A 57,671-nucleotide genomic window follows, 5' to 3' on the forward strand; every position below is an offset into this window, starting at 1 on the left:
GAAAACAATAAATGAGGATGGATTTGGGCTTCTTTACTAGGATTAGGAACCGTTTTAGGTTTATTAGCAACGCGCGTAATTCAAATATGACAAGATCTAGCCAACAATCCTGGAAAGACTTCACCTTGAAGTAAATAGGTATTAGTCATTAACTTAATGAATTCAGACTGTGTAAGATAATTGTTTGGATTCTTTAATACCTTGAGAACTGAATCATTTTTAATTTCCTTACCGTCTTTATCTTCCACAACAATCTCAGCCAACATCATTTGATTACTTATATCTTGTAGTAATTCATAAACATCACTAGATTCCAAGATATTATCATCGCCTGCATATCTACCACCATATCGAACAGTATTATTAAAAATATATTCGAACAAACCTCGCTTTTCAGCTTGTTTAAATAAAAAATTTGAAAATCTGTCCCTTAAACCCAATTTCTCACCGCCTTTCAATTAACGAACGTTTCCGGATCCGTTAAAGTAGCTTTGTTCATATTTTAAATTTAACCTTTGCTATGCATGTTAGACAATTATGCATGGACAATTTCCCAAAAAGTATACAGCTAAATATAATATTGTGGAAAACAAGATTAAGATAAGGAGTGATTGTCTTTGTACCGTCAGTATTGTTATAAAGTCCCTTATACCTATGCCCAATGTATGGCGGATTGCACACCTGGAGCTCCAGGTTTCGAATATGAATGTCGGCCTATATGTTGGCAGTATAAAACAAGACCTTGGTATATACAATGTACAAGACCTACAGCATATACATCTTATGGCATGAACCAAACTGTACCTTATAATCCACAGCCATCTTTTTCTCCCTATTCCTATCCTGGAACGATGTACGTAGATTCGCATAGTACCCCTTCCCCTTCAAATGATCCTTGTATGAAAGAATGTGCAAAAGGTGGAAGTAGTCCTTTAGATTGTTGCTATTACTGCGGATGGTGCTAACAGATATTCCTAGAGCCAAAAAGAGCTTTGGGCATCAGGTAGGCATTGTATCATATTAAAAAAACCCATCTTATCTAAGTTGGGTTTCTTATTTCATCCAATGTAACTAATACATATATTGTTGTATTGAGTTTTAAGAGGAAACCGTCTGTTTTAGTTGGCATTCACCCAATTATGCATAGACAATTATCCAAAAATATACAGATGAATAAAATATCGAGAAAAATATGATTAAGATAAGGAGTGATAGACCTTGTATTATCATCCATCTTCACCTTCAAGTTCACAGCAATATTATTATCCCTCTCATCGCTCAATGACTACACCTTATAAGCCACAATCAAATTTATATCATAATAAAGCGACAATGAAGTTATTTATGTTTAAAAGTTTAAAAAAGTATAACCCCGTTCTATAATTAGGACGAGGTTATACTTAAAATCGTATAATTTTTGATGTAAGATATTCACTACCAAAAAATATAACAATAAATTCGTTTAAAAATGACTTCTTTGGCTCTTATATATATTTCTTCTTGAGCGTTTATACATTTTCATTGTAACTAACCAGCTAGTAATTGTGATTCCTGCAAAAATTAATAGCAAATTACTATACAAATGAGTGGACAGATCAGCATTTATAGGTAATAATTTTCGATTTAGCAAATGTATCGATAATAATCCACCTACAATCGCAATACCCATTCCTTCTGATAAAAAGCTTGTAAAATTAAGCAAACTCATTCCAGCACCTTTTTCATTTTGTTCCAAACTACTTGAAACGATGGTAGAGATGACTGTTTTCGTAAAAGAAAGCCCGCCAAAAACAAAAATTACTATAATTGTTGTGACCCAAGGCGTTGTTTCTATAAAAAGGGCAGCTACTAAAAAGCTTATAGAAAGAAATGCAACTCCAGTTGCCAATACAAATAGAGAACCTTTCTTATCAACAAGCACTCCCCCAATATAACCGAAAACAATAACACTCATTGCTCCAGGAAAAATAATCCCACTTCCAATTGTGGCAGTACTTAATTGGTAGACATCTCTCATCATATAAGGAACCATAGAAAGAAATCCTGCTACAGTTCCCAATATAAGTCCTCCACAAATGATTCCAATCATAAATGATATATTTTTTCCTAGCGAAGGATTAACAAAAGGATTAGACACTTTCCTAATATGTTTAACAAATATCAAGAAACATATAATGCTAACAACTAGAAAGGAAATTCTATAAGATGTCGTAAATATTATAAAAAATACAATACCTACGGACATATATATTATTCCTTTAACATCAATACTTCCTTTTATTACATCTTCCTGTTTCAATAATTTTGCAAGAAATGGAACAGTGATAATCGTTACAACAGGCAAAAGCAGTATATAAGACCAATGAGCATATTCGGCAATTACTCCACCAACAGATGGTCCGACACCTTCTCCCATTGCTACAATGGACCCAATAAGACCAAATGCTTTACCGCTATTTTCTTTTGGAATATAACGCGCAACAACAACCATTACAAGTGCTGGAAATGCAGCTGCGCCAGCTCCCTGAATAAACCGTGCTAAAATAAGTACAGAAAAGAATGAGTGTCCAACAAACCCAATAACTGATCCAAAGCAATTCACTATAATTCCAAATAAGAGTAGCTTTTTGATGCCTAACTGATCTGATAACTTTCCATATACAGCTGTTCCTATAGAAAAAGTTAATATGAACGCTGTGTTTATCCAGTTTATACTTGCTGGCTCCTTATTAAAATCACTAGCAATATCAGGTAATGAAACATTCAAAACCATTTCGTTTAAAACACTGAAAAAAAGAAAGAACACAGAGCCATAATAAAATTTGATTATGGCGTAATATTGAATGTGAATGAGATGAATTCACACTTTACCCTCCAATAATAAGGGTAGACGTAGTTTATAGGGTCATTGATACGCTTTCCCTCTTTAAATGTACCCAATTATATTTATTGCACTTCATAAATAATTCCTCCCCAAAAATAATTTATATATTATATCACACATATATAATTTAAAATAAACCATATTCTACAATACGTTGTGCATAGTTAATAAATTAATCCGACAATCCGGAAATTACATATTTGAGCATAAAGAAATAAAATTCCTTAAATAGAAGCAGGTTGAGGTTCTTGAGAATCAAGCTCATTTTGAAGCTGTGGCAAAGATGATTGAACAAAACAATTTAATTCTTTTAGAACAGATGAAAGCTCTACAGCTAATTCAGAAATAACAAACTTATGATTGATTAATTCTACATATGCTTCCATAAATATTGTATCTTTATTTATACCATCAGCCTCTGTTTTTACAGGGGCTTTTGTTATGCGTTGATTCATATTTTGAATTTGAATGGTTTCTTTCACATGTACGAATAGATCTTCTAATAAACCTGGTGTAGACTCTAACTCCTGCTTTTCAATTTCTTCTGTAACAGCACTTATAAATTCCCATAGTACCTTTGCACCTAGTAGTTCCGCTAATCGTTTTTCACGCATTTCAAATGTTTTCATATTCATATTAAACACTTCCTCTTCTGTATTTTTTACTATTAATTGGACTATCTAAATTATGATGGAACAGCTATATTGGCAATCAAATTCTCTACCTCCATCATCGTAAACTATAGTTTACAAGAGGAGCTAAAAATAGATTCCACGCTTGTTCCTAAAACTTTTGCTATTTTTATAGCTAACTTAACGTTAGGTTGTTTTTTATTATTCTCTATCTCAGAAATATAAGTGCGCGATAAACCAACTTTTGCCGCTAACTTTTCTTGTGATATTAGTTTTTCTTTCCTTAATTCAGCTATCTTATTCATTGCTCTACTCCTCTCCACTTATGTATTCATATGATTACAAAACAATTGTAAACCATAGTTTACTTAATCGTCAACAATGTTTTACATGTTTTTTCTCTATTTTAGTTTCTTTTTGTAAATTATTGTTTACAATTGTACTAGGAGGATTATATATGAAGAAAACTCTTGGTGAAATTATAAAAAATTATCGTTTAACAAATAAACTATCCTTACGCGAGTTTGCTCAAAAATGTGATGTTAGTCATACTTATATAGACAAACTTGAAAAAGGTGTAGATTCAAGAACTGGAAAACCTGTAGAACCCACACTTTTAGTAATAGAAAAGATATCAAATGCCATGAATATAAGCACAAAATCCTTATTAGAAGCAATAGGATTCATTACAAGAGATAATATTGAGGTAACTAATACAGAATTAGAACAGTGGTTTAAAGCTATTAAAAGTGCTTCTCCTCAAAAGCAGGAGGAATTAAAGAAGTTTTGGGAGTTTTTAATACAAAAGGAAGACTAAATTAACTAAAAGGCCTCCACCTTGATAGGCTGGAGGTCTTGAGTTCGAGCCTCTCCGGGGTCATATGAAAACCCCCTTGATAGTCAAGGGGGTTCTATTTTATATTTATTAATTTTAAAGCCGTCACAGACTCTCTGAATTTGATTCTAATTTGCTTTTCAACATAGAAAATCCTACAGGTTATTAACTTTCAAAATCTCTACTGTACTAATAAATTATTAACATTAGAGGCTTACTTATTACACTGTATACCAATGTTTCTTTCATTGTGACATAATAATTTTTGTATATTAAGAATAAAATCGAATAATTTCATATCAAAATTTAAATTACTTCACTCAAGAATTAAAATAAAGATAAAACTTATTTCTGTACAATAAGTATATACTCCTGCATCATTGTTTGAATTTGTTCATTTCTATTAATTGTTGAATTTATATGATATGGTAATCTTTTAAATGAATATTCTCTTGTTAAATCTGTAATTTTTTGGTACCCTATGTTTATAAACCAGTCATTTAGAATTTCCATCATGTTAATATTTATTTTACCTAGTACCGTTCTATGACCTACAATCCAAGCTTGTACTCCTTTATCTCTTAAAACTTCATTTGTCCTAAGAACTACTTGATACAAATCTTTAAAAAAGTTTAATACTTCTTCTTTTCTCCTTGAAACTGATTTAATTTTTCTTTTTATAGTTTCCATTACAGAAGGAAGAATTTCCTCTAATGTATTTAATGCCTCTAACTTACTTTTTTTATTAGCGGCGAAAAGTTTATCAAAAAATTCATTGGTTTCTTCTATACTAAAAGTTCTAACTTCTTTTATTGTATACGAGGCTTCCCCATTAAAATGTCTATAACTTCTTAATCGAATTCTTTCTCTTATTAGCTCGAGTAAATCTGCTCTAATATCCCCTAACGCAATATCTTTCCCCTCAAATATTGTGTTTTGAATCTCCACTAAATTTTTTTTCATTTTTTGCAATTGAGCTAATTCATTATCTATTACATTATCCATTTTCAAGACCAATTCTCTTAAATTTTTCGATTTATCAATTATTATATCATCAGTTACTTCAAATTCCGATTTTTTCCCTCCTAATAGGTACTCATCACAGTTTTCCGAGTAAACTTTAATATTTAAATGTTCATTCATTAAATCTGACATCCATTGAAGTGATAATCTAGAAAACTGCCCATATGCCACTGTACTACGAGAGTCACCATATGGTGGAGATGTTAAAATAAAATCTACTTTTTTATCCTTTAAGAACTTAAGATGCTTAGCATTATCCAATTCTATAGTACTATGCACATTATTTTTATATACATTTCTAGTTATCTCTAGCATATTAATAATATTATTCACATTATTAATAAATATATCAATCGAATTAATACTAAATTTTTCTATATCACTAGGTGACATTCGATAAAGTTTAAATTCACTATTTCGAGACAGAGAGGACATCCTTATTGTAGAACTAAATGCAGTACATAATATTAGAGCATATTCTTCTCTAATATCTAAGCTTCTTTTAATTAAAAATTCACTAATACTACTCTTCAGATAAGAAAGTTCTCTAATATTTTTTTTCTTAAACCAATATTCTATATTTTGGAATGATACCATATTTATATTTTCAGCATTATCATATCCATCTTGTAAATGCATTAAAAAATCTTTTATAGTTTTCATAGTAGAAATTGGGTTAGTGAGATTTAGTACTTTAGTACGTGATAATAAAATTGCTAAAGGGTTTAAATCAGATCCGTAAAAATCTATTCCCATATATTTTGCTTCTACAGCTGTTGTACCACTTCCTACAAATGGATCTAATACACTATTTACTTTATATTGATTACTAATATTTTCAAGTAAATCAAATATCATATTGGGCACAGCTTTTGCTGGATAGGAATGTACATTGCTGGTAGAGGAAAGAAATGATGCATAGTTATTCTCGCCAGAGTAATCTAAATTCAATTCTCCCCAAATTAATTTTTCCTTTTTGTTTTTACTTTCTTTCACTTAATTTCCACCTCAAAATACAATAAATTTCAAATCCATAATGAAGCCGCATACCTTAAAAAAGTATGCGGCCATTTATAAATTATATATCAATTCTTTTTGTAACACCATGGCTTTTATTGTAAGTTATACTATTCGTACCTAAAATAAGAATTCTATACTATCTTAACGGTGTTTTTTCCAAACCAATTCTACTTAAATTAGTTATATTATTTTGAACTACATTCAAAGCCACCGATTTTTCCAACCTTCCAATTCTTTTGATTTCAAATTTAGAATCTTCAAAATTCAATTTAATACTGTATTTTAAGCCAGCTAATATCGGCAATAAATCATTTCCACCATCTTCTATTGTTTCTTTTTTTATAGCATTTCCTAAATAAGATTCTAGTGTTTTTACTTCATCAATCCATGGATGTATTGTTTCAGTCAAATATTTTAAAGAATGATAACTTTTAAATGGTATTGCCATATTCAAGATTTGTTTTTCTAAAATAGCTTCTCCTGTAGAAGTGAAAGTACATAAATCTAAAATTTTCCCATTCAATGTGAAAATTTTATTTGTAGCGCTTAATACATAAGGTTTTCCATCCTCTAATATTATTGGCCATATAGAGCTATCACTAGCAATCATACCCTTTTTTTCATTATCATCCATTTCTTCAATTCTTTTACTATTATAGAAACTAAGAACAACTGATTCTTTTTTTCTTTCTATTTTATCTGTAATTTTATTACTAAACCTTATCGGTAAGTCACAGCTAGCAGATATTAAAATTGCATACTGCTCTTCAGCAACATCGTGCAATTTTATTTTAAAAATATCCCCTGTAGTTATATTTTCATATAGTTCGTTAATTCCATACTCCACTAAATTAAACTTTGCAACCGTACTATGAATGCCTTCTTCTATTCGTCCAAAAGTTTCTTTTTTATTGAACTTCATTACATTCTGATCGCCTATTTTGTTTACTAACATCTCATCTTTAGCACTGGCTACACTCATTACATTCTTCATAATTTCTTTATATTTATGGCCTTCTTCTACTATTTGTTCAAACTCAATTCCTCGATAGATACTTTCATGAGTTCTATTTAAAATATCAAGGAATCTTTCTCCTTCAATAAACGAATCTTGAAGAAGTACATTGAACTTTTCTTCTGTTAAATTAATTAATTCAGTTGCTGCCCTCTGAGTAAATAATACTTTTGATTCTAAAAAATCATGTAAAGAATATCCAAATGCCGCTTTTTCAATAGTTTCTAATAATTCTTTAACTAAGTGATGTTCACTAGGTGTTTTATTAATTCCCCATAACTGATAAGCTAAGAGATATTTATATTGCGCTTCTGTAATTTCTTTCCTATCATCTTTTAAAGCCTCTGGATTATTCTTCAAATAGTCATTAATGTACGCAACCTTAGAATCATGTTGCTTATATCTATTCAAATCCTCATGTGAATAAACAATCGCTAAATCAAAATAATCTGCTCGATTTTTTTTCAACAATCTAATAACATCAATTACTGAATCCTCAGCAAGACCTACACTTTTCATATTCATATCAATCAAGAATAGTATTCTACCATCTAGTTTTACTAGTTCTTCATAATTTGGCTTACTATCCTTCTTAAATACAATACCCAGTTCTTTTGAAATACTACTTATTAAATTATCTAGATTTTCCAGTGGTTTAATAACCTTTTTGACACTAAAAACTTCTTCAATTTTCTCTTTTAAATTTGATAAATTACTAGGTAATTCTTTATCAATTAAATCTTCAACAGTGTCTATTTCATTTTCATCTAAAAGATCCAGCTCCTCATCACTTACCTCTATTGCGAATTGACTGGCTAATTCTTCTACATCTAATTGTAAGTAACTTTCAATTGCATCAGTATATGTACCTTTTGCAACTTCAGTCCATTCATCATCAATGGATACAATATGTGTAATTCCTAATCTCTGTAACCATTTCTTAAATTTATTAACATCTAATTCAAAGCTGCCTTCAATACCAGATTGTTCTTGTTTCAAAGATGACTGTGACACCCTTCTTCCCCCTACTTATAAGCCTTGAAAACTAACCCTTAATTTATAATAGTTCCCTGTGCTATTTTTTTCTTTTTCAACTATTTCAATATTTCCATTCAAAGATCTGACTAATTCTTTTACAATATATAACCCGAGTCCACGTCCATCAGGTTTCATACTCTCGTACGGGTCAAATATTTTTTTTACTATATCTGGGTGAAAACCTGGCCCAGAGTCCCATATTATTATAGAGTTACGATAATTATCCAATTCAAATTGAATTATTTTTACTTCTTCTATAACTTGATTAACCCAATAAAGAGAATTAAGGAAAATATTATCAAATATCGTTACTAATATTCCTTTATTTGCCTTTATAGAAAAATCTTCTCCTTTTATATTAACCTTAATTTTTGATTTCCACGCTTTTTGTGACATCGGTCCATCATTTTGGTACAAATCAATTAATAAAGATTTTATTGGAATCGTAGTCAAGATAGCCCGATTTTTACGGTATGTAGGTTCAAGATGCTGTAACTGCATCTGTAAAAAAGAAACTTCATGTAGTATTCCATCTTGGAATTGACTTATTTTATTCATATTAAAAGTATCTGTATTTGCAATATTTGATAGCATTCGCTTACTATCCCTAGCGTAGTTACTTATACTATTTTCTATTTTATTAAGTTCGTGTGTTAGGGATTCAACTATAATTCCTTGTCCAGCTAAACCCACTAATGATTTTAACTGAGCAATTTCTTGTTGATATCTAAATTTTTCTTGTTTATTGAAATCATCTTCTTTTATTACACTATCTTTCAAAATTTTAAGGCTCTGAGAAATTTTTTCATAAGAATCAATAGACTTAGGATTAGATAAATCTCTAAAATTATCTGCTTCATTTTCTAAAGAGCTTATTAATTCTTTTTTTTCTTTCAAATTAATTTTGGCACGTTTAGCAATTATATTTTGATCACGTGTCTTTATCTCATTGGCACTTTTATCAAAAGGTAAAATATTAAACCCTTCTCTTAGTTTCATATCTTCTCGGACTACAAACTCAGCAACCATTCCTTCTACAATTTTAAAGAAGTTTGCACCATATTCATCTTCAATTAATCCCTGGCGATTTGTCTGTTCCTGTAAACCATCACTAGTGAGACTATCTAAATCAATATAACCAGAAACTGTATGTGGCTTATATATATTAGCTTTCATCCTTTGAGAACGATGCCCAAATTTTAGCCAATCTAAATCCGGACCATACGGAGGGATTCTAAAATCATTTTTAAATAGGTAAACACCATTAGCAGCATCAAGTACTGACCTAATTTCTTTTATGGTACTAAAAGGATACGCATGTTCATTTAATATTTCTTTATGATCGTTTAAGGCCCCAGCTGATTTATCCGATACATATAATCTCCCATAAAAATCTCCAGGGTATGCCGATATTTTTTTATTTAGCTTTGTATTATAATAAGTTTGAAATTTAATTTCTGCTAAGTAAGGGTATTTTTCTTTAAAATTAGACAACAAATTAATATTCCCTATAATTTTCTTCTCTTTATAAGTTTTCAAAACCTTGTGGTCTTCAAATCCATCATTCTTCATTTGATTAATCGTAGATTCCTTTAAACGCTCAATATATCTTTTTTTATTTATAATTTCTATACTTAATATCCAATCTTTTAAAGAAAATTCTACTTCTACATCACTAGCCAGTGATAATAACTCTTCGTCTATTCCACTATTAGAAATCTTTTCATCGTCAATCTCCAAATTTATGTTAAATCTTTGTTTTTTATTTTGTATAAATGGATTAACCATACCAAATATTTCACTTTTAATTTTAGTTTGCATTCTCCTATCCAATTTCCAAAAATCTATATTTCTTATACCCTCTATAATTAGCACCGTACCTTGCTTGACATTCGGGTTATTTTTATATTCAACGGAAGCATTAATATTAGATAAATCAAGATTTTTTTTATCATCTTTAAAATCTAACCAGTTTATCTCCACCTTGTATTCGTTATATCGTTCATATATTTCAATATCTTTCTCAGTTACTAATTCCGATATTCTATCTATCCTCGGCGACGTATACATAGTCATGTGATGGCCTAACCGTTGAATTGATAATCGACCAAGCCCCTTATTCCCTAGAGTTCTTCGTTTAAAATAGGGGGAAAATTTCTCTATTTTCTTAAAATTACTGGATATCCTAAGAAAAGCATTTTGAATTATCGATGGTACCATTCCATTTCCATTATCGCTAATAGTAATCCTACCTCGTCCATGCTTCGTTTCAACTTTTGTATCCACGTTAACATTAACTCTTCTACAATCTGCATCATAAGAATTTTTTATTAATTCACGTAATGCAACAAATTCATCAGAAATCAACTCTTCCCCCAACTGATAAATAACTCGCGCGGAAACAGTAATTGGCATTTTAAATTTTTCTGCGTGATCTATAATATTCATATATTTTCTTCACCCCCGTAAAAAATTAACTACAATCTTTTTATATAGCAAAATTAAGTTGTTAATATTTTCTATATAAGTATTTATAATTAGGATAAAATAATTATTTTTATTAATCAATAATTATTTAAGACTTATAAATAATCATTAATCCTATAGATTTATCCTCTGAGTAACTATAATGAATAAAATCATTTTTCATTGAAAAAATAGAGTTTATAAAGATATTTAGATTTGTTTCTCAATTACTTAAATATACATGAATACAAGATAAATAATTCAACATTCAGTAAATAATACCCCATCAAATTTTATTTATTTTAATTACATATGAGAAATATCAAATATGAAAATGAATACATTATATCATAATAATATATAAATACAAGGTCTATTATATCTCTTTAATATAAAGAACTTGCGAGTATATTCTATTTCTATAAATAATACTCCCAGAAATCACAATTTTATTTCATATCTATTCTCTCTAAAGACAGATATCATTAATACCCTAAAACATTCAACTAAATAGATAAAAAGTGTTTATTCTAAACTGGGTATTATTAAACATAAAAATAAATATCCAATGACTAAAAATCTATGTAATTAAAATCTATGTAATATTGTCAGTTGAAGGTTTTTTTTCGGTAAATATCCATAAAAGTTATATACTCGAATTATCGAATGAATATTAGAAAAACAAGGGAGGTGGAACTTTAAAACAAACTATACTGTTTAGCTTTTAAGCTAAAATTTATTCAAAATTGATCATTAGAATATTTAACAATTTATTGGTACAAATCAATTATCGTATAAAAAATAATTCATATAGCAATTTTCTAATCAAAACCTATACTTTATCCATATATTTTCATATAATTAAGCTAGAAAAATAAGGAAGGAGATTTTTAAAAATGGATAAAAACGCTAAAATAATTTCTATTATAAACTATAAAGGCGGAGTTGGGAAAACAACTAGCACTTTTAATATTGGAGTAGGTTTGAAACATTTAGCCAATAAAAAAGTTCTATTAATTGATCTTGACCCTCAATGCTCACTGAGTACCATATGTCTAAAAGCTCTTACACGTAGAACTGGGGAAATTAACAACTTGAAAAATTTACCTATTGAACGAACTATTAACTTTGTAATTAAGAAATACTTAGAACAAACAATTACAGGAGATAAACCTATTTTAAATCTTGGAGATTTAATTATTAAAAATTTCTACAAGGGTAAAAAATATAATTTAGATAACATTGATGTTATTTGTGCCACTATGTTTGACGATACCTCAAGTAATTATTATAAAGGGTTAGATGACCTTGAAATTGAAATCGCTTCCTATCACTTCGGAGACAAGACTAGATTACAACAACTTACTTTATTCTCTCGATTCTTTAGTGATACAAATATAATGAACGAGTATGACTTTATACTTTTTGATTGTCCTCCTGCAAATAATCTAATTACTCAAAACGCTCTTATGATTTCAGATTACTACTTAATTCCAACTATAATGGATGAAATGAGCTCTAATGGCATTTTTCATTTTAACAGTTTAATACAAAATACTTTACTTAATGGATTTAAACAACAATACTCAACCGAATTACAAACATTTAATGCCCCATTTTTAGATTTTATTAAAGGAAAAGATGCAAAACTTTTAGGGGTATTTGAAACACTTAAGAAAACTCAAGTAGATACAAATCAATACCGCAGAATGATTAATAGAGTTTCTAATCTAACTGATTGTCTTTTTGAAGAGGTAATTTATCATCACAAAGACACTGCAAAATCTGCTGGAAATGGGGTTTCTGCATTCTCCATTGATTTACCTGAGAAAGGAGAATATGCTCCAGACACATGTTATGGTAATTTGATTATTTCAATTTTAAACAAGTTAAATATAGAATTTAATATCGAAAAAGCAAATCAAAGAATAAAAATTTTTTGTTAATGAGGGGGTGATTTAATGAGTTTAAAGTCACTTATCAAAGAGCTCAACTTTACGGCTGTCTTTTTCGATAATATTAATGTTCCATTACAATCGATTGAAGATTTAAAAAAATTAATTAATATTCTAGAAAAAAGTTCTATAAATACTCTAGACGAGTTAGACGTATTGTTAAATAATAAAAAAAATAAAATTGACAAAACTAATCCGCACACTAAATTGGACATTAATTATATAACTTTAATTTTAAAGAAAGAAAATAAAACCCATAAAGAGAAGGCACTTTTAGAAAAATTCTTTGAACAATATCCTAATCTTAAAGATATAGAAACCTTGTCTACAGAAGATTTATTTCATGTACTGAACAAATCGAAAGTGAACAATTGGAAAAAAGACGAACTAAAGTTTATCCTTTTTTTCTATTTTAATATACCTGTTAAAGAAAATGAAACAAAAGAGGACTTATATAATATGATTAAGGATTTCACTTTACAGTTAAATCATATACAAAGCTTCAATCAAAAAAATATGTAATTATTTAACAAAAATAATACCCTATATAAAAAGAATGCAAATTTAAAATCTGCATTCTTTTTATATAGGGTATTAATATATCCACTTCACATTTTCTTTATTTCTTATTCTTTATTGGACGCCTTAAAAATTAATTAATTTTAACTCGCGAATCAAATAATTTTTTCGTTAATTATTCTTTTCTTTATTAATAAACTCTTTTAAGTTAATTTAGAATTTAATGTTTTCAACCTAATTCAATAGTTAATGAATTAAATACTTTATTTTAATACTATCCACTAGATATTTAAAAAATCAACTTAGAGTTCTTTTCATTAAAAAATGAAAATATCCTTAAATACAACTTATGATCAATAAATTAAGAATAACTCCTTTTAAATATTTCTCAATTTCTATCCTTCATATTGAAAATTTGATTGTTCTTCTTTGGCTTTGTTATATTTTTTTATGCTGTTTAATAAATTCTCTATTTTCCTCTTCTGTTCATTATCACCATATTTCTCTATCAACTTCACCCCAATAGATACGTAGTTTAAAAAAACAATAGGGGAATTCTCCTTTATATTTAAATTCAATGCCTGTTTAAGTACTTTATAAATAAATTCAAATAGATTATTTTTCCCTAGTATAAACAATCCAATATTTTCAGTTCTATTTTTTTCAACATATTGTTTCCATTCTACTTTTGTCTTAAGTGAATTATACTGATTAAAGTACTCTTTTAATTTTTCATCACTCAAATATTTAGTGGATGAAACAAATAAACGAATTAATAGCTCCTTATCATCCACTATTTTTTCACTGCGTATATCGCTAAAATAATAATTTAAAAATTCATCAAACTCTTCATTTGTACCAATCCACTTTTTTACTTTCTCTTTTATATCTTCTTGATTACTAAACTTATTCCAATGAGAAAAAATTTCTTTAGCATCAAATTCATCAAACTCTTTAAAATAACTTACTTCAGAATTTTTTTCATACGCATTTTTAACAGCTAATTTCAAATTACTTAGATTAGATTCATTATAATTATTTTGTAAATATTTATAAACCTTTAAAATGAATAAGATATTGGAATTCTTCCAATACTCTACAGAAAAATTATGATCCTCTAAATCTAATTTTCCCGCTATTATCTGAGCTAAATAAACTATACTTTCTTTGGCGTTTCTATTTTCGCCCATATTATGTATTTCTTGATATGATTTCAAAAGAAGGGTAAATATTTTTTCTAAATACTCATCCGCCTCCGACAATCTATGTTCCAACTTCTCATTTACTTCTTTAGCATTATATTCCTTAAGTAAATTTAAATATATTGTTTGTATTTCATTTAAATCTTTTTCTTTAATCAAACTGATAAAACTACTTAATTCATTTTGAGTAATAGCATTTCTAGGACTACTATACATAAAATAATGATTAAAATACTTGTCTGAACAAACTCTCTTTTCTTTCTCCCATTCTTTTTCATTTACTTTTTCACCTTCAGATGCATTACCAAATAGACGTGATGCATAAGGAAAGATCGTGCATAGTATCACTTTATATTCATTTAATCTAGGTATCTCTTTAAATTCATCGTCTAACTCAAACTTCGAATCATTTAAGAACAATAATTTATTAGTATAAATATATTGATACAGTTCCGGTGAACTAACTTGAATTAAGATTAAATATAGTAAATCCCTAACATTCACTTCCTCTTTTAAAAATGGTAAATAAAACTTCACCAAATTAAAGTATCTAGATACGTCCCTTAATGACAATTTTAACTCTATTAGATCATTTATTATTTCATTATAGCTCTTATCTAAAATGTTATTTTCCTCAATAATTTTATTTAATTGTTTTTTACATAAGCCATATAAGTCTATAACATCTGGCTTCGGTAAATAAATAGGTATCTGTATAAATTTCTCTATATATTTTTTTGCATCCTCTAAATTTCCTTTCTCTTCAAATTGATAAACTGATGACAAAGATTTTTGGACAACTTCTTCATCTAGAGCCAATATATAAGTTACCTTTGGAAAATCTGCTACCAAACGTACTAACTTAAAAATCATTCTAATTTCAGATCCCTCAAGACGATCAATATCATCAATATATACAACTATTCTTTTGGGATAATCTTTAAGCAACGTTTCAATTTCTTCTTTTAAATCCGATAAACTATCCGTACTCTGTCCCGGTTTAAATCTATCTATTAGTTCCTTAAATGAAATTATCGTTCCAAAACCTCGCAAACTGACAGAAGATAAGATATCAGCATACTTTTTTATAGCTTTACCAATTTCAGGGTTATATCCTTGAGTTTTTTTGATTCCTTCCAAAAATTCCAATAGGTAAAGACGAATAATATCATGATCATTTTCACCAAAATACCATGGTTTAAACTCTATAAATATTACCTGATTCTTATCACTTTTTTCTTTAATTAAATTATACACTGAACTTTTACCGCTTCCCCAATTCCCTAAAATACCCATTGTTAAGCTATCTTCTCCACTTTTAACTAATGATTTAGCTATTTTTTCTGCAAAAGAGGCTCTATTTAAAGTGTCCTGCTCTATATCTTTTATAGGATATTCTGAGTTGTAATAGGCTTCTATTTTGTTTTCTTTTTGAAGGGTATTGGCTATTTTTTCTTTCTTCTCTTTTTTCTCTTGTTTAAATTTTTGTATTCGCGCTAAAATTTCACCAGTACAATATAAAATTATTAAACATGAAAAAAACATGCTTATATCGAACAAATCTGAAAGAACATTTCCTGTCCACATGCTAACAGGTGTGTTTATAAACCAATAATTCATTATTATGCTCAATGATACAGTGAATATAATATAATCAGATAACCTAAAAAATGTTTCTCTTTTGATTCTAGCATTAGAAATACTAGTAATAATATATGAAACAAAAAATAGTATTAATGGTATTGTAATAAGAACATATAATACTCCTTTCACCCCAAAACTTAAGTAATCTGACGGAATTTTATTATGCATTTCATTTCTCATTATTGTCAAAAAAATATTTATACATATAAATGATAAAATTACACTTGATACTCTCAAACTATTTTTAATTATTTTTTTTGTATTATTTTCTTCTTCCATTATAAAACCTCCTCTTTTATATACTTACAAAGTAGATTGTCTTATTTCCTTGGGTTCCTCTCTCCCTTATTTTCATAAAATAAATACTGATTGGATACATTACCATTATTTTCACTCCTTTCAAAATCATAATTAACAACATTTAGTAATTATAATATAAAAGAAAAAATTTTTTCCATCTAAAAGATTCTTTTTACATTATATTTAAAATCCCCCTTCATAAAAGAACATACGCTCTTTTATGAAGGGGGCAATCACAGTGTATGACTATTCAATCCTAACGAATAAAATCATCTTATGTGTAGTTCTATGAAGTTTTTACGCTTCAGTAAGTTGCATCAAAATGGGATTAGACCCTATGCATACAAAATTAGCAATAGTAGGTGATGTAAATAGAAGCGGTTCATCGTTCTAGCCGCAACTCCCCCCTTAAAAGCATTGGTGTAAAGAAGAATGTATGGTTTGGTATTTAAGAATGTAAATCAGACTGTATTTGGTACTATGGAACATTATCCCTTATATTTTTCATTCCTACTGCTACTTATGTTATTTCTAAATTAATATGTTCATAATTAAAAAAGAGGGTGCTCGCAGCTCCCTCTTTTTTTAGACAATTAAATATGCTCTCCATGATCCATAAACACTTCAATAGTTTCATTTTGTGATACGTCTTTTACATTAGTAAGACCAAAAGTAAAAACAGCGGATAACATCATCATTAATAAGATTACTTTTTTCATTTTAGCGCCCTTCTTTCTATACTCTTTTTGTCTGCATCTAAAGCGATGTGTAAATACTTGCTGGCTTTTTCGTGATTTTCTGAACCATAGAATATATTACCTAAAAGATAAGCATATTCTTTTACCCAATCATATAATTCTTCTTTTTCAAAATACGAAATACCTTCCATGACCACCTTTTCTAATTCTTCTTGTGGTGCATAGTTATGTAATGCTTTTAAAATTTGAAAATGATGACGATAACATAAGTCACTAATCTTATAGCCATTCTCAATATATTCATTAGCATTATGATTATGACCTAACTTAAAATGTTCTCTTGCTAAAAGAAACATCGTTTTAGCGTTGTTTTCTAGTGATTCCTCTAAATGCTTAATTGCTAACTCTGACATGTTTTGACTTGCATATAAAAGTCCTAAATTGTGCTTTACACGTTTAGTAAGACTTTCGTCATGAGATTTTTGGAAAGTACCCAATGCTGAAAGTAAATATTCTTCTGCACTTTCGAAATCACTTAAGCGAGTGTGTGCCATCCCTAAAGTATTCAAACAAGCAGCAGTTTTTAATTCATACCCTGGACTAATTGAAAATACTTCATTTGCCTTCGTAGTAAATTGAACTGCTAGGATTGGTTTCAATATGTGATAGTAATGAACTGCAAGCCAATAATTAAATTCAGCTTTTTCGATTTCATCATGCATGTACTCTAAATACTTTTCAGCTTCTTCAAATTGCATTCTTGCTTCACTATGGTTTGCTGTATTAGTAGCATAAATTGCTTTAAATAAATGATGATAGTACTCTAAAAATGTTTCTGTAGGCTCTTGTAATGGCTCAATTTTATCCAAAATATCTTTTGAACTATCCATATCACGAATTAGCAGATTATACCGTGCATTCAATAAAGCATAGTAGACTAATATTGTTTGGTCTTCCTTAATATTATTGATTTTATCTGCAATCTCTTCTTTTATTTTATTAGACTGTAATACACTTTGTGAAATTATAGCTTGATACCAGTCGTTTAATAATTTTGTGATTTCTTCTTTAGAAATAATTTCAACATTCATATACGCTACCCCCTTTTATTAAAGGTTACCATAACATACTTGTTTATATAAATGATTTTCCGAATATTAAAACTTGATAAATTTTTCCGAACACTCATATTAAACAATGTTAATTTCAGATTTATTGAACCACCCCCACTTTAAATAAATATCTGTTAATCTTACCAATCAAATTAGTACAACAGTTAACATGATACACAGGGAAGCTTTAATTGAATAGAAAACATATTTTGAATAACTTTCCTTAAAATTAGTATCAGTATCTCTCATTCCCTCGTCTACCGATTTTAATTTCCATATTTCTTTAAGTACACGTATATATGATTTGATTTTATACGAAAAACCATGAATTATTAAAAATTTAGTTTCAGATAGAAGACGTAGACCATAGGAGTTGATGTCCCTTAACCCGCAATACATTCCTGTTTTTTTTATTGATACAAGATATAAATCGTCAGTTTTAACTATATAGTTGAGAAGGAATGCTAAAAAAGAAGGAGGATCATGATGAAATATCAAACAATATTTCCCTCATTAAAAAAATCGCTTTTTATCTTTATACTTTCTTTCAGTATGTTAATTTTCACACTCCCTACCTCTACCTTTGCACAAACCAATAGCAATGTAATTTCTGTTACAAATTACTATGTATCTCCAACAGGAAATGACCTCAATCCCGGTACATTAGATCAACCTTTCGCTACCATTCAAAAAGCTGCTAATGTCGCGAAAGAAGGAAGTACAATCTACATAAGAGGCGGAGTTTATAAACAAAAAGTTCGTGTCGCTCATTCTGGTGCCTCAGGCGCACCCATTACTTTTCAAAATTACCAAGATGAAAAAGTCATTCTTGATGGTTCTAATGTCAAGTTAGAAGATGATGGGTTATTTACAATAGAAGACAAAAACTATATTCAAGTAAAAGGATTAGAATTTCGTAACTTAAAGTCAACGAAAGTTAGCGAAACCCCTATTGGAATTTATATCACTGGAACAGGAAGTTACATTGTTATTAGAAATAATTATATCCATCACATTGAAGCGAATGTAAAGGATGGAAACGCACACGGTATTGCTGTGAACGGGAATGTAGATTCTTTTGAAGTTACTAATAACAAAGTACATGATAACAACAACATCGGAATTGTTCTGATTGGGCATGAAGGTGTATCACCAGTAGCTTCTTTAGATCAAGCACGGAATGGAATTGTACGTAACAATATTGTCCATCACAATTCATCCATCACTAATACGAGTTATAATGAATATTCTGCTGATGGTATTTACGTAGATGGCGGGAAGGAAATTATTATTGAGCAAAATCAAAGCTATGAAAACGACCTTGGTATTGAGGTGGCAAGCGAACATGCAGGAAAAGGCGCAAGCCAAATTACCGTTAGAGACAATACAATATCCTATAATATCATGAGTGGTATTGCAATTGGTGGATATGACAGTCAGCAAGGATATGTTGAAAATAACACAATTACGAACAATGTAATTTATAAAAATGATACAAAAGATCAAGAGAGTGGCCAAATCGAATTAAATTACGATACCCGGAACAATGTAATTACCAATAACCAAATCTATGCAAGTAATAGCCGTATTTTTATTAGCAATAATTTTAATAAAAACACAGGAAGCAAACTTGATTACAATCATTACTATGGTGATTTCGATCAAACTAATGGCTTATGGCAATGGAAAAGAAAAACGTATAAAGGATTTTCATCCTATCAGGCAGGTATGAATCAAGAAGGAAATGAACAACATAGTGTATTTAGCAAATTGTCTCCTTCATTCAAACTTATTTTAAAATGAAGCAAATTTACTAAAATGACTTTATCTTAGCACACTTCAAATCCCCTCCCCTATAATGGCAAGGATGAATTAAAAATTGCAGTTTCAATTGAAACTGCAATTTTTCCATGCTTATAAAGACTCTGCATATATTCTGTAAGTACATAGTTGTATCTATAATTATATTAGTAAGCTGCGGCTAATTTCTCTTAATATTAAGTACTAATACCTCCGCAGAAAATATTCTATTATTAATTCAGGAACAAGTATATTAAAAATATGAACCTTATTTTTAGTATTTCTTTTTATATTTAATAGCTCCTTCTCCAATATGAATAAGCAACTTTTATTATCCCTAAAGAAATAAAGAAATATAAGAGGATATTCACAAATTGTTCTGCTGTAATATATTGAAGTATGTTAAGGAGAAATAATATAACTATTCCCAGATAAAGAGTATTATATAAAAAATTAGTAGTTTTATACTGAATTTCTAAACCTCTCTCATCTCTTGCCTCTTGGCTTTTTTGAAATTTAAACATATATAATTCACTTAAGCATGATAAAACTATAATAATAATTACAGCATACTTTATAAATTCCATTTGTTTATTCCTCCTTAAATTCAAAAACTTCCTCTAATGGTTTTCCAAAAGCTTGGGCTATTTTAAATGCAAGAATTAAAGAGGGATTATATTTATTCCTTTCCATAGAAGCGATAGTCTGTCGACTAGCACCTACTCTCTCTCCTAAATCTTGCTGTGTCCAACCTTTTTCGGCACGACAAACAACTATCCGGTTGTTTAACAACTATCTCCACCTCCCATAAACACTTTATCCTATTTTTAACATTTTGCATATATTTTTTAACATATTGTGTACTATTTTTAACATTTTGTTAAAAATACCATATGAGGGACATTAAATATTCGCAAGAACTAGTCTCTTTGTACAACTAGTATTCTAGGAAATTGTTACTAAAGAAGTTGCTGCTTTTTATCCCTTTAAAAACTTAATCGCTTTACGGTACTTCTCCAATCGTTTTAGGTCTTCATCTGTTATCCTAGCAAGTCTTGAGTGATCAGAATTATGTTTTAAGTCTGCAAGTTTAACTGTACGGGCAAGAGAATTTTCTTTTACTTTACTCAGATACTCAAAATAAGGCGTGTATTTCTCTTTTGTCAGTACCTGCACTGCCTCAACTACGTTATAAGGTATACCAGCATTTAATAAATCAGCAGCAGTTATCTCAGTATCTTCCAGAACGTCATGCAAATAAGCAGTAGCTTTCTCTTCGACCGTATTTACAAAACTAGCAACTGCCTCAGGGTGTTTGATATAGTCCACACCCGCTTTATCTACTTGTCCAGCATGGGCATTTTTAGATATCTCATGAGCTATCTTTATATAATCAGGTAACATCGCAAAAACTCCCTTTCTTTAAACAAAATATCCCCCTCTAGCAAGCTGTTCTAAAAATGAAGGAGGAAAATATTTATATAATCCCTCAGCAAATCATTAAAGTTCATCTTAAAACAAAAAAATTTATAAAAAATGCCATCCTCTCTGTATATCTCTACAAAAAGAATAGCGTTTTTGGTTATATGGATACAATTTTATTTTAATTTGAATTACGCCCTTTTCCCTTAAGAGTATTTACTATATTAATAAGGAAAATTAGTCCGCAGACAAGAAATAAAAAAGGATGCACCCGGGTAGCAAGATAGCAATAACCCCTGAAATTAAAATTAAATCTGAACATATTGAAGAATCCACTACAAAAAAGCTACCGAAGCAAAAGTAAACAATATATAGATTTTAATTATATTTCTCAACAACCAAAATTACTTAATGTGGCAAAATAATACTCGGGTTGGCACCCAATACCATATTACGATGGTTCCAGTCGCAGTAAGGCACCTTTGGGTGTCTTTTCTTTTGTTTGAAACACATTCTGGCAAAATTCCTGTATCTTTGTTGATTTACGCCTCACATAATCCAACAAACTTCGTATATATAATTTGTTACCCTAAATGGGTTGACAATACGAACAGTTATAGGAGGATTTTTTGAATGGTAAAAACAGCATGTGTAAGTATGATTACTGGCATTCTTTTAATATGTTCAACAGGATGTGCCACTCAAACTGATTCTATTACACCTAAAACTCAATCAATAGATGATGGCACATATACAACAAAAGAAATCACAGACGCATTTCCTGTAGGAACCCCCATAACTACTTACATTCAAAAAGAAGATAAACTGAACGTAAAACATATCACCAGTATTACACTTACAGATGGTGGCGTCGGTAGAGTTTTGGAAGCAACAGATGGTTTTGTTGTCGTATGTGGGAGTGAAAAAGGAATTTTTGATGTATTAATATTTAAAACCATGGAAGATGTAAAGAAATATGAACAGAGTTTAAAGCGATAATTAATATCCTTCTTATGCCTTTTACACAGACATTGTCCTCTATCTCTTGCTATGGCTCTATGTACAGTATAATTGCATCATAAGTAATCACACGTTATAATAGTCACCTAATTACATATGAAGAGGTGCAGAAAATGAATAAAACAGAATTAACAAAAGTAGTAGCAGAAAAAGCTGAACTTACACAAAAAGATGCTGCTGCAGCAACACAAGCGTTATTAGATACAATCACAAATGCGTTAGCAAATGGAGATAAAGTACAGATTCTTGGCTTTGGTACATTTGAAGTACGTGAAAGATCTGCACGTACGGGACGTAACCCACAAACAGGTGAAGAAATGCAAATCGCGGCTTCAAAGGCACCTGCTTTTAAAGCAGGAAAAGAATTAAAAGAGGCAGTGAAATAATTACACATAGTCAAAAGGCTTTCCACGCCCCAGCTTTGTCCCCTAGCCTTCGCATATCCTGTTTTGGCTAGCTAATCCGGTTTGTTAAGGGGGCAAAGAGAAGGAGGGCAAAAAAAAGAATCCTCTAAAGACCAGGATTCTTTTTTTTGAAGTATCGCCTATTGTGAAGTATTTTTATAAGAATGTGTAGTAGAAGGTTATAGCAAATCCGATTATAAAGAGTAATGATACGAGGAGATAAACTCTTTTTTTGTTATCTTTTGCTATTATTTTATCTAGTGTAATAAAAATACCAACAATACCTGCGATTAATGCGAATTTAGAGAATTCAGATGGATATGTGAAGGCAACTACTGCGAAACAAGCAATAATCAATGTTAGTCTATAAAACAGTATTCCTTTAGACATTTCCATTTGAGGAATCACACCCTTCTTTTTATATTTGACTAGCAGCGCAACCAATTGCGTAACCAGCTAGACATCCAAGACAACAACCACATGCACCTTCGCAAGCCCATTTAGCCCATTGAGGCATAGTTTTCCAGTTGTTTTTAATACAACGTTGAACATCTTCCCATTGACACTCCCACGGCTAAAGCCGCAAGTCCTACACCTTACGGTGTAACGGATGGGATTCTTGAATGACTAAGCATTCGCAGTCCATTTCTGTTTTGAACAGCCTTCAAGATGAGGGTGTGCCATCACCCCTCCTAAGACAGACCATATAGGTTCTTAGGCTGATTGACTATTACCGCCAATCACAGTTGCGTAGCGAATATTCATCGCCCCAACGATATCACGATGTTTCTCAAACCCACATTGACACTTGTATTTTCTGTCTTGCGCCTTGTTCTTTTCAGAACATTTCGGACATGTTTGACTTGTATAAGAAGGGTTCACATATTCGACCTTTATGCCAACTAATGTCGCTTTGTACTCGATGAATTGTGCTAAACGATGGAATGACCAAGTGTGTAGATTTTTTTCGTTTTTACGGCTTGTTCGTGCCGTCTGTCTAAGGTTCGTTAGTTGCTCTAATCGAATGACAGAAATATTATTATCCGTTGCAAAATCAACGATTCCACGACTTACTTTGTGGTCTTGGTCTTGCATCCATCTTTGTTCTTTATCATCAAGTTGACGAAGGGCATTCAGTTTCTTAGCTTCTCCTAATTTCTTGCGAACACTGCGAAACTTACGTTTCATAAATTTGTTTTGCCTACCGTTCCCGAAGAAACGAACTTTATCATCATCTGAGATGGCTACCGCAGGAACTTTGAGACCTAAGTCTACTCCTAAAATCTTTGTTCCCATTTTTTCGTTTGTAGGAATCGTGACAGATATTTGAGCAATCCATTTAGCAGATTTCTTTGTGATACGAAGTGTACCTAACTTGTGCTTCAACAATTCGAAATTGCGATTATATTTGTCGATTAATAAAGCGCGAACCTTTAAACGAGTTGACTTTCCGTTTACCATAAACGGAATTGAAATGTGTGTGAAGTCAAATGAATAGTTTTGGTTATTCCATACACAAACAGGTCTTTTTAGAATCGGAACGATTTTGTATTTACTCTTTTTCACCTTTGTAGAAAACACACTTTTCGCATCTTTAATTGCTTGATTTTTCACCGCACTTGGGATATTGGCCTCAATATCCTTTGTACTTTTCTTCGTGCTTTTCTTTGCTTCAACCATTTCAGATACAAGGGCATTAATGACTTTTATATACTCGTGGCTACTTTGTTCCAATAGCATGATTTGTTCTTTTGTTGGAAGCAATTTAACTTTAACCGTGATGGTTTGTGGCACAAGTTTCACCCCCTCGTTTTTTGATTTTCAAGATAATGTTTTATTGTCTCACTTGATACACTTCCAGCAGTAGAAACAAAATAAGAACGCGTCCATAGGCTCGGCAAGTGTTGAAGATGTGGAAACTCTTCTCTCAAACGTTTTGATGTCACTCCTTTAATTTTTGCCATTGTATCAGCAGGACTAAGTGTTGGTGGTGTATTTAAGAACAAGTGAACGTGGTCTTTGTCGCATTCCATTGCAACAATAGAAATATCCAATTCTCCGCATATTTCTTGAACCAACTCCTTGAAACGTTCTTCTACTTTTGTGTTAAGAAAAATCTTTCTTCTGTATCGCGGGCAAAACACAAAATGATAGTTAATTAATGACACAGTTGTTTTGGTTCTTCTATAATCATTCATCATGTTTGCATTGTATCAGTTAGATTATAAAACTGCAACACGAAAGATAAAAAATAAAAGATAAAAGATACCAACATTTTGGATACTTAGAGTGCCACAAACCTTGCGGTTTATAGTGCACTCCTTATCCAACCTCACTTTCATCCCATGCCTAAAGGCGAGGGGCTTTCTCGTTCGGGAAGGGCTGTAAAATAAAATAAATTTACGTAAACATGTTTAAATCATTATAAAGGAGCATAAAAGAATGCAAGAGGTTCAAATAAGAAAGAATGCAGTAGGAGCAATTATTCATAATGATATTAAAAACTATCCCTATTTAAATATACCTATGGTTATTAAAGAGAAAGATGGACAGATTTATGAAGTTATAAACACTGGTTTTCACACTAATAATGCAGTAAGAATGATAACAATGGACGATTTTGCTACAACCAGAGTAAATGCACCGATTGTAACTATAAAAAAACAGTGATGGTAATATTCAAGTATACCGCTTGCCTTTAGAATTGGAATCTTGGGTAATTTCTTGTATGCAGGCTGCTTCTGCAGGAAAAATTTCATTTCCATGTAAAGTTTCCTTTGGGATTATAGATACAAAATATTATGTTGAATTCATTTAAAATTGGAATACATTTGATGTAAATAAAGACGGAACACCAACATTTTGCAAATTCTGTACGTCAAGACTAAATCTCTTAATCAAACCATATTTTATTATAAGTACCAAAACTCACTATCAACAACAAAGTAGCCTAAAAAATATTAAACATCCTTTATTATCGATATTATTAACGTCAAATAAAAAAAGAAGAGAGAAAACATTCTCTCTTCACCAATAATATTTTACAGAGTAAGTAGGGTAAAAAACTATATAAAGATGAACCACGAAAATACTTTACCTAGTGAATTATATCATAAATCACTCTAAAAAAATACATATCACATACAATTTTGTTTTATTTATGACAAAATTGTTAAATATTTGAATACAAAAAGGCTTTATATCTATATGACTAGAAAGGTGTTGGTGTGGTAATAAAATTTAAGGAGGCTTTCTATTATGTTTTCAAAAAAACAAAAATTATTAACAGTAATTACAACATTAACATTAGGGTGCGGATTTACTTTTGGCTTAACACCTGCTTCTGCGGATACTGCCAATAACACTTCTCCAATTAAGGAGGAACAGGTACGAATACAAATACCTTTCACGGGCTATGTTATTTCAGCAGACGATAATTACTTAATTGTTGCTGATACTTTTACGAAAGAAGAAGCACTTTATTATCAGAATAATTGGTGGGAGCTAGTTTCCCAAAATAAAATTTTAAGAGTACCTGTATCCAATGGTGAAAACTACAAATTAGGTGAAAAATTAAACGTATACGCTGCTGCTTGGACTTACTCTTTACCACCAATCGCTATAATGCCAACAATTGAAAAAGTAGTTGATTAAATACTGCTTATCTAATAAAAGAAACATTGCCCTAATTAGAGCAATGTTTCTTTTCCTCATTTGACATTAGAAATTGAAATGGATGAGAACAGATTTGGAACGCTATTCTCAAAAGCTAACGTAAAGGAAGGGATGAGTTCATGTATTCTTTCTTGCATTGATTTCTTATTTACTTCTCCAAGTTCGTTCAAAAGTTCATTCTCTTCTGAAGACTCATCTCCATTGATTAACATCCTTAACATATCTGAGTTAATGATCTCATGAGGCGAATGAACTAGCCCATTCATCATTATATATTTTTGGAGCTTGGATGAATTACCCTCATTCGCTTGCTTTACAGCTTGTTTAAGATATAAATCAAAATATTTTTGTGCAAATTTCACACCTTTTAGTGGAACGGCTCCTACATGTTCAACACCTTTCCAACGTAAATCCGCAATTGAACTCAGCCACCATGCCGGCTCAATAGCTTGTTGCATACGTTGCAGCACTTTGCGTTCGAATCTAGGTTTATGAGTAGAATGTTCTTTTAAACAAGTATCTAACATTTCAGCTTCAATGGCGGCTACGGTCATCCCTTGTCCGTAAATGGGATCAAAGTTACAAAAAGCATCACCTAACACTAATAATCCAGATGGCCAATTTTCCATTTGTTCAAAATGTTGACGAGTTGACTCCTGCGCTCTAAATCCTCTTGGGACACTAATTGGTTCTAACTCTTTAATTAACTCCCTCATCATAGGGGTAACTAAAGAGTCCAGTTCTTTTTCATATTCTTTTGAATTGGTTGGTGGATAGTGCGTACCTCCAGCAACAAATAGTAGCGCTTGAGCTATGTTATCTTCAATATATAATAACCCTACAGCACCAACGTTTTTAGCAGGATCTCCTTCAGAAATTGCACTCAATTTCTCTTTGATATGTGAAGGTACTTTATAATATCTCGTGCTATATCCAAAATTCACCTTTAAACGTTCTGGTTCTGGAACATCATATCCCATAGATGTAAGCCATTTATTGAGTTTAGATTGATGACCACATGTGTCAACTACCAAATCGGTTAACACAGTTCGCTTTGTTTTTAATTCGTCTCGTTCTTGAATATGAATTCCAATAACACGCTTGTGATCAGACGAAGCTAAAAGGCCTGTCACCGCTTGCTTTGAATAAAAATGTACATTAGGAATTTCTTGCACACGTTGGCGGATTGTCCATTCTAACAATGCTCGACTGCTTGCTGCACCTTTTCGTTCTATAACTAGTTCCAGTGCCCCATACGGAGAAAATCGAATCATTTTATCATTCTTGACATTATGAGCCCCTAGATTTAACAAATCATCAACATATCCAGGAAAGAAACGGTTCATAATTATTTCTCCACGTGGTAATACACGATGAGGATGAAAGTCTTGTGGTGTACCTGGACGTTCAGATGGTTTTTGAGGTAACTCATCTTTTTCAACAACTATCACTGTCTCAAAATAACTGGAAAGCACGCGTGCAGTAAGTAAGCCTGCAATACCAGCTCCAATCACAAGTGCCTTTTCTCTTTTTTGCTGTTGATATAGTAATTGACTATCCATCAATAATCTCTCCTCTTTCTAAAAAGTATGTTTGTTCAACATGAATCTATTAAAACTTTTCCAGAAATCAGAATAAATGAATGATGATTCTTCATTATTTTAATCAAGGTGGTTCAAATCAGAAAGTACACTCAAATGAGTATCATTTTTTAACAAGATTCAGGTTCATATAACCTGTATAACTGCTCACCGTTTATAATAGTCTTTTGTAAATACCGCTTTATTCACCCTCTTTTTATATTTTTTATAATTTGCACCTTAAATGTATCACTTTTGTTATCCCTATAAATATTTAGGGTTTTTAGAAATATTTATTTAATTTTTAGTAATATTAGGATTCTATTTTATCAAATAAATACTAGAAGGTTTGAGAGAAGTATGTAATAATGCATAATAAATCAACTGGATATTATGATATACTTTCAAAGAACTAATACAAAATTTCTTTAGATTGGAAAACTAAAGTCTTATCTACCTAATTGTGGGGACGCCTTATGGCGTCTTTTCTTTTTATTATAAAAAACCCTCAAGCATCCATATGCTTAAGGGTTTATCAATTGAAAGGTAGAGCTGTTTGAAATTCTTTAAATTAAGAACAAAGCGGGATTACTCCTAAACCAATTAATAAAGCTGCAGCAAACGCTGGAATTGGCGCAGGAATCTCGATACCTTCTACAACTAAAAAGTATTGTCCATTTACTACTTTAAAACAAACTAATTGCATGGCTAATCCTCCCTTCTGCTAGGATTAATACATTACATTAAAAATCCTATCATTTATATAATTAAATAGTTTGTTTTCCTGGAAGTGTGTAATTTATCAACGTTCAAGGGAAACACATTAATTTATCTTCCCTTATTTTCAAAAGGACCTGCTCAATTCACACATAAAAACATAAGGTAAATTGAACCCATTAAAACACATGGAATACCCCCTAGTTTTACCCTCTTATCTAAAGGAGGAACTATTATTATGGGATATGGTGGTAGTTGCGGCGAAGGCTGCGGTTTTGCTGGAGGCTTTGCTTTACTCGTTGTACTCTTTATACTATTAATCATTATCGGATGCAGTTGCTTCTGCTAAAAAACTATTAGAAAAGGCACCTTAGGGTGTCTTTTCTTTATGCGTAAGAACCTCGCCATCTTATGGAAATGGCGAGGTTCTTATCTATATTATTTATTATCTTGTTCCAGGCTTTTATCAAGATTAGAATTACCATTATTATGGTAACGTTGATAGTTCTCTTCATGTAGCCTTTGTTGTTCTTGTTCAACTTTATTATCATGATCAATTACCTTAATAACAAAAAATAATATTACGATTACAAACACTACAAATGGGATGAGAGCAGTTTTAGAAAGCTCCTTTAAATCCTCTTTTGCTTGTCGCTTTTCTTCTCCTGTTGAAAAGAGATAAGCAAACAAAGCTATTATAAATGCGAAAAAACCTAAGAGTATTTCTACAACTGCAAAAATAGCATCTAACATTACTTATGTATCCCCCTAATATAACATATATGTATTACTAATTAACCAATAATTCCCTTACACATTATATCAGCTAGAATACATGAAGGTATAATATATTATTTGTATAGTTAATTTTATTAATTAACATGCATTACTATACGACAATTCGAATCGTCGGAAGACCCCTTAAGTTTTTTTATGGAAAAATCCCCACACATTGTGTAGGGACCTTGTTTTTCTTACCATTTAATTTTTGTTGGATTTAACTTGGAAATATATCCACGTACTAATTGTTTTTTGTTACTGTCATAGATACCGATATCACCAGAGAAATTTTCCCAATATTCCCCTAAATAATCTTTTGATGGTACTTTCAAATCTACATTTAATCCCATTGCCCCAAAACTTGCCACCTGGCGCGCTGCTATGTCGCCTACTTGTTGCGCTCGTTCTTTCGTTGTTCCAGCTGGAACGATAACAACAATTCGAGTTAGATTGTCTTTTGCTTCAATATGGACGTCTTGCGCCTGTGCAGCCACCTTTATTCCATCCTTTGCTGTTTCGATGCCTAATTGGCTTAATTTCACATCTTTATTACGCGCTCCCTGGCCTTGTGCTGTCATCGATTGTTCCACTTTTTCTTTTGCTTGTGCCTCATTTAACCCGCTGACTTTCGGTTGTTCAACAGGCGTTGACTCTGCTTTTTGTTCTTCTTTAACTGTTTCTTTTACTACATTTTCATGCTGTTTTGACGTATCCGTCGATTGTTGCACAGTTACTTTCCTATCTTCTTGCTGCTTTTCTGCCTGAAATGCTTTAACTTTTTCTTTTTGTTCCTCTTTCTTCACATCTTGCTCTATTTTCGCTTCTTCAGTACCACACGCTGCCAATAATAAACCTGCTGCAATTGTTAAACCTGCTAATTTAATTGCTTTCATAATAAATACCGCCTTTTCATAATTTAATTCTTTCATATGTATAAACGAACTCAGCTACAAATATTGACTTTGTACTACATATTTGAATTATTTAAATGATAACATATTAATATTCAAATTCTTTATATTTAAATATTAATTTTATAATCTATTTTCAATCAAAACAAATTAATATTTGCATAAAACGTGGCAGTCATTCTTTTAAATCGATAGTGATAGGGTACCGCCACACATCCATCAAGCTAACAGAACAGATTACCCCCTAAACGAAAATTTTGTGTCTTTTTTTAGCGCAGAAGTTCATTATTATCGTTTTTTATGTTCCTTAACTTGATAGAGGTGTGGTGGATCCCTTTTTTAGAAGTAAATACTTCTAAAACCTTGAAGTATTTGAAAATCAATTTTATCTGCTTTTGTCCTTTGAATTATAAAATCTAATCCATTTTTGGTATTGTCCGCATATTTAGGCATTGCTTCAAGAGTATCTGTCAATGGTTTGTTGAAATCGTCCCAATGTATTGGAATAACAAGCTTCGGTTGTACTTTTCGTACGGTTTGCTTGTAATACGTATTTTGGAAAGTACTTTCCTGCTTTCCTAATACCCCTATTCCTAAAAACAAGACATCAGCTCGAATATCATCTAATACTCCTTCTATATAGTTAGCACTTGGTTTAACAAGGAAAGTTTTATTATTATGTGTAATCAAGTAATCATAAGAAGAGTCTTCATGATAATCTAGGGCTTTAGCAGGTTGTTTAAGTGGCTTTTTTATTTTTTCTCCTTCATCAAAGGTTGGTGAATGTTTCGATGGAAGGACAGTAACAGTAAAATCACCAAACTTCATAGCCTTATTTACTTCATATACAGACATCTGGTTCTTATTTATATCACCACCAATACCTATGTTAATTGCTGATTCTGAACCATATACATGTGTTCCAGTTCGTTTAGCTATATAAGCTAAATCAAACGCATGATCATAATGTGTATGTGCAATAAATAATCCCTTAAGTTTATTATTATCAACCCCTATTTGATTAAAAGCTTTATCCACAGTATCTTCATCTGTTTTTATATTGCTGAACAACATTTTTGGTAAGGATGGCTTAGAAATAAAACCATCAATCATTAATTGTGTATTTCCATCATCAAATAGTAAAGATGATGTTCCTAAAAATGTGACCTTTACCTCACCTTGATTCAATACTTTTTGTGTTGTTTTTGGAGCATAATACTCCTTGTATTGTTGAATATCTGCTGAAGGTGTTAAAAACTTGTAATAAACGAAAATAGAAGTGATTATTACTAGTACTAGTAATCCTATAAAAAACACCCTTAATTTTTTTCTTAATGTGTATTTCAAAAAACATTCTCCTTTCTAGACAAAAAATATTATTGTTTGCCTGTGCTAAATCCTCCTACTTGAGGCTACCACAAAGTATCTATAAAATTTAAAAAACGCCATCCTTTCCTATGATTCTACAGAAAGAATAGCGTATTTTTTCTTTTTATGGATACATTTTTTAGCTCAATAACGATGGGTTGTTACCTCGAATATAATTATTTTATTTAAATGTCTCTTTTAAATTTGTTTCATATCTTTTCATAGGTTGGTATACAAGAACGTGTAGTGATAAACCTATCACTGCAGCAATGTTTAAAATAATACTTATAATCATTAAAGACCCTTCTATAACTGGAGAAAAGTATCCATTCGTACTTAACGTAGAAGAACTTATACCAAGTAGTAAAATCACTATTAGTAAAGGTAAGTTTTTAACCAATTTGAATCCCCCTTTAAATGTAATATCTTTATATTATTATATCACACACTAGTTTATGTAATTACTATAAGATAGTTATCTATGGGCAATTTCACATGTTTTTTTGTTACAAGTTAGCACGAAATTTTGTTCTGGAGTATTATAAAACTTCCGCTTAATGGCGATGTGGTTCTATCCCATCGCTATCAAGCTAAGAAATTCATTGTACACCCAAACGAAAAAAGATGAAAATATAATAAAAAGCTTATCATTAAGTGCTAAAAGATAAGCTTTTTTGTCTATACTTATTAAATTTTATTTGATTTCTTCCATGCTAATACTGTAATAAGATATTGAATACCAAATAGGAAAGCAAAAAGTATAATAAATCTTGCTATTACTGATAACCATCCAACGAAATCTTCAGGTAAGTTATATTTGTATGTGGTAGCACCTATTGCGACAAAACATAAAATAAAGGTATTACTCATTTTTTCTTTTAACTTTTCATTTAATTGTTCTTTATTATTAATATCTGTTTCATAAATACCAGTCAAAATAGATTTAATAAAAAAGAATATCATATAAAAAATTATAATGGCTAATGAAGCAGCCCATTCTAAAAATGGACGGTGTAGATATGCTCCTCTTATTATAAAATCAACAAAAGCTATAAGTAGGACAATAATTCCAGATTGAGCCCAAATTTTCATTTCAATTTGTTGGATTCTTTCATCTGGGTGTGTACTGAGTGAAAACCATTTTTTTAGTTTTTCCATTTTAAAATTCCTCCCAAAATAATTTATCTAAACTTTTATCTAGTGTTTTAGCTGTATGAATGCAAAGTTTTAAAGAAGGGTTATAATTATTACTTTCAATAATACTAATGTTATTTCGTGTAACATTTACAATATTGAACAACCCTTGTTGGGTCAGACCTTTTTCAACCCTTGCAATCTTCACTTTACTTAAAGACATTAAATACACCTCACTTGTAAAGATAACTTCACACCGTAAATCTTATATTTTATATATTAAATTATTAACAACATTAATGCAATATATATTTTACATTTAGTCATGTATAGGTTGCAAATTCCTGTGTTTTTGTATCTAAAACTATCCTACAAATATAAAAAAATTCTTTCTGTAGAATCATAGGAAAGGGTGAATTTATTATATCTGTTTCTATATATAATAAATTAGAAGTATTTGTTCAAGAGATTCAAAGTTACTTGTACTTATCTCCCAATTAATTGTGCAATCTAACCTTTTCATCTACTAAGTTCTTTTACTAAGGAATAGAAACTAAAAAAGAAATAGAAATGAGCCTTTTTATTATTTTGTTCATCTTTTTTCGTTTTAGGAGAGATTTTATTTTTTAGCTTGATAACAATGTGGAGAAATCCTAGGTTTAAAAATCCCTTTAGTTACTGCATACTAGCAACAACCTTTTGAAATTTAGGTTACTGCGATGTATAATTATCAGAAAATCTAAGGAGTTTTATATATCGATAATATAAAAATAATAGCTGAGGTTCTGAGTATAGGGTTACAAATTGGTTTATTTTCAAAAACTGAAATAATTGATTGGGCTGATCAGACAATTGAAGCATTAGATAGCCCTTCTATTGAAATTATAGAAGTTTCTCTATCTAGTAATGATAAGTTGGTTGACATCGTACCTAAATTAAAAAACGTAAAAGGAACGTATGATAAAAAATTACCCGTAAAAATAATACTGGGGCTGTTATGGGATAAATTTATCCTAAATGAAGAAAATGTATTGAAAATAAAACCATTTATATCTAATTTGATACATAATGATTGCTGTGAGGGATTCAGTTATGTAGATGAACAGCTATATAATTTTAATGAGGACATTAATTTAGCAGCAGATAATATATATGGGAATCTAGAAGATATTAGTCAAGAATTAAAAAGCTTTCTATTTCCTTATAAAGACTTTAGTAATTATTTCAGTTTTTGGGAAACTTGAAAAATATTAAATTGATGGTAATTGTATTCCCTAATGTAGTTGGTGGAAATGTTAGTCTTGGATTAGCGCCAGTTGCAGCTTCTCAACTTTCACCTGGTGGTGCTGGTGGTGGGGTCATGTTCCCCCAAGTTGCCCCTATGCAACCTGGATTTGGTGGTAGATAAAAAAATTTAACAAATATTTTATTTCAGTATATAAAATTAATTAAGTATAGAAAAAACTACACTTAATATAGAAATGGACCAAATTTTTTTTTAAAAAAAGATCCTTTTTCAGTATCAATAACGAATTTCATGTCAACTAGCACCTCTTACGAGGCGCTAGTTGTTATTTTTGTTGTATACATATTAGAAGCATACGTTGACCGCAAACTAAAAAGGAATAAGTTGATCAAAACGGCCATCTTATGCTTCTTGTTACAGTTTTAAACATAGAGTATACAAATTATTACACTTACTTTTCTTCACCGCTTGCTTGCATGGAATTAAACGTCCAATTTAATTTCAATGCATCTCCCTGAAATATATTTTGGCCTTCACCGCTATCTACGAATGTGAACATTACATAAAATGTATCATCATCACCTGGAGTAAATCCATTTCCTTCTCGATCTAAAATACCTTTCTTTACAAGGTCAGGAATACTTCCATTTTGCGTAGCTACCTTTAATTTAGATAATGTAGAATAGTACGTTTTTGCTTTACTCGTTGTACTCTTTATACTTTTAATCATTATTGGATGCAGTTGCTTCTGCTAAAATACTAAGGGAAAAGACACTCTTATTTGGGTGTCTTTTCTTTATTTCTCAATATAAGAGCTATAAAAATATGCTATGATTTTAATAGAAATTCCCTTGTGTGCAATGAGATAGTAATACCCAACAAAAACCCACCTATTTCCGTAGGTGGGCCTTATCTTTATTACACAATCCAAATTATACTCTGATTTTCCCATCAACTTTATGCAATTATACATATCTGGAAAAAATACACCGAATGAATTTTATATATAGTAAAATAATAAACGTGGATACATTCTATAAAGCAGATTCTTTTGAAAGGCGTAACATACCAATCATTATGGAAGGTGTCGCGTCACTCTAATACTGATCTCAAATCTCTTGTACTTTGTAAACTAACAATCTGGTGTATATAGACGATTCTGTTTTATAGGGTGTGTTTACACGTATAACAAAGGGATAATACGGATAAGTTTATACTAAATGAACGTGGTTCAAGTCGGAGGAAGGCACCTTAGGGGTGTCTTTTTTTGTACATAATAAAAGCCTCACCCATCCTATGAAAACGGTAATTCCTTTAAAACAAATAACAATTGTAAATATATTAATTTTACATTACATTAAAAGTTAGAGAAAACTCTTATACTAATACAGTGCTAAATAGTAGGTGAAAAAATGGAATTTAACGATTTGGGTATTACCATTAAAGAACTTAGAATTAAAAAAAATATATCACAATCCGAATTATGTCATGGAATATGTTCACAAAGTCAAATTAGCAAGATCGAAAAAGGTGTGATTTATCCATCTAGCATATTGTTATATCAATTATCAGAAAGACTTGGTGTTGATCCAAATAATATATTTGCACTAACTCAAAACAAGAAATTAAAATACGTACAAAATGCAAAATATGTAATGATCGATTGTACAAAGCAAAAACAATTTGAAGAACTTTATGAAATAGTAAAAAAAGAGAAAAACGAAAATAATTTCCAATCAATAGAAGATAAACAATTTCTACTATGGTATGAAGCAATTGCTATATATCGTGTGAATAACGCAACAAAATTCGCTTTAACTCTTTTAAATAATGCATTAAAACTAACTGTAACGAATGTTGATTGTTTATCAGAAAGAGAAATAGATATTATGCAGTCAATTGCTATATTATATGCGGAAAATAAAGAATATGAAAAATCTATTAATATATTAAAAAGATGTTTAAAAAATTTCGATAATTTGGATTTCCCTAGAGATAAAGAAATTAAATTAAAGGTCGTTTTCAATTTAACAAAATGTTTAAATCTAATGGATCAATATGAAGAATCAATAAAATACAGTGATAAGGGCATCAAAATAGCTATTAATCTAAATACTCTCTACCTATTAGGTGAATTATACTATTTAAAAGCTTCGAATTTATTAAAACTTAAACAACCTAATGAAGAAGCTGTTGTTAATAACATGAAAAAAGCATTATTTATATTTGAATTAACAGAAAAAGAACATTATATACAAATGATTAAAGAAAAACTTATTGAAATACAGAATAAAAAACACTCATAATTTCGTAAAAACTACTTACAAAACCCACAGGAAAAGTTCCCGTAGGTTTTACATTTATAAACATCTTATTATTTTTTATAAACTTAATTTTTAAACATTATTACTTAATGTGAATTTTCGAATAAAAGTTTACTTAACGTATTTTTTATTTTGAAATTTGCATCCCTATTAATACTTTATACTTCTTTTCACTTGAACCATCTTAATTTTAAGATGGTTCAAGTGAGAGGATGGCACCTTAGGGTGTCTTTTCTTTATGGATAAAAAAGTATCATCATTCGTATACTATACGTCTCAAACATATAGTATGCAAATTACTACGCTTACTTTTCTTCACCGCTTGCTTGCATGGAATTAAACGTCCAATTTAATTTCAATGCATCTCCCTGAAATACATTTTGGTCTTCACCGCTATCTACGAATGTAAACATTACATAAAATGTATCATCATCACCAGGAGCAAGTCCATTTCCTTCTCGGTCTACCACACCTTTTTGTACAAGATCCGGAATACTTCCATTTTGCGTAGCTACCTTTAATTCAGATAATGTAGTAGACCAAATTGGAACCTCATTTTTATCCAAATTCCACAAGAAATCAACACGGATATGATCACCAAAATCAGCATTTCCATTATCCCCTTTCGCATCGATTACACTGTAATCTGTCAGGAGTTTCACATCTCCTATTGCTAAGGTTCCTTTGTTAACTAATTGAAAACCGCGCTCCATTTCATCGCCTGGTTTCAAATTGTCGACATTAATAACAACTTCAGGATTCACACTCAAATCTAAAGTACCCGCTGCAACCGTATTTTGTGATACTTCCTTATCACTAAAATATGCATATGTTCCCCCGCCAATTAAGGATAAGCCAAGCGCTGCAGTTATAACACCCATACCAAGTTTTTTCTTCATACTCATTTCACAAGTCCCCCTATTTTTAAAGGTCAAATTACAAAACTTATTTCCATCCCACAAACAATACTAATTAAGCAACCACCTTGTCACATAATGAAAGCGAACTCACTTTAAACTAGCTATTTCATGCACCCAAACAACTATTACTTTTAAAATGACCGGTAATGTTACCGTAAATCATTACCGGTCATTTGTTACCCAATCCCATTTCATTTACTATTCATTGTCTGATTACTTTATTTACTCTAGAAGTTTTCCTACTTATTTTTTTGGTTCTAAACCAATAGAGCGTAAAATTTTCTCTAACGTCACTGGCCCTACATTTTCTTTCGGTTTCTGATTTTCTTTAGCATCTGGACCCTTTTTCAAGAAGTTTTTCTCAATAAAACGAATATCAGTTTCGTTTACAACACCATCTTGATTCACGTCACCATCTTTAACAGACACTTTTCCTTTTTCATATGACAGAGCTGCTATTCTAGCATCTTGAATATCTACCATTTTATCGCCGTTTACATCACCTGCAAGGTTATCATCCATGTCAGCTCTAAAGTTTTGTCCCACTAATTCTCCGTCTTGCATTTTCCCTATTTTTGTTGTTAATTTACTATTTAAATGACCTGGCATTTCTACGAAAATATCATATTCTTTATCGCTTACTGGGACACTATGAATTTCAAATTGCCCGTTATCACCAATCGTTCCTGTATATTTCTTTCCATCCTTGCCAACTGCGTACACTTTTGCTCCTAGTTTTGTATAGTCCTTCTTACCTAAATACCCCTCTTCATTCAAGAAAGCTTCCGGGCCAATATATCCTGTAACCGTTGAATGTTTCGAAACAATAGCAAAAGATTTATCTTTAAACGCAGGAATCTCAATGCCTTCTGATGCACCAGCTTTTGTATAAGAGAACTTATCTACTCCAAATGCAGTTAAATCATTAAAGTATTCATCGTTCGTCATCTCGAATGTAACATCTAAAAATGGTGTATCACCATCTAATCCTTTAAATTCTTTTCCTTCCAATGACGCGCCAACTTTCACCTTGTTTTCCCAAGCTCCTTCTTCATTTACCTTTGGATCTTCTAATTTAAGATTCAGTCCATGTTGTTTTACATATTCCGTAAGTGCTGGATTTGGTTTCACATCTGTAAATTTAAATAGCTGCTTGTAATAAGGAATTTCAAATGTACCTGACATAAGCTGTTTTACATTATTGAGATTCAAAGTTAACGTAATTTTTTCTCCTAATTTGATTTTCTCTTTGTCATAATTTGGAACAGCGTATTCTGTCCCTTCCTTTACAAAGACGTAATCTTTATATCCAGTTGCCATATTCCCTGCAGTTGCAAGATCATATCCAAATAATTTTAGATTTAACGGCTCGTTTATTTCCTCTGGAAGTACTCCAAATTTAAAATCACCATTTGCTTGAATTGTATTCAGCCAACCTGATGGAAAGGCTGAGTTTTGATAATATACAATTTGATTCGCTTTTTGATCATACTGCAAGCCTTTTGCCTTTAATGCATCTACTGTAGAATCATAAATATTACCATGCACCCATAAAGCCCGCTGGCCATCTTCTTCTTTAAACATAGAATCATTGACTTCGTGTATACCAGGTTGTACATCCTTAAATTTCATTTCAGGTATTACATTATCAATGATAATGCTATCGCCTTTTGTATAAGATTTTCCTTGTTTATCATATCCAACAAAGTTCAATTCGTAATCTCCATCAGGCAACATAACAGGTTTATCCGCAATTGGATGAGCTGGATCTCCTGTAAATGGAAGTACATACCCTCCCATACCAGAAAACATCATATATTCAACATTCGGTGTTAGACTACTTGCATTAAGTGTACCAACGACTCCTAATGCCTTCCCAGTCTTTCGGTCCTTCACAACTGCATCAATGGTTTCAAGAGGACTATTCAATTTAAATGTCAACGGCGAACTTGGTCTTTCCATAAACGGATGGAATTTAGAAGCATCTGTTGCCATTGCATCCCTCAGTAAATCTACAGACGCAATCCCTTTTTCTGTGAATTTAACTGCAAATGGTACTTGATATACTTCTTTTTCATTGTTTTTATTTGTAATATGAATATATCCCTCATATCTACCAAATTCAGCGTTTCCTGGAATGATAATTTCAGGGCTAATTTCCTCTGATGTACCAGGAGCTACTTTAATAGACTCTGGTACGTTTAGCTTCACACCATTCTTCGCTGCATCTTGCACACCTACACTTGTAGGTGAAAACTCTACTTCTAATTTAAACTCTTTCCCATCTGTTTTACTGCTGTTCTTAATTAAGACTTTTCGACTATCTTTAATAGGCCCAGTTTCTAGTTGATTTTTATATCCAAATGCAATAGAACCTGTTTTTTCTTCAATTTCTACTTCTTCATCATCTACAACGTTTGATGTTTTATCGATAATCTCGATAGATGTATCTGCATGAACTGCACGATATGCATCAATTCGTCCTGAGCCCACCTCAAATACAGAACGCTCCTCTTTTAAGTCAACTGCGGTATTCATAAGTGCTTCTTTTACTTCAAATGGACTATAGTTTGGATGTTCTTGTAAAATGAGTGCCGCTACCCCTGCAGTATGAGGAGTTGCCATAGAAGTACCTGACATACGTCCATACGCAACCGGATAATTTTCTCCATCCTTTGGATCATTAATATATTCAGGAACAGTTGAGAAAATAGACACACCTGGTGCTACAATATCTGGCTTAATATCATCTGTTTTAGTTGCAGGACCACGGGAGCTGAAATCAGCTAAGCGATCTCCCTCTGTTTTTATATTACTTAGTTCCCCAAATACTAACGACACATCTCCTTGTACAGCTTTTGCTTGTAATTTCTCACCATCTACTTTTGTTAAGCGGAACGATGGAATAGATGAAGTATTTTCCCCAAGGTAACTTGTAATTTCACCATCTACATTGTTATATACGATTACCGCCTTTGCGCCTGCTTCCTTAGCATTTTTAATTTTTTCATCAAATGTAATCTCACCGCGTTGGATAAGAGCTAACTTCCCTTTTACATCTTTCCCTGTAAAATCACCTGATTTCCCAAGCCCTGCATATACAACTGATACGGATTGACCTTTCAACTCTTCAATCTTATCAGTAAAGCTTTTTCCAAGTAGCATCATCTTATCTACATGTACATCACCTGCATCGGCGGAAAACGTTGGAATAGTCATTGCAGCGTCACTAGCTCCAACTGTAATGGGAAGTGCCGCTGCACTAGGTGATCCAATGGTCCCTTCTTCCGGACCACTATTACCTGCTGCTACTACAGTAACAACACCAGCTAACATCGCATTGTTCACTGCCACAGAAGTAGGATATAAAGGATCATTAATAGACGCTCCTAGTGATAAATTGATAACATCCATATCGTCTTTCACTGCTTTATCAATCGCAGCAAGAATACCACTTGTTTGTCCACTTCCATATGGACCTAATACGCGATATGAATATAAATCTACATCTGGAGCAACGCCCTTCACTGCATAATCCACACTATTCTGTTTGTCTGCAGCAATTGTCCCAGCCACATGCGTACCATGGGATGTATAATATGCACTTCCCTCATAAATCTCAGGATATCCTCCAGAATTTTGCCAATCCTTATACGTTGTCTCCATTGGATCAGCATCATTATTAACAAAGTCCCATCCTTTTATGGAGTTCGGATCTATTTTGCTTGGATCTTCACCTTGTTTTGCACGATATCCTTTATATGCATCTTTCAAATCTGGGTGGTTGTAATCAATACCTGTGTCTAGTACACCTACCTTAATTCCTTTACCTGTTATTTTTTCATCATGCAGCTTGTCCACACCAATTTGCGGTACACTATCTGCCATTTTTGGTTCAACAGCAGTCTTAGCTGTTTCTTTCGGCAAATCAATTTTAACCTCATGATCTTCCCATACACGCTTAACCAAACCAGTACGAACTAAGTCTTCGATCATGTTCGCAGGTAAAGAAATCGCTACACCATTAAAAGCATTCTTATATTCTCTTGTTATTTTTGCAGATTTTAAATTTGCCCCTTTCTCTTTATTCTTTTGAAGTTGTTCAAGCTCTGCTTTAAACCCTTTATGTGATGCCTCAACCTTTTGTTCCGCATTTGAAAGAGCCACCTTTTTCCCTTTAGCCGCTTGTTTTAATACCTCAATTTTGCTAGGTGCTTGCTTAAACTCTATAATCACATTCACATTATTAGGATTTGCTGTATTGATCCCTGGCGAAATAACAAAACCTGGTTTTGTATCTAACGTTTTTAAGGCATTGCGTTGTTCCTTTGTAAGACCTTTCAAGATAGCATTTGCATCATCAATTCCAGTTAAAGTAGATGTATTTACCTCTTCAGCTAAGACGTTATATGGAATTCCTTGAGACAATAACATTCCAATTGTTAACGTTCCAATAAGAATCTTTCCAAATTTCCCTCGTTTCATATTGCATCTCCCCATTATTAATATTTTTTTGAAACAAAATGATTCTTAACTTCCCATTTAGCATTGAAAACTCTATTAATCTTAATCTTTTGTATCACGAAAGGTTTCCAACGCTACTACCATCCCCATACCTCATATAGCTAATTACTCACGTTTCTCATTCTATAAGAGCCCTCCATCATTTATTTCCAATAAAGGATTTTCACGAAATGAATTATTAACAAAGTTAAAATGTAATTCTATTTTCATTATTTCACATTTTGATTATTCTGAAAATTAAACAAAAGGAGTATCTTTTCTCTAAGGATTCTATGCCTACATAGTACAAAAGAACTATCTTGCCCTTTATTCTTTGTGATACAGAATAAAGCAACATGATAGTTCTTTGAAAAACGTCTTATTCAATCCAACGGAACCAATTGATTTCGAACTGCATAAATCACTGCTTGCGATCGACTTTTCACATTTAGTTTTTTAAAAATTTTATTGATGTGAATTTTAACCGTTTTATCACTAATATATAGAACCTCAGCAATTTCTTTATTACTAAGTCCTTTTACTAGTTCAAAGAGAATTTCCTTTTCACGTTCCGTCAGTTCATTTTCATTTGATTCTACTTTCATTTTTTGCTGATGATATGTAATTAACTTTTTAGTCATACGCGGATGAATAACGGAATCCCCTCGATATAACATTCGAATCGCTGCTACTACCTGCTCTGAGGATGAATCCTTTAATAAATAACCATCAGCACCGGCCTGGAGTGCATCCATTAAATACTCATCATGCTCATACATTGTAAACACAAGTACTCGGCAATTCGGATATTTTTTTTTCACTAACTCTGTAGCTTCAATTCCATTTTTCCCTGGAAGATTAATATCCATCAAAATACAATCTGGTCCGCATTCTTCTACTTTTCCCAATACCCCATCCCCCGAGCTAGCTTCTCCAACCACTTTCATATCAGATTCATCCTCTAGTATGCTCCGAATTGCATCTCGTAAAAAAGCATGATCATCTACTACTAATATTTTAATCATTTTACGCACCCCTTGTTTGTGAATCTGGAATTAACAGTGTAATTTCTGTCCCTTTCCCTACAGAACTATCAATCTGTAAAGTAGCCCCTAATTGTTCAGCTTGTTCATTCATATGTAATATACCATAATGTGGCTCATTCTTTGTTTTAACCATAGACTCAAACAGTGAAAAGCCAACTCCATTATCCTTAACTCTTAAAAGCACGTGCTCACTTTGATAACTGAGTAAAACATCAGTCTTTTTCGCTTGTGCATGTTTTACAATGTTTTGCAAACTCTCTTGCAATGTGTCAAAAATAACTCTTTCTTTGGAAAAGCTCAGCGCACGTGCATGACCTCTTTCATGATATGTAATATCTAGTTCATATTCTTGTTTTAAAGATTTTATTTTACTTGCTATCGCCTGCTTAAGGCCTAATTGTTGTGTCGGATATGGTTTTAAAGCATAAATAGAATAGCGAACTTCTCCTAGGCTTCCTCTTAAATCTTTTATGCTTTTCTCCACTACTTGCTGCATATCTATTGGTTTATCACGGTATTTTTTCTGCGCGGATTCTAGTTGGAATATCACCCCGGCTAATGTTTGCGCAATACCATCGTGAATTTCTCGGGCGATTCTATTTCTTTCTTCTAGAATCATTCTTTTTTCTTGTTCAGAAATCAATATCCTTGTTTTAACTACATTAGCTAATTGGTTAGAAAATGTAGCCAACGACTGTACATCTTCTGGGAAGAAACCCGCATTTCTACTCTTCCCTGCAACAAACATCCCCACTAGTTCATCATTTACAATAAGAGGAAAATATACAAGTGAGCGTATGACACTATCAAATATTTCATCTCCAGGAGCCGTACCAATTTTCCAATCATTAAATACAATATTCTTAGAAAGTTCCTCAAACGCTCGAAAATTTTCTAAATGATCAGAAATATCAGATTGGACTTTTCCATCTTTTAACAGAATATTCCAGTTCCCATCATCTTTTGTCCATATTACATATGCTTGTATACCAAAAAAACCTTTAAGTGCTTGTTTAATATGCTTCAAGTTTCCTCCGGTTAATCCTCGACTAATTTCGGTCGTAATAAGAAATAGCTCATATAATCGTTCCTTCTCCATCCTTATCCGTACAGAAAAAGAACTAATAATGGAAGTTGCTACAAGTGGAAAAAAGAAAAACAGTACTGTAATCTCGTTTACTTCCACACTATATGTACTAATTAATACGTGCATTAGTGCCGCATAAGAGAAACCAAAAGTTTCGCAAAGAAATACCGTTACAGTTTTTTTATACCACTGATAGATTGAATATGGCTGCGGAAGGAGTATCATTAACAAATCGTAAAAGCGATTGTTGAAAAAACAAAAAATCACGCAAAATAATAACAAAGATATTAAATTCTCATACAGAACTGACATACCTATCTTATTAACTATTAAGGACATACATTTGTCTGAAAACCATTCGGCCAAGAACAAACTAAGTGCATGCTGAGTACTATTAAATAACATTCTTTGTATCGGTGAACGACGATGCAGGTGAATAATTAGCGTGACGAGTACAATAGCAACAATAGTTATATGGATTCCAAACTGCCAACTCATAGCGTAAATTATCGGAAAGGTAAGCGAGCTAGTTCCTCTCCAAAATCTTACAGGAAAATACTCAGCAATCCCCATAAATAGTAACAACACTATTAGTATTGTTGGATGAGAAGGGATTTTAATTTCAAGTAAAGATATAGTTATAGTAACCAAACCAAGAAAAGAAATAAAATAAAGATAAGAACTAGCAATCTTTTCTCTCATAAAGATAGAATTTACATCTTTCAAAACAACCCCTTCTTTCCTTATAAAAACTTCATTTTCTCTATTATCCAACAAAAAACCGGCACTGGCAAAATGGAAGGACATCCACTAGCCAATCACCGGCTGTGTACTGCACCTATAAAGGCAAGACACAATACTAGTATATAACAGGTTGTAAAGTTTACCCATTAGTCAAATGGTGTAATTGTACATACTTTTAGACTTAGTTCTACTAGTACAAAAGATGTATACAGAATTTTAATTTTGATTTACTAAAACAATTCTAAAAAATAGAAAGGCAACCTTAAAGGGTTAGCGTTATTGCAAATCAAGATAATAAAACCGCATCTCCAATTATTAGATAACTATCTAATACATTGGAGATGCGGTTCACTTAGGTCATTAATGTTTCAGCTATTCTCTTTATTTGAAAATTACATCTACCATACTAATTTAATATTATATTCCTGAAGCCAACTATTAACTTGAAGTAAATAATCTATTATACCTCTTGCATCATTACCTGAAATTACTTCGTCTTTTCCTTCTGCAATAGCACGAACTCTTTCTACATTAATTAATGGCAAAATAGGTGATTCAGGATTGTTCAACACATGTAACATCCAATCACTAATACCTTGTAGATAAGAGGCATCCTTAGTGCTTGGATATGCACTTTTTTTGCGATAACGTACATCCTCTGGAAGTACATTTTCAAAAGCTCTACGTAAAATACCTTTTTCAATATTGTCTATGCTTTTCATTTCGAATGGGACATTCCATAAGTATTCTACAAGCCGGTAATCACAAAATGGAACTCGTACTTCAAAGCCATTCATCATACTTGTGCGATCTTTTCGTTCTAGCATAAATGGCAAGAAACGTGTAATAAACATGTAAGACATTTGACGTTGCTTCATTTGTAGATCACTTTCACCTTCTAAAAAGGGAACCTCAGCAACCGCATCTTCAAATTTTTGTTTTTGATATTTTTCAGGGCTAATCTTAGCTTTAAAATCCTCTGATAAAATTTCTGTACTATACCATAAATTAACACTCCAAGGGAATATCTCTGCATCTAGAAACTTCTCTTGATGGAACCATGGATATCCTGAGAATACTTCATCTGCGGATTCGCCTGAAAGTGCAACTGTTGCGTCTTTTTTCATTTCCTTAAATAGCAAATAAAGAGACGTTTCTAGTTCTCCAACTCCAGGTAGATCACGCGCTCGCATTGGAGTTAATAAATACTCTATTAAACTATCTGATCCTAACTCTATAGAATGATGCCTTGTTCCTACATATTCAGCCACACGTTTCACCCAAGGTTCATCACGATCAAAACGAAGGAAGTCTTGCTTAAAGTCTTTTTCATCATTGATGAAATTCAGAGAATATGTATGAAGGCGTTCCCCTTTATTCCCAAATTCATTTCCTGCTAAACCTGTTAAACCACTGGAATCTAAACCTCCGGAAAGCATAGATACCACTGGTTTATCAGCAATTAACTGACGTTTAACCGTATCTTGTAAAATGGAGCGGATTGTCTCGACTGTTGTATCAATATCATCTTCATGTTTTTTACTTTCAAGTTTCCAATACTGTGTCGTAGTCGAGCCATTAGAGGTAAATGTCATATAATGGCCAGCACGCACTTCATGTATATCCTTGAAAATAGCATGACCAGGAGTACGTGTTGGTCCAAGACAGAATATTTCAGAAAGTCCTTCTTTATCTACCTCAGCATCTACAAGCGGATGCGAAAGTAAAACTTTTAACTCTGAACCAAAGAGAATTGCGCTTCCCCTTTGAGCGAAAAATAAAGGCTTCACACCTAGATGATCACGACCAAGCATCAATTTCCCAAATCTTTCATCCCAAATACCAAAAGCAAAAATCCCATTTAGATGTTGAACACAATCTTCTTGCCATTCTAAGTAAGCATGTAGTAATACCTCTGTATCCGACTTGGTCTGAAATTTATGACCTTTCTCCTCAAGTTCTTTACGTAATTCTTGATAGTTATAAATTTCTCCATTGAACGTAAGGCCAATCGTATCATTTCCATCTTTATACAGCATAGGTTGAAGGCCACCTTCAGGATCAATGACGATGAGACGTCGATGACCTAATGCCGCTCGTTTTGAAAACCAATGCCCCTCTGCATCAGGTCCTCGGTGAATGATAGCATCTGTCATTTTTTTTAACGTTTCTTGTTCATGAGACAGGTCTTTAGACCAGTCTATCCACCCTGCAATTCCACACATAGTGTCTACCTTCTCTCAAATAGTATAGAAACCGACTAAAATCAAATATCAGTCGGTTTTCCGTAAAAAAATCCGACTAAAAACATCTTTTAGTCATGTTTATATAATAAAATTAATTGAATAAAAAATCAAATAATTCACTCAAGAAAGAAATCACTGTCCCCTTTCACTTGAATTCTCATCGTCCGATTATAAAAATTATTACCTCAAACTTTCAACTTTATCCCTAGGTTATAAAGTTGCATTCTATTATAGTTATATACTAGAAATAAAAATGTTGTATGTTATTCTATAAGAAGCAAATAAAGGACTTTCTATTAGGAGTTACAAAATTACAAATGAACTGATACAGAATGTAAAGACAGAAAACTTCGCTAAATATTTCAAGGATAGGGTGTAGACAATGATCAAATTAGAAAAAGAAAATAAAAAAATGAAAATCATTCAATCTGCCACAATACTGTTCTCTACGCGTGGTGTCCGTAACACAACGGTTGATGAAATTGCAAAGACAGCTAAAGTTGGTAAAGGTACTATTTATTATTACTATACAGATAAAACTGAAATATTATGTGACTGCTATATGCGTCATATTCAGCTCAAACGCTCACAATTATTTAATTTATATAAAGAAGAAAAAGATGTTTTACTTCGAATACAAAAAATTCTTCATTATATCAGCCTAGAATATCATCAAGATCCGTTTGTTTCTACACTCTTTCAAGAATATAAAGAGTACAATTCACCTGAAATTACAACTTGTTTTAAACAATCTGAAGAAGAAGCAATTAACATGATAAGTGATTTACTCGAAAAAGGTTATCAGCAAGGAGCTTTGCATAAGGTACCATTACCGCTTACAGCTTTTATGTTAGTACGAATGATTTTTAACTACGAACAGGATTATATAAAAGATGATAAAAGTGATACAGAATTTCTGCAGTTGCTAAAGCATATGCTTCTTAAAAACTAGTTTTAACCACCTACAAAAAATAAGTGCGGTGCAATTATATGAAGAAGAACGTGAATAATAGATGGTTTCATAAGCTCTTTTCAGTTTGGACAAACCTGCAAAATATCCAACGCTTATGTAGGAATGACTGATAAAATCCCAACCCGTGTAATTGTTCATCGACTAATAAAAGAATAACAGCGATTACAAGATCAAACTGTAAGAGAAAAAAGAATGAAATAAAGTATTCTGCTCGTAGTTAATACTTAGCGATATTAACAAGAAGTACCAATCATTTACTTGTGCTGATGGGAGAAGTAAATGATTGGTATTCTTTACGTCAGCCAATATAATTTTAATTTAAAACATGATAAGCATTCTTCCTCATTCATCGTTGCAAAAAAATAAAACGAGAAAGATTAGAATGCGAATTCAGGTGATGTTTTTATCATGTACTAATATTCGAGTTCATTTCAATGTGCTTAAGCTTTTTATTTTTTACCCTATTAGATATGGGTTCACATTACTAATCTAATTAAATTAGATTTCTTTACGCACCCTCTTCTGAATCCCACACTTCAGTAAATTGAAAACCTTTTAATTCACTCTCTAAAATTGCATTTTTGAATTGATCTGATACTAAAAGATAGTTAGGATGTACCTTCCCATTTATATTCAATTTAAAAATCGGTGCGTACTGGACAACATAAGGAATAAATACAAATTTTTTACATCCTATTATTAAACCTGAACTTAACTTATCAAAGATTGTTTTATTAGTATCAAGTGCTTCCAACACCCTTAAAACATGCATAGCATAGTATTTTTTATTTTTTTGTTTATGAATTAATGGTAAAAATTCAATATTATCTCCTACTATAGGTTCTAAAACATTCTTGGCTTTTTCACTAATTATTTGTACACCAGACTTTCCCCAAAAAATAGGGGAATCGCTTAATTTCCCTTCATCTTTTACCTCAATAAACTTAGGCGTCCATGAATCTGACAAACTCACCATAGAATTAAAACTAGTTTTAAAATATTTTTTATCCTCTTCATAGTTCAATAATTGAAAGCTTTCATAATCATCAGTCGAGCTTTTTAATTGCCAAATTTTCATACCTTTTTACTCCTTCAGAATTTAATTATTAAGTATCATAGATGATTTTGTATTAAAGCCAAAATTCGCCTAAGTAAACCTAGTGATTTATTGGTATAATTAATATTGTATTCCATTTTATGGATCAATCAATTAATATAAGGCTATGTTTTATAACATATGAAAATACTGCTAATTTAATATTAAACATAATAAAATACATAGCCCTTTCTTTTTACTATTAAAAAACATATTGAAGTAAGGAGTTATATTATAATGGCAATCTTTCAAAGTAATGTTCAAAAAGCTGAACAAATTGCTACTCAAATGAGATCAGCTTCTGACGCAATTCAAAATGCAACAGGTAAATCAATAACGCACGCAACACGTACAACTTTAACCGTTAATTACAAAGCACAGGAAGCAAACCAACAAGCCTTAGAATTAACTAGACAATTTCTTGCTGCCTTTCAGCAATCCATTGACAATATACAGTCTGTAGCAACAGAGTTTGAACGAATGGACAACGATTTACAGAAGAATTTTTAGCTTTTTTAAGAATTTTTCCTTTATCCCTTCTGTTAACTTATATATAAGCAAAAAGGTAGGCGGAAAAAATGAATCAAGAAATAGAACAAAAAATGAAGGTCTTGAGTCAAAATCTAATGAATCTATCCGAGGAACAATACCAAAATCAACGCGCAATACAAACACAAGAACAAGCAGAAGCAGACTTTCAAGAATTAAAAATACGCAGCCATCGCTTTTTTCATCGTATTTTAGAAACATGGCATGGTGATAAAGAACTCTTTCGCTTTTTTACCAATATACAATTAGAAACTCAACAAATTGAAAGAAGCCTTTCTTATAAATTAGAAGAACAAAAGGAAACATTAATTCAAGAGAAACAAAAATTATACAATCTAGAAAATGACCTCACTCATCAAAAACAAAAACTTGCTAGGGAGGCCAATTTATGAGTTTAAATATGTATCTTGGAGAGGTACAATCCCAAACAAACACTATGTATGCTTTTTGTACTGCTACTATACAAAGTATGGAGCAAGTAATCCAATCTATCGACAGTTTTGTGGGTGATTCTGTCCTACAGGGTCAGACTTATTATAGTGCGAAAATGTATTTTGCAGAAACGTTTCTTCCTTTAGCACAGGGGATTATTTACCTATGTGAAGAATTACTCCATCAAAATGAATCTTTTCCTGCTGAGTTTCAATCAAGAGTCGCCTCAACAGATGTAGTTGAACAAGAACTATTAGAACAAATCCGAGAGATTGACCGAATGATAGCAAGTATTGAAGTTACAAAACAAATTATGCCACTACCGGATATGGATGCAATGGTTAACCTATTTATTGAGATGCGCCGTAAAATCCAGGAAAAGTTAGAACATCTATATGAATTTAATCAAACATCTAGTAATAACTATGCTACCGCGATTCAATTAGCGGCTAGTATCGCTGCAGGCCTTGCTGAGGTTCAAAGTGGAAAAGGCTTCAGCCCTGCAAGCGGTACATTTAGTACACAAAGAATAAATATGGAATGGGCAGATTCTATTCATGAATATCTAGACAATAATATTCGATTAGATAATAGTATAAAAACAAATAATCTAATCGAATCTGGTATACTATTAAGTAGTTCTTCTGAAAAGAATATACTAGAAAAGTTTATAAAAGGGGTTTGGAATGGATCTGGAAAATTTATTGGCGATTTAGTAGAGACATACAATTCGTTAGACGATACAGTGACAAAGGAAAACCTAAAATATGCTGCAGGTCATCCTATAGAAACCGCTTATACCATGATAAATACTTTTTCAGACACTTTTATGAATGAATTTTGGCATGGCGATGCTGAAAGTCGTACACAATGGGGAACAAATATTTTTATGGAGTTTGGTTTAGGATGGATTGGAGATAAAGGAGCAGGCCAAATTGGAAAAGTAACTTCCCTTGGAGACTCTGTAAAGTTAACGAAATTTTCAGGTGATACACCTTATATTTCAAGCCACTTACCATTAAAAGATCGATTTGCTTTTGCCGGTACAAGCCCACTTAAAAGTGAAATTTCTCCGTCTAAAGATTTTTTTATAAGAATTAACAGTGGGGAAAGTAAATTAAGTAAATCTGGAAAAAACATAGGAAAAAGAAAGATTCCCCCCGCTGTAAAAAAAGTAGATGAATTAGGTGAGTATTACGAAGTAACTATAAAATTCGAAAACAATGTAAAATGGGGCAATGAATTTCGTGATATGAATTTACGTGATTTTGATCGTAAAGTGAAAAAATTACAAGATTTGAGTGATGCAAACTTATTACAAAAGACAAAACCTATTAGAGATCCTCAAGTTACAAAACAGTATCGAAAGGATGTTATAAAAAAGATTATTGAAATCTATTATCCAAAAGATAAAAAATTAGCAAAAGAATTAATCGATAAAGTAAAGTATGATATGGATCCAGATCACCGCTGGGATTTAGGCCTTAATGGAGAAGACGTTAGAAGTAACCTTCAATTCATGGATCAATTTACAAATAGACGAATTGGTGGAATTTTAGGAGTACAATTAAAAGATGCCCCTTATGGTTCGAGAGTGAAGATAAATATTGAGAGGGAGTAGAAAATGGACAAATCAGTATTAGAAAAAATAGAATTAATTAAAGACATTTTAGGTAATGACCCATTTAGTTTGCTGATTGGGGAAATAATAGAAATACAAGACAACTTTGACAAAAAATTAGAGGAAGGTGTTTTAAAAGATTATTATTTTATTATAGGAAAATACGAAATATTAAATGGCGGAGTAATAACTATATTTGGTCATGAAAAACTTGATAGTATTCAGTTTTATACCGATGATATGCCAGGTGGTACTAATAATTGGATATGTATAGGAAAAATAGAAAACTATCCATTATTTATTAATAAAATTAATGGTGAAGTTTCTTGTTTGTTTGGGGATTTAATTGATCAAAACTTTGTTATTGAATCCTATGGTAATTTGAATAATTTCTTACAACATTACTATTTAGGGAGAAAATATTGTGAATTAGGTAGTAAATTTGTTCAAGCTGGAGGAATTAGTGATACTGTAGGTAATAAAAATGATGATTGGTATCAACTACTAGAAGATAACAACTTATTATAATGCATTCTAGATATTTAGTAAAAAAAGCACACATAACTGAAGTGAATCCAAAATGTTAGACACATTATTTCATTAGACAGCTTCTTTGGCATGGATTCGGTATTGTACTGGACTTTCCTTAATTTTTTTATGATAATGGTATACTACCTCTACTTTGATAGTTAATTTAAAAGGAATAATATATATTTTATGTACTAAGTGAAACGCTGCTATTTAGCAGCGTTTCACTTGTATTTTTCATCAAAGTTCGGAATCGATGAACAGAAATTAGTAATTTTAAATTTCGCTGTCACTATTTCTTCCTGAGCGATTCCACTAATACTCAAAAGTTCTGTTCTTCTACCTTTAATATTTCCTTATTTACTGGACACTTTATTTTCCAGTTTTAATCCACTGTCACCCTTACCTGAGGATCATACATTTTATTTTCATTTGCAATAAACATAATACTTTTTCCTTAGCGTTTATTTCCCCTACCACATTATGCTACCAATGTATTTTTAATGAATCCTCAGTTTTAGAATCTTTGAAGAATTTTTATAACGTTTCTTAATCTCTATGAGGCTATTAAGAATAATGTTTGTTCCGCAGGTATATGGGTTAGATATTAAGCCATCAATATCTATAGAAAAATTTACACTATGACTCCCATTTTCTATATAATCATTCTTAACCACTATTAATGAATTTTGTTATGGAAATGTTGAAATTCGTACACAATGGAAAACTCATTCTTTTATTAATTTATTATTAGATTTAGCTATTGATTAAGATGGCTTCTTGTCATCCCTTGTTCGAAGCCAATTCATCTCCCACCTACTCACTGGGCTGTGATCCTTCACGCTCCTTGAGGAAGGAGTCTTCTTGGCTAAAACGGTAAATTTTGTAAAGGATCTTTTGATAGATTACTTATTAGCTTACCTGAAGAAATCTCTTAGTTGTTGATTTGCTAACCTTTCTTGTTTACTATCAATCAATAAAAAAAGATTTTTTTGTTCAAGGGCTACTTTAAAATCTTAAGTTGATGGATGTGTGAACGTACCCCTACTAATATTCTTGCTTTTAAACCATTATTACTGTATTATATTTACGTAGTAATATGAGGATTATGGTATATAAAAAAGGAATCAAATCTATCAGTAAGATTTAAATCCTTTTCCAAGGCAAAAAGATTTTGCCAAAATCTAATATAATTTATGCTTGTCTTTTTAATATGTATCTAGTAAAAACATATTTTTTATCAATAGAATTCTGTTTTCAATGATAGGAATTAGTGTTCTAAACAAGGAACCATACAAAGTGATCTGAAAAACCTAAGAGTTATTGTATGTAGTTTGCTCATCTCCCGGTACTACAATAAAAGAGCCTTACCTCTCTAGGCAAGACTCTACTAGTTTAGTTGTATAATATTTACATGATAACTAAGAAACAAAAAACATATAACACCAAATAGCAGCACCCTATTATTCCTCCTACAGCTAATACCTGTTTAACCCAACTCTTAAATTTTTGATTACTGTAAATCGCTTGCACTCTTTCCATATTTCCTCCTATTAATGAGAACCCTTATAGACTCTCACCTTGCTATGGTAACATTAAAAAATGGCTAATAGAGGCCTAATGTATAAATATGCAATATTGCATACATAAATGTATTGTTATAATTGTAAGCGTTTACTATAATAAGGTTATAAAGATTCACCACATCTTAATAAGAAAAAAGAGGAGCGAATAATATGGAAATCGCAATGGCAGTTTTAAAATTTATAGGTGGAGCAATCCCATTAATTCAAGAACTTCTAAAAGCATTTATGTAAATTCACTATTTAGCAATTATTTATAAAAATTATCATACAAATGATCTGTATATCAAAAATGAATTGATTTACAGATCATTTGCGTGAGCAAGGTCCCTTTAACATGATTAAGGGAATTTTTTAATTTTTAAATACTTAAGGTTACACCACATTAACATCAAGTTAGCAAAACAAAAAGAAAAATACGCACCCTTCCTATAATTCTACAAATGGAATAGCATATTTTTCATTTTTGGGGCCTTAAAAACTTTAACTTCATGGTGATGGGGTAACAATTCTGATTTAGAGATAAGATCAGTTTATACAAAGATTACCCACCGATATGTGGAAGATAAAGAATACACTTGCGAAATTAAAACGATTGAATTAAAGAACTTGATGTTAGTATGGTGAACAGAATATGAAAATCACTTAAAAAATCGTAATCTTCACAAAAAAATACCAAGACCCCCCTCCTCTCCAGGGCAGTCTTGGTATTTTTTACGTTCACATACAAATTATTATTTGTATTGTTGCATGTGTTCTTTGTTAAATCCTATACGTCTACCTTACCATTGATAAGCAATGACTAATATCTCTCCTTTAATCGTACTGATTATCTATACCATGTTTTAAAGGAACTATCTTGACTAAAATGATAAAACAAGAAATTGAAATAAGCACCTTTTTTATTTTGTAAACTGTAAAGCTTCCATTTTATATGAACCAGAGTTAAGTTTAAAGGAACTAAATCGTGCGTTTTCTCTTTATTCAACCATTTAACTTACTAACACTTTTCATAAGATATTTACACACTGCATTTAGGTAAAGAAATACAGAAATGTGTTTTTTTCTTTGTACTATCTAAATTTATGCTCCCTCCATGTTTTTCTACTATATGCTTAGCAATAGTTAATCCAAGACCTGATCCCCCATTATTTTCTCGAGAATCATCTACTCGAACAAATGCATCAAAAATACTCTGTTTCATATCCTCAGGTATTCCAATTCCATTATCTATAATGTTTATATATACTTTGGTTTTATCTTCAATTAACGATACAAAAACGGTCGTACCTGCCGCATTATACTGTAGAGCATTAGATATTATGTTAGAGATAGCCCGGTATAATAGCCTGTTGTTAATTGGAGCAATCACTTCTTTAGAGGGAATTTGATATTGAAGGATTAAGCGCTTCGCTTGAAATAAATCATAATATTCTACAAGCAATTCACGAATAAACTCAGATACATCAGTTGGATGTACTTCAAAAGGGTAATCAGAATGCTCTAATTTAGACAGTTCAAAAATATCTTCAGTTAACACCGCAATGATTCGAATCTTATTATATATTACATTCAAGGTTCTTTCTCTTTCACTTTTTTCTGTAATGATCCCTAGTTGTAATGCTTCAACATAACCTTGAACGGTTGTAATTGGTGTCCTTAAATCATGAGACAAATCTACAAGCATCTTCTGCTTGGTTTCTTCCAACCTCTTCTTCTCTTTTTCTATTTTATCGAGTTTTTCCGACATAACATTAAACGAATGCTGTATTTGCATTAACTCAAAATATGTTTCATAGTTTAACCTTTTATCATATTTCCCACTAGCAATTTTCTCAAATCCAGTTGCTAGTTTATCCAATGGCCTGGTTATTTTCCTAGCAATTTGCCTACTAAATATATATACATTCATAGAGAAAAATACAAAAAATAAAACGATTGTAGTAAGTAATATCTTATAAAAAACATATACGTATTCCTCATTTTTATCAGAAAACGTATATTCATACTTTATTGCTTTTTTAGGAACCTTAACAAGGCAATATAATGTTTCACCTTTTTTCGTTACAAATGTTGCTACAGATGAATAATAAGGAAGTTGATCATTATCAAAAAATAAAGTAGTAAATTCTCTTTGTGAATATGATAAAAGCTTATCCTTTTTTTCCCCTTTGGTATAGATAACTTGTAAATTTTCATTAAGAATTTCTACCCAACCACCAAATGATTCTATTGATTCTGAATTAATAGTTTCAAAGTTTTCACGCACTACTTCACTTGCTTTTAAATTATTTAGCTCTCCTAGTTGCTTTTCTGTTTGGTACATCAAAAATATAAATAAGATTATCACCGTGAAACCTATTGCTAGTGCAAATATAACGTAATTTTTAATTAAGATATATAAAACTTTATTTTTCATAAAGTTCTTCCTTCCTAGCAAATCTATACCCAAGTCCCCGGATCGTTTTTATATAAACTGGATTCTTAGGAGAATCCTCTAATTTCTCTCGTAGTCTACTAATATGAACCATAATCGTATTATCATCTGCACAGTAATAATCAGACCATACACTTTCAAAAATTTGTTTTTTAGTAAATATTCTCCCTGGTTCTTCCATAAAAAGTGCTAAGATTTTATATTCCGTAGCACTGAGAGAAATGGATTCGCTTGATTTATAGAGTATACAAGAATGATGATCTAATACTAAATCACCCATATGAATTTGCTTCTCCTTACCTTCTACAGCCTTATCATTAAATTCATAGGATCTTCTAAGGTGAGCTTGAACTCTAGCTATAATTTCTAAAGCACTAAATGGCTTTGTAATGAAGTCATCTGCTCCAATCCCTAAACCGATAATTTTATCTACTTCTTGAGATTTGGCTGACAATATAAGTATCGGGAATTGTAACGTCTCACGAATCTTTTTAATTAATTGATAACCATCCATTTTGGGCATCATAATATCAACAATAGCTAAATCAATATGATTTTCTTCTAGACACTTTAAGGCAACTTCGCCATTTGAAGCCTCTACAACAAAAAAATTTTCCATTTCTAAAAAAAGTTTTAAAAGATCAATAATATCTTTGTCATCATCAACGATTAATATATTTTTTTTCATACTCTCCCTCGCATCGGTCAGAATTTTCAAAAACCCATTTAAGGTTATTGTAAGGTAAATGAAAGTGACATGAAAGACTAACCGTTTAATATACAGGTATGAATTAAAAAAGGAGGCATTATCACATGAAAAAATTTGTTGGAATTGCGTTAGCAGCTGCCATTGGAATTGGAGGTTTAGGAACTTTTGCTACTACTAAAACTCACGCAGCAGTAAACAATCAAGAATCAAAAAAATCGGGTTATCAAGTATCTGACGTGCAAGGTGAATTTATGCACATTAAAGTGGGGAAACCTTGGTCAATGACGCCAAACGGAAAACAATACAAATATGTCTTATTTAGTGAAAACAAAATTTATGTAAACCCTAAAACTGGTGTAGTAACAGCATATGAAGAAGGAGCAGCTGAAGGCAGAGTACTCGATAAAAATGGAAATGTTGTTGCTATTTGGTATATCACGGCTTTTAAATAATGAAGGGTTAATTTTACAAGG

General features: G+C 31.4%; 49 protein-coding genes and 8 pseudogenes. 23 read left to right on the forward strand and 34 right to left on the reverse strand.

All coding sequences use genetic code 11. From position 1 onward, the window contains the following. Window positions 1–83: 83 nt before the first annotated feature. Window positions 84–440 (reverse strand): annotated as a pseudogene (locus ACTFRH_RS21985) (phage portal protein); the annotation flags it as partial. 177 nt (window positions 441–617) lie between these two features. Here ACTFRH_RS21985 and ACTFRH_RS21990 point away from each other — a divergent pair. Then, window positions 618–965 carry a hypothetical protein gene (locus ACTFRH_RS21990; protein WP_440049326.1) on the forward strand — a complete coding sequence of 116 codons (348 nt, stop codon included), beginning with the start codon at window positions 618–620 and terminating at the stop codon, window positions 963–965. A gap of 497 nt (window positions 966–1,462) precedes the next feature. Here ACTFRH_RS21990 and tet read toward each other — a convergent pair. The 4 genes and pseudogenes from tet to ACTFRH_RS22010 all read right to left on the reverse strand — a co-directional run bounded on the left by tet (window position 1,463) and on the right by ACTFRH_RS22010 (window position 3,821). Continuing rightward, window positions 1,463–2,864: pseudogene (gene tet / locus ACTFRH_RS21995) on the reverse strand (Tet(L)/Tet(K)/Tet(45) family tetracycline efflux MFS transporter). Between the two features lie 33 nt (window positions 2,865–2,897). After that, on the reverse strand, window positions 2,898–2,960 hold the full coding sequence (locus tag ACTFRH_RS22000; RefSeq protein ID WP_106081929.1) for a tetracycline resistance efflux system leader peptide: 63 nt from the start codon (window positions 2,958–2,960) through the stop codon (window positions 2,898–2,900). 148 nt (window positions 2,961–3,108) lie between these two features. Continuing rightward, window positions 3,109–3,519 (reverse strand): hypothetical protein, encoded by a 411-nt coding sequence (locus tag ACTFRH_RS22005; RefSeq protein ID WP_001056473.1) that lies wholly within the window; start codon window positions 3,517–3,519, stop codon window positions 3,109–3,111. Window positions 3,520–3,623: 104 nt separating this feature from the next. Next, window positions 3,624–3,821 (reverse strand): helix-turn-helix transcriptional regulator, encoded by a 198-nt coding sequence (locus tag ACTFRH_RS22010; RefSeq protein ID WP_001033046.1) that lies wholly within the window; start codon window positions 3,819–3,821, stop codon window positions 3,624–3,626. A 152-nt stretch (window positions 3,822–3,973) separates the two neighbouring features. Between ACTFRH_RS22010 and ACTFRH_RS22015 the strand changes: the two genes are divergently transcribed. Next, a complete protein-coding gene (locus ACTFRH_RS22015) occupies window positions 3,974–4,333 on the forward strand; it encodes a helix-turn-helix domain-containing protein (RefSeq protein ID WP_000751725.1) in 360 nt (119 codons plus the stop codon). 363 nt (window positions 4,334–4,696) lie between these two features. On the opposite strand, the gene ACTFRH_RS22020 is transcribed toward ACTFRH_RS22015, so the two are convergent. The 3 genes from ACTFRH_RS22020 to ACTFRH_RS22030 all read right to left on the reverse strand — a co-directional run bounded on the left by ACTFRH_RS22020 (window position 4,697) and on the right by ACTFRH_RS22030 (window position 10,895). Then, window positions 4,697–6,370 carry a DNA methyltransferase gene (locus ACTFRH_RS22020; protein WP_000665058.1) on the reverse strand — a complete coding sequence of 558 codons (1,674 nt, stop codon included), beginning with the start codon at window positions 6,368–6,370 and terminating at the stop codon, window positions 4,697–4,699. A 160-nt stretch (window positions 6,371–6,530) separates the two neighbouring features. Beyond that, window positions 6,531–8,423 (reverse strand): hypothetical protein, encoded by a 1,893-nt coding sequence (locus ACTFRH_RS22025; RefSeq protein WP_440048809.1) that lies wholly within the window; start codon window positions 8,421–8,423, stop codon window positions 6,531–6,533. Between the two features lie 15 nt (window positions 8,424–8,438). After that, window positions 8,439–10,895 carry an ATP-binding protein gene (locus ACTFRH_RS22030; RefSeq protein ID WP_001021126.1) on the reverse strand — a complete coding sequence of 819 codons (2,457 nt, stop codon included), beginning with the start codon at window positions 10,893–10,895 and terminating at the stop codon, window positions 8,439–8,441. Between the two features lie 914 nt (window positions 10,896–11,809). On the opposite strand from ACTFRH_RS22030, the gene ACTFRH_RS22035 reads away from it, so the two are divergent. Together ACTFRH_RS22035 and ACTFRH_RS22040 are read left to right on the forward strand one after the other, a co-directional pair. Next, a complete protein-coding gene (locus tag ACTFRH_RS22035) occupies window positions 11,810–12,859 on the forward strand; it encodes a ParA family protein (protein WP_440048808.1) in 1,050 nt (349 codons plus the stop codon). A gap of 15 nt (window positions 12,860–12,874) precedes the next feature. Next, a complete protein-coding gene (locus tag ACTFRH_RS22040; RefSeq protein WP_000054106.1) occupies window positions 12,875–13,390 on the forward strand; it encodes a hypothetical protein in 516 nt (171 codons plus the stop codon). Between the two features lie 392 nt (window positions 13,391–13,782). Here ACTFRH_RS22040 and ACTFRH_RS22045 read toward each other — a convergent pair whose 3' ends face one another. Beyond that, window positions 13,783–16,512 carry a KAP family P-loop NTPase fold protein gene (locus ACTFRH_RS22045; protein ID WP_000390763.1) on the reverse strand — a complete coding sequence of 910 codons (2,730 nt, stop codon included), beginning with the start codon at window positions 16,510–16,512 and terminating at the stop codon, window positions 13,783–13,785. Between the two features lie 259 nt (window positions 16,513–16,771). On the opposite strand from ACTFRH_RS22045, the pseudogene ACTFRH_RS22050 reads away from it, so the two are divergent. Beyond that, window positions 16,772–16,953: pseudogene (locus ACTFRH_RS22050) on the forward strand (DNA repair protein); the annotation flags it as partial. A gap of 173 nt (window positions 16,954–17,126) precedes the next feature. On the opposite strand, the gene ACTFRH_RS22055 reads toward ACTFRH_RS22050, so the two are convergent. Together ACTFRH_RS22055 and ACTFRH_RS22060 are read right to left on the reverse strand one after the other, a co-directional pair. Beyond that, a complete protein-coding gene (locus tag ACTFRH_RS22055; protein ID WP_000755811.1) occupies window positions 17,127–17,252 on the reverse strand; it encodes a hypothetical protein in 126 nt (41 codons plus the stop codon). Then, window positions 17,249–18,322: a Rap family tetratricopeptide repeat protein gene (locus ACTFRH_RS22060; protein ID WP_001100157.1), complete on the reverse strand. Its 1,074-nt coding sequence runs from the start codon at window positions 18,320–18,322 to the stop codon at window positions 17,249–17,251. Before ACTFRH_RS22060 ends, ACTFRH_RS22055 begins: the two co-directional genes overlap by 4 nt. A gap of 507 nt (window positions 18,323–18,829) precedes the next feature. On the opposite strand from ACTFRH_RS22060, the gene ACTFRH_RS22065 reads away from it, so the two are divergent. Continuing rightward, a complete protein-coding gene (locus tag ACTFRH_RS22065) occupies window positions 18,830–20,146 on the forward strand; it encodes a right-handed parallel beta-helix repeat-containing protein (RefSeq protein WP_000877186.1) in 1,317 nt (438 codons plus the stop codon). A gap of 290 nt (window positions 20,147–20,436) precedes the next feature. Here the strand turns inward: ACTFRH_RS22065 and ACTFRH_RS22070 are convergent, their stop codons facing one another. The 3 genes from ACTFRH_RS22070 to ACTFRH_RS22080 form a co-directional block, all read right to left on the reverse strand. Beyond that, a complete protein-coding gene (locus tag ACTFRH_RS22070; RefSeq protein WP_000394384.1) occupies window positions 20,437–20,730 on the reverse strand; it encodes a hypothetical protein in 294 nt (97 codons plus the stop codon). Window positions 20,731–20,734: 4 nt separating this feature from the next. Next, entirely contained in the window at window positions 20,735–20,935 is a 201-nt protein-coding gene (locus ACTFRH_RS22075) for a helix-turn-helix transcriptional regulator (protein WP_000933886.1), read from the reverse strand. A gap of 186 nt (window positions 20,936–21,121) precedes the next feature. Beyond that, window positions 21,122–21,547 carry an HD domain-containing protein gene (locus ACTFRH_RS22080; RefSeq protein ID WP_000936397.1) on the reverse strand — a complete coding sequence of 142 codons (426 nt, stop codon included), beginning with the start codon at window positions 21,545–21,547 and terminating at the stop codon, window positions 21,122–21,124. Between the two features lie 651 nt (window positions 21,548–22,198). On the opposite strand from ACTFRH_RS22080, the gene ACTFRH_RS22085 reads away from it, so the two are divergent. Together ACTFRH_RS22085 and ACTFRH_RS22090 are read left to right on the forward strand one after the other, a co-directional pair. Then, entirely contained in the window at window positions 22,199–22,564 is a 366-nt protein-coding gene (locus tag ACTFRH_RS22085) for a hypothetical protein (RefSeq protein ID WP_000241082.1), read from the forward strand. 134 nt (window positions 22,565–22,698) lie between these two features. Next, complete coding sequence (locus ACTFRH_RS22090; RefSeq protein ID WP_001043940.1) at window positions 22,699–22,971, forward strand: HU family DNA-binding protein; 273 nt, start codon at window positions 22,699–22,701, stop codon at window positions 22,969–22,971. A gap of 174 nt (window positions 22,972–23,145) precedes the next feature. Here the strand turns inward: ACTFRH_RS22090 and ACTFRH_RS22095 are convergent, their stop codons facing one another. From ACTFRH_RS22095 to tnpA, 3 genes are all read right to left on the reverse strand, one after another. After that, window positions 23,146–23,379, reverse strand: a complete 234-nt coding sequence (locus tag ACTFRH_RS22095; RefSeq protein WP_255296057.1) for a hypothetical protein — start codon at window positions 23,377–23,379, stop codon at window positions 23,146–23,148. Between the two features lie 324 nt (window positions 23,380–23,703). After that, window positions 23,704–24,783: an RNA-guided endonuclease InsQ/TnpB family protein gene (locus ACTFRH_RS22100; protein ID WP_001136642.1), complete on the reverse strand. Its 1,080-nt coding sequence runs from the start codon at window positions 24,781–24,783 to the stop codon at window positions 23,704–23,706. A 5-nt stretch (window positions 24,784–24,788) separates the two neighbouring features. After that, window positions 24,789–25,190, reverse strand: a complete 402-nt coding sequence (gene tnpA / locus ACTFRH_RS22105; RefSeq protein WP_033703441.1) for an IS200/IS605 family transposase — start codon at window positions 25,188–25,190, stop codon at window positions 24,789–24,791. Window positions 25,191–25,431: 241 nt separating this feature from the next. On the opposite strand from tnpA, the pseudogene ACTFRH_RS22110 reads away from it, so the two are divergent. Both ACTFRH_RS22110 and ACTFRH_RS22115 read left to right on the forward strand, forming a co-directional pair. Further along, window positions 25,432–25,807: pseudogene (locus ACTFRH_RS22110) on the forward strand (hypothetical protein). Window positions 25,808–26,247: 440 nt separating this feature from the next. After that, entirely contained in the window at window positions 26,248–26,643 is a 396-nt protein-coding gene (locus tag ACTFRH_RS22115; protein ID WP_000491765.1) for a DUF3221 domain-containing protein, read from the forward strand. Window positions 26,644–26,699: 56 nt separating this feature from the next. Here ACTFRH_RS22115 and ACTFRH_RS22120 read toward each other — a convergent pair whose 3' ends face one another. Next, window positions 26,700–28,226, reverse strand: a complete 1,527-nt coding sequence (locus tag ACTFRH_RS22120) for a hypothetical protein (RefSeq protein WP_000378201.1) — start codon at window positions 28,224–28,226, stop codon at window positions 26,700–26,702. A gap of 589 nt (window positions 28,227–28,815) precedes the next feature. Further along, window positions 28,816–28,950 carry a hypothetical protein gene (locus ACTFRH_RS22125; RefSeq protein WP_001177696.1) on the reverse strand — a complete coding sequence of 45 codons (135 nt, stop codon included), beginning with the start codon at window positions 28,948–28,950 and terminating at the stop codon, window positions 28,816–28,818. A gap of 249 nt (window positions 28,951–29,199) precedes the next feature. Between ACTFRH_RS22125 and ACTFRH_RS22130 the strand changes: the two genes are divergently transcribed. Then, a complete protein-coding gene (locus tag ACTFRH_RS22130) occupies window positions 29,200–29,310 on the forward strand; it encodes a YjcZ family sporulation protein (RefSeq protein ID WP_000540371.1) in 111 nt (36 codons plus the stop codon). Window positions 29,311–29,399: 89 nt separating this feature from the next. On the opposite strand, the gene ACTFRH_RS22135 is transcribed toward ACTFRH_RS22130, so the two are convergent. The 6 genes from ACTFRH_RS22135 to ACTFRH_RS22160 all read right to left on the reverse strand — a co-directional run bounded on the left by ACTFRH_RS22135 (window position 29,400) and on the right by ACTFRH_RS22160 (window position 33,377). Then, on the reverse strand, window positions 29,400–29,714 hold the full coding sequence (locus ACTFRH_RS22135) for a hypothetical protein (RefSeq protein WP_000882894.1): 315 nt from the start codon (window positions 29,712–29,714) through the stop codon (window positions 29,400–29,402). Window positions 29,715–29,935: 221 nt separating this feature from the next. Beyond that, window positions 29,936–30,670: a hypothetical protein gene (locus ACTFRH_RS22140; protein ID WP_003304189.1), complete on the reverse strand. Its 735-nt coding sequence runs from the start codon at window positions 30,668–30,670 to the stop codon at window positions 29,936–29,938. A 321-nt stretch (window positions 30,671–30,991) separates the two neighbouring features. Then, window positions 30,992–31,999 carry an MBL fold metallo-hydrolase gene (locus ACTFRH_RS22145; protein WP_000877999.1) on the reverse strand — a complete coding sequence of 336 codons (1,008 nt, stop codon included), beginning with the start codon at window positions 31,997–31,999 and terminating at the stop codon, window positions 30,992–30,994. Between the two features lie 202 nt (window positions 32,000–32,201). Beyond that, window positions 32,202–32,420: a hypothetical protein gene (locus ACTFRH_RS22150; RefSeq protein ID WP_000240396.1), complete on the reverse strand. Its 219-nt coding sequence runs from the start codon at window positions 32,418–32,420 to the stop codon at window positions 32,202–32,204. A gap of 287 nt (window positions 32,421–32,707) precedes the next feature. Further along, a complete protein-coding gene (locus tag ACTFRH_RS22155) occupies window positions 32,708–33,178 on the reverse strand; it encodes a DUF6773 family protein (RefSeq protein ID WP_000413129.1) in 471 nt (156 codons plus the stop codon). Between the two features lies 1 nt (window position 33,179). Next, on the reverse strand, window positions 33,180–33,377 hold the full coding sequence (locus ACTFRH_RS22160) for a helix-turn-helix transcriptional regulator (RefSeq protein WP_000059058.1): 198 nt from the start codon (window positions 33,375–33,377) through the stop codon (window positions 33,180–33,182). A 532-nt stretch (window positions 33,378–33,909) separates the two neighbouring features. On the opposite strand from ACTFRH_RS22160, the gene ACTFRH_RS22165 reads away from it, so the two are divergent. After that, window positions 33,910–34,398: a hypothetical protein gene (locus tag ACTFRH_RS22165; protein ID WP_033703436.1), complete on the forward strand. Its 489-nt coding sequence runs from the start codon at window positions 33,910–33,912 to the stop codon at window positions 34,396–34,398. 14 nt (window positions 34,399–34,412) lie between these two features. After that, window positions 34,413–34,562 carry a hypothetical protein gene (locus ACTFRH_RS22170; protein WP_000237199.1) on the forward strand — a complete coding sequence of 50 codons (150 nt, stop codon included), beginning with the start codon at window positions 34,413–34,415 and terminating at the stop codon, window positions 34,560–34,562. A gap of 289 nt (window positions 34,563–34,851) precedes the next feature. Here ACTFRH_RS22170 and ACTFRH_RS22175 read toward each other — a convergent pair. Beyond that, window positions 34,852–35,082: pseudogene (locus ACTFRH_RS22175) on the reverse strand (TasA family protein); the annotation flags it as partial. Window positions 35,083–35,092: 10 nt separating this feature from the next. On the opposite strand from ACTFRH_RS22175, the pseudogene ACTFRH_RS22180 reads away from it, so the two are divergent. Next, a pseudogene (locus tag ACTFRH_RS22180) lies at window positions 35,093–35,155 on the forward strand (YjcZ family sporulation protein); the annotation flags it as partial. A gap of 657 nt (window positions 35,156–35,812) precedes the next feature. Next, complete coding sequence (locus ACTFRH_RS22185; protein WP_000395483.1) at window positions 35,813–36,706, forward strand: helix-turn-helix domain-containing protein; 894 nt, start codon at window positions 35,813–35,815, stop codon at window positions 36,704–36,706. A gap of 323 nt (window positions 36,707–37,029) precedes the next feature. Here the strand turns inward: ACTFRH_RS22185 and ACTFRH_RS22190 are convergent, their stop codons facing one another. The 5 genes from ACTFRH_RS22190 to asnB form a co-directional block, all read right to left on the reverse strand. Next, window positions 37,030–37,629, reverse strand: a complete 600-nt coding sequence (locus ACTFRH_RS22190; protein ID WP_000061954.1) for a TasA family protein — start codon at window positions 37,627–37,629, stop codon at window positions 37,030–37,032. 258 nt (window positions 37,630–37,887) lie between these two features. Then, on the reverse strand, window positions 37,888–42,129 hold the full coding sequence (locus ACTFRH_RS22195; protein WP_000820224.1) for a S8 family serine peptidase: 4,242 nt from the start codon (window positions 42,127–42,129) through the stop codon (window positions 37,888–37,890). A gap of 401 nt (window positions 42,130–42,530) precedes the next feature. Further along, on the reverse strand, window positions 42,531–43,172 hold the full coding sequence (locus tag ACTFRH_RS22200; RefSeq protein ID WP_000590673.1) for a response regulator: 642 nt from the start codon (window positions 43,170–43,172) through the stop codon (window positions 42,531–42,533). Window position 43,173: 1 nt separating this feature from the next. Continuing rightward, window positions 43,174–45,006 carry a GAF domain-containing sensor histidine kinase gene (locus ACTFRH_RS22205; protein WP_033703644.1) on the reverse strand — a complete coding sequence of 611 codons (1,833 nt, stop codon included), beginning with the start codon at window positions 45,004–45,006 and terminating at the stop codon, window positions 43,174–43,176. A 416-nt stretch (window positions 45,007–45,422) separates the two neighbouring features. After that, window positions 45,423–47,249 (reverse strand): asparagine synthase (glutamine-hydrolyzing), encoded by a 1,827-nt coding sequence (gene asnB / locus ACTFRH_RS22210; protein ID WP_000333855.1) that lies wholly within the window; start codon window positions 47,247–47,249, stop codon window positions 45,423–45,425. Window positions 47,250–47,652: 403 nt separating this feature from the next. Between asnB and ACTFRH_RS22215 the strand changes: the two genes are divergently transcribed. Next, window positions 47,653–48,222, forward strand: a complete 570-nt coding sequence (locus ACTFRH_RS22215) for a TetR/AcrR family transcriptional regulator (protein ID WP_000593071.1) — start codon at window positions 47,653–47,655, stop codon at window positions 48,220–48,222. A 69-nt stretch (window positions 48,223–48,291) separates the two neighbouring features. Further along, window positions 48,292–48,629 (forward strand): annotated as a pseudogene (locus ACTFRH_RS22220) (IS4 family transposase); the annotation flags it as partial. 122 nt (window positions 48,630–48,751) lie between these two features. Here the strand turns inward: ACTFRH_RS22220 and ACTFRH_RS22225 are convergent. Next, window positions 48,752–49,321 carry an imm11 family protein gene (locus ACTFRH_RS22225; protein WP_000708205.1) on the reverse strand — a complete coding sequence of 190 codons (570 nt, stop codon included), beginning with the start codon at window positions 49,319–49,321 and terminating at the stop codon, window positions 48,752–48,754. A 255-nt stretch (window positions 49,322–49,576) separates the two neighbouring features. Here ACTFRH_RS22225 and ACTFRH_RS22230 point away from each other — a divergent pair, with 255 nt between their 5' ends. From ACTFRH_RS22230 to ACTFRH_RS22250, 5 genes and pseudogenes are all read left to right on the forward strand, one after another. Continuing rightward, window positions 49,577–49,849, forward strand: a complete 273-nt coding sequence (locus ACTFRH_RS22230; RefSeq protein WP_000974199.1) for a TIGR04197 family type VII secretion effector — start codon at window positions 49,577–49,579, stop codon at window positions 49,847–49,849. Window positions 49,850–49,917: 68 nt separating this feature from the next. Next, window positions 49,918–50,280: a DUF3958 family protein gene (locus ACTFRH_RS22235; RefSeq protein ID WP_001070984.1), complete on the forward strand. Its 363-nt coding sequence runs from the start codon at window positions 49,918–49,920 to the stop codon at window positions 50,278–50,280. Then, window positions 50,277–51,941: a T7SS effector LXG polymorphic toxin gene (locus ACTFRH_RS22240; protein WP_000056088.1), complete on the forward strand. Its 1,665-nt coding sequence runs from the start codon at window positions 50,277–50,279 to the stop codon at window positions 51,939–51,941. Before ACTFRH_RS22235 ends, ACTFRH_RS22240 begins: the two co-directional genes overlap by 4 nt. A gap of 3 nt (window positions 51,942–51,944) precedes the next feature. Then, window positions 51,945–52,469 carry a hypothetical protein gene (locus ACTFRH_RS22245; RefSeq protein WP_000361639.1) on the forward strand — a complete coding sequence of 175 codons (525 nt, stop codon included), beginning with the start codon at window positions 51,945–51,947 and terminating at the stop codon, window positions 52,467–52,469. Window positions 52,470–54,099: 1,630 nt separating this feature from the next. Then, window positions 54,100–54,286, forward strand: a pseudogene (locus tag ACTFRH_RS22250) (hypothetical protein). A gap of 787 nt (window positions 54,287–55,073) precedes the next feature. On the opposite strand, the gene ACTFRH_RS22255 reads toward ACTFRH_RS22250, so the two are convergent. Both ACTFRH_RS22255 and ACTFRH_RS22260 read right to left on the reverse strand, forming a co-directional pair. Then, a complete protein-coding gene (locus ACTFRH_RS22255) occupies window positions 55,074–56,471 on the reverse strand; it encodes a sensor histidine kinase (RefSeq protein ID WP_000792428.1) in 1,398 nt (465 codons plus the stop codon). Then, complete coding sequence (locus ACTFRH_RS22260; protein ID WP_000739374.1) at window positions 56,461–57,177, reverse strand: response regulator transcription factor; 717 nt, start codon at window positions 57,175–57,177, stop codon at window positions 56,461–56,463. The genes ACTFRH_RS22255 and ACTFRH_RS22260 overlap by 11 nt, the downstream gene beginning before the upstream one ends. A 125-nt stretch (window positions 57,178–57,302) precedes the next feature. Here ACTFRH_RS22260 and ACTFRH_RS22265 point away from each other — a divergent pair, with 125 nt between their 5' ends. Further along, on the forward strand, window positions 57,303–57,650 hold the full coding sequence (locus ACTFRH_RS22265) for a hypothetical protein (protein WP_000714876.1): 348 nt from the start codon (window positions 57,303–57,305) through the stop codon (window positions 57,648–57,650). The last annotated feature ends 21 nt before the right edge of the window (window positions 57,651–57,671 follow it).

Source organism: Bacillus cereus group sp. MYBK216-1 (assembly GCF_051916495.1).
Classification (GTDB): domain Bacteria; phylum Bacillota; class Bacilli; order Bacillales; family Bacillaceae_G; genus Bacillus_A; species Bacillus_A thuringiensis_K.

Coding starts and splice junctions, on each gene's coding strand:
- ACTFRH_RS22005 (WP_001056473.1), bottom strand. CDS start 3,519: ATGAATATGAAAACATTTGAAATGCGTGAAAAACGATTAGCGGAACTA.
- ACTFRH_RS22010 (WP_001033046.1), bottom strand. CDS start 3,821: ATGAATAAGATAGCTGAATTAAGGAAAGAAAAACTAATATCACAAGAA.
- ACTFRH_RS22015 (WP_000751725.1), top strand. CDS start 3,974: ATGAAGAAAACTCTTGGTGAAATTATAAAAAATTATCGTTTAACAAAT.
- ACTFRH_RS22030 (WP_001021126.1), bottom strand. CDS start 10,895: ATGAATATTATAGATCACGCAGAAAAATTTAAAATGCCAATTACTGTT.
- ACTFRH_RS22035 (WP_440048808.1), top strand. CDS start 11,810: ATGGATAAAAACGCTAAAATAATTTCTATTATAAACTATAAAGGCGGA.
- ACTFRH_RS22040 (WP_000054106.1), top strand. CDS start 12,875: ATGAGTTTAAAGTCACTTATCAAAGAGCTCAACTTTACGGCTGTCTTT.
- ACTFRH_RS22045 (WP_000390763.1), bottom strand. CDS start 16,512: ATGGAAGAAGAAAATAATACAAAAAAAATAATTAAAAATAGTTTGAGA.
- ACTFRH_RS22055 (WP_000755811.1), bottom strand. CDS start 17,252: ATGAAAAAAGTAATCTTATTAATGATGATGTTATCCGCTGTTTTTACT.
- ACTFRH_RS22060 (WP_001100157.1), bottom strand. CDS start 18,322: ATGAATGTTGAAATTATTTCTAAAGAAGAAATCACAAAATTATTAAAC.
- ACTFRH_RS22065 (WP_000877186.1), top strand. CDS start 18,830: ATGAAATATCAAACAATATTTCCCTCATTAAAAAAATCGCTTTTTATC.
- ACTFRH_RS22070 (WP_000394384.1), bottom strand. CDS start 20,730: ATGGAATTTATAAAGTATGCTGTAATTATTATTATAGTTTTATCATGC.
- ACTFRH_RS22080 (WP_000936397.1), bottom strand. CDS start 21,547: ATGTTACCTGATTATATAAAGATAGCTCATGAGATATCTAAAAATGCC.
- ACTFRH_RS22085 (WP_000241082.1), top strand. CDS start 22,199: ATGGTAAAAACAGCATGTGTAAGTATGATTACTGGCATTCTTTTAATA.
- ACTFRH_RS22090 (WP_001043940.1), top strand. CDS start 22,699: ATGAATAAAACAGAATTAACAAAAGTAGTAGCAGAAAAAGCTGAACTT.
- ACTFRH_RS22095 (WP_255296057.1), bottom strand. CDS start 23,379: ATGTCTAAAGGAATACTGTTTTATAGACTAACATTGATTATTGCTTGT.
- tnpA (WP_033703441.1), bottom strand. CDS start 25,190: ATGATGAATGATTATAGAAGAACCAAAACAACTGTGTCATTAATTAAC.
- ACTFRH_RS22115 (WP_000491765.1), top strand. CDS start 26,248: ATGTTTTCAAAAAAACAAAAATTATTAACAGTAATTACAACATTAACA.
- ACTFRH_RS22120 (WP_000378201.1), bottom strand. CDS start 28,226: ATGGATAGTCAATTACTATATCAACAGCAAAAAAGAGAAAAGGCACTT.
- ACTFRH_RS22125 (WP_001177696.1), bottom strand. CDS start 28,950: ATGCAATTAGTTTGTTTTAAAGTAGTAAATGGACAATACTTTTTAGTT.
- ACTFRH_RS22130 (WP_000540371.1), top strand. CDS start 29,200: ATGGGATATGGTGGTAGTTGCGGCGAAGGCTGCGGTTTTGCTGGAGGC.
- ACTFRH_RS22135 (WP_000882894.1), bottom strand. CDS start 29,714: ATGTTAGATGCTATTTTTGCAGTTGTAGAAATACTCTTAGGTTTTTTC.
- ACTFRH_RS22140 (WP_003304189.1), bottom strand. CDS start 30,670: ATGAAAGAATTAAATTATGAAAAGGCGGTATTTATTATGAAAGCAATT.
- ACTFRH_RS22155 (WP_000413129.1), bottom strand. CDS start 33,178: ATGGAAAAACTAAAAAAATGGTTTTCACTCAGTACACACCCAGATGAA.
- ACTFRH_RS22160 (WP_000059058.1), bottom strand. CDS start 33,377: ATGTCTTTAAGTAAAGTGAAGATTGCAAGGGTTGAAAAAGGTCTGACC.
- ACTFRH_RS22170 (WP_000237199.1), top strand. CDS start 34,413: ATGGTAATTGTATTCCCTAATGTAGTTGGTGGAAATGTTAGTCTTGGA.
- ACTFRH_RS22185 (WP_000395483.1), top strand. CDS start 35,813: ATGGAATTTAACGATTTGGGTATTACCATTAAAGAACTTAGAATTAAA.
- ACTFRH_RS22190 (WP_000061954.1), bottom strand. CDS start 37,629: ATGAGTATGAAGAAAAAACTTGGTATGGGTGTTATAACTGCAGCGCTT.
- ACTFRH_RS22195 (WP_000820224.1), bottom strand. CDS start 42,129: ATGAAACGAGGGAAATTTGGAAAGATTCTTATTGGAACGTTAACAATT.
- ACTFRH_RS22200 (WP_000590673.1), bottom strand. CDS start 43,172: ATGATTAAAATATTAGTAGTAGATGATCATGCTTTTTTACGAGATGCA.
- asnB (WP_000333855.1), bottom strand. CDS start 47,249: ATGTGTGGAATTGCAGGGTGGATAGACTGGTCTAAAGACCTGTCTCAT.
- ACTFRH_RS22215 (WP_000593071.1), top strand. CDS start 47,653: ATGATCAAATTAGAAAAAGAAAATAAAAAAATGAAAATCATTCAATCT.
- ACTFRH_RS22225 (WP_000708205.1), bottom strand. CDS start 49,321: ATGAAAATTTGGCAATTAAAAAGCTCGACTGATGATTATGAAAGCTTT.
- ACTFRH_RS22230 (WP_000974199.1), top strand. CDS start 49,577: ATGGCAATCTTTCAAAGTAATGTTCAAAAAGCTGAACAAATTGCTACT.
- ACTFRH_RS22235 (WP_001070984.1), top strand. CDS start 49,918: ATGAATCAAGAAATAGAACAAAAAATGAAGGTCTTGAGTCAAAATCTA.
- ACTFRH_RS22240 (WP_000056088.1), top strand. CDS start 50,277: ATGAGTTTAAATATGTATCTTGGAGAGGTACAATCCCAAACAAACACT.
- ACTFRH_RS22245 (WP_000361639.1), top strand. CDS start 51,945: ATGGACAAATCAGTATTAGAAAAAATAGAATTAATTAAAGACATTTTA.
- ACTFRH_RS22255 (WP_000792428.1), bottom strand. CDS start 56,471: ATGAAAAATAAAGTTTTATATATCTTAATTAAAAATTACGTTATATTT.
- ACTFRH_RS22260 (WP_000739374.1), bottom strand. CDS start 57,177: ATGAAAAAAAATATATTAATCGTTGATGATGACAAAGATATTATTGAT.
- ACTFRH_RS22265 (WP_000714876.1), top strand. CDS start 57,303: ATGAAAAAATTTGTTGGAATTGCGTTAGCAGCTGCCATTGGAATTGGA.